Source organism: Binatus sp. (SeqCode), from assembly GCF_035272065.1.
Classification (GTDB): domain Bacteria; phylum Desulfobacterota; class Binatia; order Binatales; family Binataceae; genus Binatus.
On the sequence record NZ_DATEQZ010000112.1, the window covers coordinates 1 to 47791 of the forward strand.

Genomic DNA, 47791 nt, shown 5'->3' on the forward strand with positions numbered 1-47791 from the left:
CGCTGATCTACGGGCGCGAGGGCAACAACTATCTGGTTGTCGCTTCGAAGGGTGGCGCTCCCGACCATCCTGGGTGGTACAAAAACCTGCTTGCCCACCCCGATGTGAAGATCCAGGTGTGGGACAAAGTGATTCCGGTCCTGGCGCGGACTGCGACGGCCGAAGAAAAGAAGCGCGTGTGGCCGATCATGACAGCGCAGTGGCCCGACTATGACAAGTACCAGGCCGGAACGAAACGCGACATCCCCGTGGTGCTGCTCACGCCGCGCTAGCTTCTCGAAGACTCGATAGCCGTGCTCGGGGTCTTCAAACAGGGCTGTAAAACAAATCCGAACGGCGGATAGTGCCGACGTCCTTTTGGTCGCGAGAGGGAGGTTGGGAGCATGGATCGTGTCGATGGCAAGACCGCGTTCATAACTGGAGGAGCGCGCGGAATCGGACTGGGTATCGCTCGCGCGTTCGCTCGAGCTGGCGCGAAGTTGGCGCTCGCGGATATCGATCAAGCCTCGCTGGCCACGGCAAAATCCGAGCTCTCGGACTTAACCCCGGTGGAGACGTTCCTGCTCGACGTCCGCGACCGCTCGGCTTACGCGCGAGTCGCCGACGAAACGGAATCTCGACTCGGTTCAGTGTCAATTCTGTGCAATAACGCCGGAGTGGCCGGAGACCAGCACGTTACGCGCCTGACTTACGAATATTGGGACTGGGTAATCGGAATTAACCTGACTGGAGTGATCAATGGAGTCCAGACTTTCCTACCGCGGATGCTCAAACGAGGCGGTGGCGGGCATATAGTCAACACAGCTTCGGGTGCGGGACTCGCCGCCACGTCCAGCGGTCTCTTATACACAACCTCGAAATTCGCGGTGGTGGGTCTTTCGGAATCCCTGCGGCTCGCGCTCGAACCGTTCAAGATTGGTGTCAGCGTATTGTGCCCCGGTCCAGTCAATACGAAGATCATATCGAACAGCAACGACACGCGGCCCTCATCGTCGGTGACCGTTGAGGAAACGAAAATGTGGGAAGCCGCAATCACGCAAGCCAACGCCTTTCTAGCTGCCGGCGCCGATCCTAACGAGGTTGGCGAAATGGTCCTCGCCGCCGTAAAGACCGATCGCCTCTATATCCATACTGATCGAATCATGGCAGGACTGATCGAGGCGCGGGCCAAGGCCCTGCTCGATGCAATGCCACCAGCGAAATAGCAACCAGCTCCTAAGGCCGCGACGCGCGCGGACGACTCACGGCCTGAAGTCATCCGCATCTGTAGCGACGGCCAAATTTCCGCTTAGAGGGGGGTACTGATGCACATGCAGCCAAGCCTATCTCGCGGAGATCTAGGAATTGAGGCGAATCTTCAGCGATGAGATTCTCTCCAGCTCCGCTGCTTTAATCTTGGCTCGAATACCTCGCCAAATCCGCGGACAATCTTCTGAACAAAACCGATTGAGGGGCCGTTAGTTCAATTCCAGCTTGGATCACCATTTTTTCCTCTCATAAACAAGATGTTTCGGAGCTTTTGCGGTCGCGGGCAAACCTGGATCGGAGAATCATGCAGCCGATCGCGCCACCCGGTGGTGCCGTTGGCGTCATGACTCGCGGGCGCCTCTCCCGTGCCAGCGTCCGGTTGCTGAAAAAACGCAAAGCGCGCCTAATGAGCTGGGTATAACTGCAATTTCAAATGAGCACTGAAAGGACCACGCACAATGATAGGCCCAGATGACCGCGTCGCGATTGCACTCCGAAGCCGAGTACTCACCGCAACGGCGCAGGCGTCGACCGCGTTCCTGTTGCTGATCCTGATGCTCGCGACTACCGCCCGAACCGCCGCGGCGCAGTCCGGAATTCAGGATTACCAAAACTACTGCGCTGAGTGCCATGGGCTTCGCGGTAAGGGTGACGGCCCTTCACGCTTGACCATCCCGATGAACCCGCCGCCGAACGACCTCACTCAGATGGCAAAGAAAAATGGCGGAAAATTTCCCTTCGATGAGGTCGTGGACTCGATCGACGGCCGCAAGAATATACCGTCGCACGCGCGACTCCAGATGCCTTTTTGGGGGACAACTCTTCAGAAACCGGGCAAGGAGTTCACCCCCGAAAGCGATGCCGAGGTGAAGAAAAGAATCGAATTGATGGCGCGATTCGTCGAGAGCATCCAGCAAAAGTGACGCGCACCGCGAGCGCTTATCCGCTGGCGGCTTCGCCCGCAGCGCGAGGCAAGCAGTTACTTGGCGGCTTAATGAGCCGCGTGCTCGAACGAATGCAAAACCCTGAGCGTGCGTTCTCGATCCATCGGTTTCGAGGTGTAGTACTGGACGCTATATGAACGCGCGCGCCGTTCGGTCTCGGGACTGTGGATCGCAGCGATATAGGCTACCAGTGCGTGGAGGGCGTGTTTGCGCACTTGGTCAAGCAGCCAGCCGCGCATCGATTCCTCGAGAGCCTCGTCGTCGATTACAACCATCTTGACTTCCGGCTTCAGCAGAAACGCGTGCCCGTCATGCGGATCGGCAAATTTCTCGATGACCCAGGAATCGCTCACGCCCTCGGCGATTATCTCCACGACCGAATCGTCGCGCGTAAAAACCGCTATCGCCCCACGCTTTTCGCCCGCGGTCCCTGCCGGGTCCGCCTGCGATGCAACCGCAACCGGGGGCCCGGACTTGCGGCTTACTTTGCTCTGCGAGGAGCTTGATGCGAGCTTCGGTCGATTGTGTTGCTGGAGCATTGATTTGTCACGCTAGCAATCTGGCATCTCATCCCTTGCTTGAAACATGCCAACGCCATTGCACGGGCAAAACGCCGCTGAAATCCGACGATTTTGGCTTTTGGAGCAACATATGTTAAGAAAGAAATGTCCCCGCTGAGCGCAGTTTTTAATCGGTTTGACGCCTTTCGAGCCAGTTCACCCGGAAAGCTAACGAATGAAGACAAACATCAACGCACCGGCTCCTGCTTCTCTGCCCAGCGGGGGACCACGCTATTTTCACTTGCTGTGGGACACGGAACTCGACGAGCTCCGTCCGGTCCTGGAGTCCGTCCAGAAACATCGCACCCGCGTGCTGGAACACTGGTACCAGCTCTACGTGCTGCACTTTGCCGACAGCCGCGCGCTGACGAAGACGGAATTCATGGAGATCTTCGGCGGCGAACTCGATGCCACGCTGAAGGATCTACTCGACAAAGACATGGACGCCTTCGCCGCCGACATCGCACGAACCGGGGAACAGCTCGCCGAACGCGGGGTGCCATTCTCGGAGCTGATCGTCTCGATCCACCTTTTCGAGGAGAGCGCAGCCACCGCGTTTCCGACGTTCCCGCCACTAACGGGGCGGACGTACCAAGCGTTCGACAAGCTAAGTCATATCCGAATAGTCGTGCTCGCCGATACCTACTTCCGCTCGAAGACCGCCGTCTCCGGAGCGCGAATCATGGCGCTCGAACGCGAAGCCGGAGCGCTTCCAAATCATTCTCGCAGCCGGTTTCACGGGATGGTCGGCGCAAGCAGCGCGATGCGGCAGTTGTACGACCGGGTGGAAGCGGCTGGCGTCACACGCGGCACGATCCTAATCGTCGGCGAGAGCGGCACGGGCAAGGAGCTGGTGGCCCACGCGATTCACGAATGCGGCCCGCAGCCAGGGGCGCCGTTCGTCGCGCTGAACTGTGCGGCGATACCGCGGGACCTGATCGAGAGCGAGCTGTTCGGATACAAGCGCGGCGCGTTCAGCGGAGCGAACACCGAGTACCTGGGTCTGTTCCGCGCGGCCGAGGGCGGCACGCTGTTCCTGGACGAAGTCACCGAGATGAGCGCCGACACGCAGAGCAAGCTGCTGCGCGCCATCCAGGAACACACGGTGCGTCCGGTGGGATCGACCAAGGAGATTGCGGTGGACGTGCGCCTGGTCGCCTCGACCAATCAGAATCCGCAGGAGGCGGTGGACGCGGGGCGCCTTCGCAACGACCTCTACTACCGTCTCCAGGCGGGCGTCATTCAGATACCGCCGCTGCGGGAGCGCCTCGACGATGTTGCGCTCCTGGCCGAACATTTCATCGAGCTTTTCAACGCGAGGCAGATGCGGGCGGTTCCGGTCACGGGGATCGAGGACGAAGCTATCGAGGCGATGCGGCGTTATTCGTGGCCGGGCAACGTGCGCGAACTTGCCAACGCGATCGAGAGCGCCTTCACGTTCAGCCGCTCGCCCGTGATCCGATTGCAGGACCTGCCAGCTTCTATCTCCGGTTTGCGAGCCGCCGAACGCGTGCCCGTCGGAAGCGGTAGTCCTGTAGGTAGCTTCGCCGACGCTGAGCAGGCGCTTATCCGTGGCGCGCTCGAGGCGACCGATGGGAACAAACTACAGGCCGCCAAGCTGCTGAAGATCTCCCGCAAAAAGCTCTACGCCAAGATAGCGAAATACGGAATCGAATGATCACGCGCTCTTGAGATTCGTATCGCTCTGCCAGATGGCGGTGAGCGCGCGGTCAGTGTCAGACCAGGGTAACGCGCGCGTCCGCCGAACGCTTTCTGCAACTCGCGGGCAATGCGATGCGGCTTTTTGCGCGTGCCGCGGCGATCGAGGCCGCGGACGAAGGACTTGCTGGTGGTGCAAGCGATCCGCCGTTTCATTCATCCATCTGTCTCCCTCTCTCTTTTCTAGTTACGTGCGTTCAGGGATTCATGATCTGGCTGGCGCCGGCGACGACGATCAAAAACGCCCTGAGCAGATCGGTCGTGGTAACAATGCCAACCAGCGTGCCGTCGGCGACAATCGGCAACCCGCCGATCTTGTGCTTCAGCATCAGGCGCGCCGCGTCTTCCACCGTGTTGTAAGGCGTGACTGTTACCAGCGCAGTGCGCATCGCCGCGTTAACGCGCGTCGATTCCAGAAAGCCCGAGTATTTGTGCAGGTCACGCTCGGTCAGGATGCCGACGAGCCGACCGTTCTCCACCACCGGCACGCGCCTGAAATTACCAGTGTCCATGATGGACTTTACTTTCGACAGTGTGTCATTCGGACGGACTGTTACCGGATCCGAAGTCATCAAGTTGACAATCTGCATTGTTCTTCCTCCAACGTGGTTTTCATTTATTGAGGGTGCAATTCGCTTGCCATTAGCAGCCGAAGGTCAATGCGGCTGTTTTGCTCCATCGATTTGTGCGAGTGGCGCGATCGGATACAGATCTGATCAGCCGCATTTTTCAATGATGCATTTACGAGCCGCCAAATTTCAGTTCGCCGAGATGGCACGGCATTCGCTTATCCAGTGACTACGGAGATACTCTTTAGACCGCCACGAAGGAGAAATTTTTATGGAACAGCAATTCCGTAGGATTCTTTGCCCGGTCGATTTCGACGATAACTCGATGCAAGCGCTCGATACCGCCGCGAATCTCGCCCGCGAGAGCGACGGCACCGTCTTCGTATTGCACGTGGTGCCAATGATCATCGCGCCCACCGGAATGCCGGTCTATGTGGATCTCTACAAGGGACAAGAAGAGGCTGCTCGCGCCAAGCTGCTCGAGATCGCGCACAAGAGGCTCGCGGGAGTCAAGCACGAACTCCTGATTCATACCGGCGAGCCGGCAGGTACCATCCTGAACGCCGAAAAGAAAACGAAGGCTGACGTGATCGTGATGGCGACGCACGGGCGCCGCGGCTTCAAGCGCTTCTTCCTCGGCAGCATCGCCGAGCTCGTCCTGCGCGAATCCATCTGCCCGGTCCTGACCGTGCGCAGCACGCCGACTCAGAACGACCAGGTTGGCACCTGGATGACTAAAAATCCGGTCACCGCGACTGCGCAAGAGAAGCTAGCCTCCATCGCGGCAAAGATGCACGCGGGCAATTTTCGATCGGTACCTATCGTGAGTGACGGCGCCCCGGTCGGAATTGTGACCGACCGCGACATCCGCCAGCACACCGGTTTCCTCGATCACACCGAGGCGTTCAAGGCGATGAGCGAAGCAGTGATCACGGTGACGCCGACGACCGATATCCGCGAGGCCGCACGCTTGCTGCGCGAGCGGAAAATCGGGGCGCTGCCAGTGGTGGAAGGTGGAAGGCTCGCCGGCGTAATAACCACCTCCGACGTGCTCGAAGCGCTGAGCCACGGTACTGAGCACGGCGAATAGTCTGGAGTAATCCGTTGACTCCGCGGGTCGAAATGATGGAAGCGCGCGGAACACCTGGACTTGGGGCAGATTCGGCTCGCGGTCTCCCGCCGCTGGTCCAGGCAATGATGCGGCGGGGCTTCTATCCGGATTCGCCCGCGCACGTCGAACTCAAGCAGACCCACATTTCTTACGTCTTCATCGCCGGCGACTTCGTATACAAGGTGAAGAAGCCGGTCCATTTCCCGTTTCTCAATTGTTCCATGCTCACGCAGCGGTTCCTCTTCTGCTGCGAGGAGGTCCGCCTGAACGCGCGACTTTCACCGCGCGTGTACCTGGGAGTGTTCGCGGTTCTTAAGCGTGGAGACTCCTTCGTGCTCGGACCCGGGGTAACCGCGGAGCATCCGGAAGCCGTCGAGTACGCGGTCAAGATGCGCCGGCTGCCTGAAGACCGGATGCTCGACGTGTTGCTGGCCGCAGGCCAGGTGGACAGCGACACGATTCGCGCTATTGCGGCGCGCATTGCGGAATTTCACGCGAGCGCCCCGTCGAATCGTGGATGGACCTACGGGTCGGCGGCGGCGGTTTGGCGCAGCGTCATCGAGGACATCGCGCAGGACGAGGTTTTCGTCGGTCATACGCTGCGCCAATTCCAATTCGCCACGATCGACGCCTTCTGCCGCGCCTTCATCACGGCTCACTGGCGAGTATTGAATGACCGCGCGCTCGCGGGTCGCGTTCGCGAAGGCCACGGTGACTTGCGTGCCGAGCACATCTGCCTTTTGGGCACCGAAAAAAAAGAAATCGACGTCATCGATTGCGTCGAGTTCAGCGAGCGCTTGCGCTACGGCGACGTCGCTTCGGAGATCGCGTTCCTAGCGATGGACCTCGACCGGCTCGGCGCGCCTTTGCTTGCCGATCAGTTGGTCGAAGACTACGCCGAAATCACCGGCGACGAAGAGCTCGCGGTGTTCGTGCCGTTCTACAAATGCTACCGCGCAAGCGTGCGCGGCAAGGTCGAGAGTCTGAGAAGCCTCGAGCGCGAGGTTGGCGACGCCGAGCGCGAGCGCGCCCGCCAGCTCGCGAGCAGTTACTTCGCGCTGGCATGGCGCTATGCGCGTGGCGCCGCGCCCGCACTGATCGTGTTGTGCGGGCTTTCGGGCTCGGGCAAATCGACCGTCGCCCGCATGCTGCAGCATCGCAAAGGATTCAGAGCGATCAACTCCGACCGCGTCCGCAAGCGGCTGGCATCGGTCTCTCCGCACGAGCACGTCCGCACTGACTACGGCGCGAACATATATTCAGACAAGTTTACGAAAATTACCTACGACGCGATGCTCGCCGAGGCTGAGAAACTCCTGAACGAGGGCTGCGGGGCGATCCTCGACGCGACGTTCAAGACCTCTGCCGACCGGCAGCTCGCACTCGCGCTGGCTGCCCGGCGGCGCGTGCCGGTGCTATTCATCGAATGCGTGGTCAGCCCGGACGAGGCGATAAGGCGGCTGACCGAGCGCGCATCCGCAGAACGTGAAGTGTCGGACGCCACGCCGAAGGTGTACGAGCGGCAGCGGGCCGAGTTCGAGCCGATTCGCGAAATTCCGCCGCGCAACCACCTGCGCCTCGACACGGCCCGCCAACGCGAACACCTGGTCGCCGAAATCGAGGCGGCACTCGAGCGCCTTATCTGACGCGGCATTATCGCATCGCGGTTCGCCGATCCTGGATCGTGTCGAGGTATGCGATTATTTTCCCGATCACCTCACCGATTCCGTATTCGCCCCGTTCACCCTGGCCCAGCTCGTAGAGCTTCTCTCCCCAAACCGGCATTTCGTGACTTCCATGCGCCCTGGCCGTGTCTCGTCCGTCGATCAGCTCGGCTATGCGATGCGCCGGCAGCGGCATGCCGTACTTGTCGCCGAGTTTGCGCAGATTCGCTGGCGGTGTGGCGAGGCTCTTCGCGACAGGCCCGTCTCCGAGAGCATCCGTGCCGTGGCACGACGCGCAGTAGCGAACGAAATAGCGATGCCCATCAGCCACATCGTCGCCCGCCGCTAGCGCCGGCAGCGCGAGCGTGAGTGCGATACCCAGCGCCAAGATTGACTCCAATATTATCGGCTTCATCGTTTGCTATTTAAGTCGAAATGGGCCACGCCGGATAGGCCACGCTCCTGCATCGCCCAGGCGCGAGATCTCGCCGCACTCGGTGGATGGATGCCGGTTCTCTCAATAAAAGTACGCCCGATAGGTGGTGAACCGATTCGGGATAATCCAGTGCGACGAAATGACGCCCTGGTTAATGAACCAGGTGTCGTGCGGGGGCCGGTCCGGGCTGGGTGTGAATAGAATCGTCGAATACCCGCTCTGCACGTCCTCATCGACCATCGCGGTCTGGAACAAGCGGTTGAAGGAATACACCGCGGTCTTCGAATCCGGATACTCGCGATCGCGCACGGTGTTGAAGATTGCCAGCGTCTTCCAGAGATTTCCGCCGTGGTCGTACTGATCTGAAGCAGTGACAAACCATCCCTGGGAATCGATATACAGAATCCGCCTAGCGATCGGGGGAATATCGCCAAATCCGCCATTCCTGCGCGCATCCGCCTCGATCACGTAAACATGGCGCAACTCCCAGTTCTCCGGACATATCGTACGGCCGCCGTCGGCCGCGCATGACCTGGCCGGAAGATTCGTTGCATGCACCACCGCCAGCATCTCTTTCTCACCCAGATACTTGAAATCGTAGTCGGCGAACCGGCCCGCAAAGCCGAATAGCGAATCCATGTCGAGGTTACCGAAGAACGAGGTCCCTACCAAATAACTGGTTGGCCCCATGCCCGGATGTTCCTCGTCCCACCAGCCCCAAGTGGAAAGACCCGACCATACCAGGTCACCCCGCTGCGGGTCCGAGTAGCGGTAGCGCACCATAAAATCCCACGGGAGCTGCCAGAACGGCGGCTCGATCGGAACGATGATCGGACCAAGCGCTACGCGCTGCATGATTCCCGAGCCCGCGTCATCGTCAGAGGTAATCGGAGCAACTTCCGCGCGCCCGATGTTGCGATAGACTGCCAGTTGCCCCACAGGATAGACGGACCACGGCGTCGACCGTCCGGGCGCGTAGGAGGCAATTGCGTCATCCTGCGAGTCGAGATCGTCGGTGTACGACGGACCAAACTGGAAGTTCCACATGATCTTTTGCGCGATTTTCGGGTCGTTGGAATCTAGGACTATAAACGGCAATCCAGCCCGGTAGTTTTGCAGCTCGCCGTTCGGACCAAGCCGAACTTGCGGCGAGTATTGTTCGGTCGAGCTCTTGTATGGCGGCGGCCACTCATAATCCCTGGTCGGAACGATCTTCATTTCCATGCCCTGGCGCACCAGCCCGTAGTTGCCCGGACTGACAAGTCCGGCGACCTCGCTCGCGTTCTCCCTGGTGATAACGTCGCCGGGCTTGACCGCGGCGGCGCTTGCGCCTGCGACGCCGTACAGAATCACAATCGTGGCGATTGCGAATGAAAGCGCGCGGTTCATGAAGCACCTCCGCTGCCAAGCGGCAACTGGGGCTTTGCAGTGAGCGGTAGCCACGGGGGTTTGTTGCCCGCGCCAATCCGATGCCGGGGCCTCTGTATTTCGGCTAGCACTCGGCGGACGGCTGGTCAATGTTGGGGCGCGAGGGCCGGCGCGCTAGCCCGCGCAAAAGAACACTTCCGGCTTCATCGGTCTCCGAGTGACTCTTAGGATTGAAACAATCTGCGCAAACATGCGGCGCTCAGCGCGCGACAGGCGTCGCGCTTGGAGTCGGAGTCGGCGTTGATGTGGGCGAAGGTTGCATCGCCGCCGCGGCCACTTCGGGGTCGGGAATGTATTCCGGCGGATACGAGAGGCGCCGCCAGCTCATCAACATGAGCGTCAGCGCCCTCGATTCTTCCGGCTTGAAGTTGAAATCGGGCATCGCCGTGCTCGGCGAAACTGCGCTCGCCTTGGTCAGATGCTGCACGTTCCAGTTGAACATTGTGTGCTCGCCCTGCACGTGAGTGAAAATCAGCAGTTCGGGATTGCGGTCTCCCTCATAAGTCAGCTCGGGTCCGGTGGTGCCGCCGCGTGCTTCCACGACGTGGCACAGCAGGCACTTTTTCTTTTTGAAAAGCACCTTGGCGGGATTGATCTCGTCCATGCCCGGCGTCGCGACATCGTGGCGATGGCAAAAATTGCAGCGCATCTGGATCATCTCGTTCATCGTGAGCCCGTTTTGCGCCGCGAGTGCGTTCGAGAGCATCGGATCTTCCCATCCGGTGCCGCCCTGATGCGCCCCCGCGATCGTCGTCGCCGCACCGTCGCCGCCGTGACACGGCGTGCATCCGAATTTCGCGAATTCATGCTTGGCGATCATGTCGTTCATCGGATGCGGCTTCAGCGGCTCGGCAATCGTGGCCGGAAGAACCGACGACCATTCGTAGCCCAGGTGACACGTGATGCAGCGGTCGGTCACGCCAATCTTGGGTATCCAGATCTGTTTGATGCCCGCCTGGAAGTCGCGCGCGTCTTCGACTTTGCCGTAGTGGCCGAGCAGTTGCGGAAACTCCAGCTGATAGCCTCCCCATTCGGTGCTGAACTCGAGCCAGAAGCAGACCGCGACCAGCACAAGGAACAGGATCGACATCGCCACCATCCAGCCGAAGTCCTTCGTCTCGAACGATTCGTTCTTGTCGGCCATGTCAGTAGAGCCGCGGCGTCTCGGGGCGCGGCTGGCCGGGCCAGTAGATCCGCCAGTAGGGACCGCGCAGGTAAACCCCGACCATGATCAGCACGATGATCGCGAGCGTCGCGATGGCGAAGGTCAAGTTCTGGCGCTTGCGCTCGGGCGCGAGCCATCGCCCTCCCGCTCTAAGCGGCGAACGATCGAGCCACGGCCACAGTGTCAGCACCGCGAGCAGAAATCCCGGCAGCAGTATTCCGCCGAGCAACGCACCGCTGACCGTATAGCCACCGAACCTGACCGTCGTTGAAGCGACCAGCTCCTGCAGCCAGACGAAGTACCAAGGCGCTTTCGCCGGATTCGGCGTCACCGAAGGATTGGCGAGACCCTCCAGCGGTGCGTTGAAAAGGATCGCGGCCAGTAGCGTGATGTTGAACACCACCAGGAAGACCAGCGCGATTCGCCGCGACATATTTGGCGACGAAAAAACCTGGTCGGACTCTTCGAGCCCGGTCGAGCTCATCACCTGCACTGACGTGCCGGGCGTAAGGCCAAACAGCGAATAGCTCTTCGTCTTGGGCGTCGCTTTCGGCGCCATCACGCGTTCGTTGCGAACCCGCTCGACCGCCGCCAGGCCGCCGTCCTTGCGCACGCGCCACATGTGATACGCGAACAGCACCCACGCCAACACCGGCAGGAAGAAAACGTGCAGGACGTAAAATCGCAGCAGCGTCTGCTGTCCGATTTCATGGCCGCCGAGCAGAATGAATTGAATCGTCGGGCCAACGAACGGCGCCTGCTTCGCGATACTGGTCCCGACCGTGATCGCCCAGAACGCGAGCTGGTCCCACGGCAGCAGGTAACCGGTGAACGACAGGAACAAGGTCGCCAGAAAGAGAACGACCCCGACCACCCAGTTGACCGCCCGCGGGCCGCGGTACGCGCCCGTGAAGAACACTCGCGCCATGTGGATGTACACGACCGCGACCATCCCTTCCGCCGCCCATCGATGCTGATTCCTCAGCAGGCGGCCGAAGCTGACGGCGTACTGCAAATCCTTGATGCTCCCGTACGCGCGCTCGGTGGACGGCACGTAAAAGAACATCAACATCACGCCCGTGATGGTCAGGATAAGGAGCAATGATGCCGACGCCGTGCCGAGCCAGAACGAGTAATTCCAGTCCATGCTGGCGCGCGCGACTTTGGCCGGGAACCAGTGGAGCCAGAAGTTCTTGACGATCGCTTCCGACGACTCGCGCTCGCTTTCCGGCGACCACGCCCACGAAGTCTTGCGCCACAGCGCCTTGATCTTGTCGCCCACCGATCAGGCCTGGCCTTTCCCGCCGATGACCAGCCTGAAGTCGCGCGCTACGTCTTTTCCGCTATCGACTTCGAGGAACCCATCGGGCGAAACCGTGGTCGCAAACCAATCGAGCGGACGCGGGGCAGGTCCCGAGATCACGGTGCCGTCGGGACGGAAGCGGCTGCCGTGGCACGGGCAGTCGAACTCGGTGTCGCGCCACTGCACGTTGCATCCGAGGTGAGTGCATATCGCGGAGATCACGTGGAACGCTTCCTTCTGACGAATCACGTACAGCCGGTGCGCTTCGTCAAGAGTGTAGCCGTCGGGATAATCGTCGGGACGCTTGAGCTTGAAGCGGCTCGGCGGCTCGTAGAGCACGTTTGGGAAGAATGCCCGGCCGGCCGCGCCGATCTGCGCAAGGAACGCGGCCAACACCGACCCCTTGCCGATGAACCGCAGAATCTTTCGCCGCTCGCCGTCCATCAGCCGGCAGTTTCCTCGAACTGAAAGCGCTCCATCGTGATCGCGGACGTCGGGCACCGTGTCGCGCAGAGTCCACAGCGGATGCATTTCGCCTCGTCGTAGAGAAACGCGCTGCGCGTATCCGCTTCCGCCATCACACCCGCGACCCGCTCCTGGTCGGCGATTTCGCCCGCGAGCGTGAAATGCAGGCAATGCTCGGGGCAGATGTCCACGCATCGATTGCACAGGATGCATTTCGCGCCGTCGTAGATCGGATGGATGTGGCAGTAGAGGCATCGCTCGGCCTGCTCGCGCGCGTCTTCGGCGCCAAACGTGGACTCGACTTCCGTGATTCCGGTGCGGCGCGAGAGCGGCACCAGCGGGATATCGCGATGCTTCTGCTCGTAGCGCTCGGCCATCGTGTAAGTGTCGGTCGGCAGCTCCTCGATCGTAACGTGCATCCGCGGCTGGCCGAGCGGCTTGCCGCGCAGGTACGCGTCGATACCGCGCGCGGCGATCTTGCCATGCTGCGCGCACGTGATCAGCAGCGATGGCGGAAAGGCCGCGTCGCCGCCCGCGAACACACCCGCGATGCCAGTTTCGAGCGTAACCGGATCGATCTTCAGTGTTCCCGACGGCGTGACAGTGACGCCATCTTCCGGCGTGACGAACGACAGGTCCGGCGCCTGCCCGATCGCGAGAATAACGGCGTCGGCGTCAACGACGCGCCGCTCGTTCTCGTCGAACTGTGGGCGGAAGCGGCCGGCTTCGTCGAAAACCTTGACGCACTTCGCCAGTTCGATTCCAGCGGCGTGGCCGTCGCGGATGACGACGCGCTTCGGTCCCCAGCCGGGCATGAAGGTCACGCCCTCGTCGCGCGCGATGTCGAGTTCCTCGCGGCCCTGCGCCGATTTCATCGCGGGCATCTCGGGCGCGGATTCGAGGCTCGCGACCGTGACCTCCAGCGCGCCGCGCCGCGCCGCCTCGCGCGCCACGTCCAGCGCCACCCGCATCGTGCCGGCCGCAACGCCCTGCTCCTCCTCCTCGGACATGACGAGGCCGGGCAGGAGAGCGCGAACCGCGGTCCGGGCCGCATCTATCGCGACCAGGCCGCCGCCTATAACGACCACCTTGCCGCCGAGCGGAACGCGGTAGCCGCGATTTATATTGAGCAGGTAGTCGATCGCCTTGATCACGCCGTCGGCATCGCTGCCCTCGATCGGCACTGCGCGCCCGCGCGACGCGCCGACCGCAAGAAAGATAGCTTCGTAGCCTTGCTCCTTCAGCTCGCGAACTCCGAAGCCGGCTCGAAGCGGCGTCGAATATCGAAACTCGACACCGAGCGCCTCGATCTCGCCGACCTGGCAATCGATCACGTCACGTGGCAGCCGGTAGGCAGGAATTCCGTATCGCAGCATCCCGCCCGCATTCGGCATCGCTTCGAACACCGTCACGCTGTAGCCCATCAGCGCCAGATCGTTTGCGCACGCGAGCCCAGCGGGCCCTGCGCCGACGACCGCGACTTTGCGCTTTGACGCATCGGCGCCAGGCCGCGCGCCGGGAACGTCGATATGACCGGGCGTGACACTGCCGCCGCCCGATGGTCCCGCGATCATCTCGCGGATTCCCTTTGCTTGGAGCGCTTCGGGGCCGAACTGCTCGGTGAGAAAACGCTTGAGTGCGCGAATCGTCACGGGCGCATCGATCTTGCCACGGCGGCACGCGTCCTCGCATGGAGCGCCGCACGCACGCCCGCATATCGACGCGATCGGATTGGGCGAGCGCGCGACGCGGTATGCTTCCGCCAGGCGCCCTTCCGCAATCAGTTGAACGTAGCGGCCCGCATCCGTCTTGACCGGGCACGCGTCAAGGCACGGCACGTTCTTGCGAAACCACCACAAGTCGCGCGGGGTCGCGTCGATCGAACTTCCATCGCTCATTGCGGTGCGCTTACTTCTTGCAGAAGGTCCTGACGTAAGTGACGAGGTCGTGAATCTCGTCGTCCTCGAACCCCGAGCTCCACGCCTGCATGTCTTTGCTGAGACCAGCGGCGGCGCCGCCGTTCTTGATCACGTTGAACAGCGTGTCGTCGGAAATCTTGCCCATCGCGGCGCAATCGGTGAAATTGCGCGGGCTGGTGGAAAGCGTCGCCGCGGCCGGACCGTCGCCCTTCCCGCCGGGGCCGTGGCACTTCACGCAAAATGTATCGTAGTTCTGCTTGGCGGCCGCCATGTCGGCCGCGCGCACCGGCGCAAACGCGCATGCGACTATTGCGCACGCGCCAAGGGTTGAGATGATTCGATTCACGTCGTCCTCCGTTTCATCATTTGCGCCGCCCAAGCCCGATTCATCGAGCCTTGAGGTATTCCAATATCGCGTTGGTGTCCTCTTGCGGTAAGTTTCCGAGCGTACGCATGTGCATAATAATCAGATCCCACTCGTAAGGCGCCTTCTCCGATCCCGGACGCGCATTGTGACAGGTGTTGCAGTAAATCGGCCACAGCTTGGCGCCCTCCCGGAACAGGCGCTTGTGCTCGGCCGGCAACATATTGTCCTGCTCCTGCGCCGACACTCGAGCCCCTGTCCATCCGATCGCCAGAGCCGCAAATGCGATTGCCACGAATATTTTTCTCATCATCGTGACTCCGCTCAGAATCCGATCGTGAATTGGCTGAGGAACGCGTGATCGTTCGGGATCGAACCCGCCGGCGTCTCGGCCCCGGTTGACGAGACGAATACTCCTCCCGCGCGCGGCAACTCGATGTCGAATTCGTTCTGCCAGACGATCGACGGCGCGATCCAATAGTCGAGCGCCAGCGCCACTTCGCGCGAGTGCGGCGCGTATGTCGCCGGCGACCCGTTGATGCCGAAGTCGGGAACCAGTCCCACCTGCGTGCCGCCCAGCCCAACGCCGGTTGCGCCCTGGATGTCGTCGTTGGAAACGCCGCGCTGGTTGACTCCCGAGTAGCGTACCAGCGGCTCGAATCGACGCAGATAGTCGTTGATCACGTCGGGAATGCCGGGGACTTTCAGTCCGGTCAGGAAGTAGCCAGCCTGCACGTACCATCCTTGGCGATTGTCGGAGGCCTGCCCCATCGGCATCTGGCGATACGATTGCAGCCATTCGCCGCGGGTCTGCAGGTTGCCTATGAAATAGTTGAAATCCACGCCCCACGAGTTGAACCAGTTTCCATTCGCCCACTTGCCATTGTAGGTGGACGCGCCAAGCTCGAGCCGCCCCCAATTCGTATCTACTGGTAGCGGATAGATTCGAAAGCGCGCGCCGATCGACTTCCCATTGGTCTCGGCGGACGCGATCGAGGTCGGACTCGACATCGCGGCGCCAAGGACATCCGAGCTGAAGTTGGGCCCGTTTCCACCCCAGACCGTGTAGTCGAAATCCTGACCCAGCGCGCCGAATTGCATGCCGCCCCGAAGCTGGATTCCAAGCTCGCCTGGTGGAACCACCGGCTCGACCCCAAACGGCAGGGGAGCGGTGACAAACCGGTTCACCCACATCGGGCTCTGGTTCTCGTACCAGTCGCCGAACGGCTGATCGAACAGCCCGCCCACGACGGTCATGTACTTGTTGAGAAAGATCTGGAAGTCGGCGGTGGACAGATCGGTTCCGGTCCCCGTTGCCCCAAAGCCGGCACTGAACACGCCCTCGAACAGGATCCAGTCGGTCGGGCGATAGAGGATCATCGGCTCCCAGTCGAAGAAGAACGAGTTCTGCGACGCATGATGCAGGTCGTCGAGCGCGCCGCTCTGCTGGTCGTAGATGAATTCGCCGCCGGCCGCGCCAGTCACGGTGAACGAGTGCGAGCCGAGGTATCGCTCAACCGCGTTGCCAAATTGCTGCGTCGCGATCGGCGCATCGACCTTCGTCTGGAGAGTCTTCACCTGCTGGTTGGTCTGCTGAAGCTCGAGCGTCGTCTCCTTCAGCTTCTGATCGGTGTTCTGCAGTTGCTGCGTGGTCGTCTCGACCTTCTGATCTTTCGTCTCGAGTTGCTGGACCTTGACCTCGAGCGAGCGAATTACTTCGCGGTCGCGCTTGCGCTCCTCGCGCATCTGGTGCATCTCGGCCCTGATTTCCTTGAGCGCGGCAGCGTCGGTCGCATCACTGTCAGCGGCGCGCGCCAGGCCCGCTATTGATAACGCCGCCACGCCCATTGCGAACAGAAATGTCGAGAAAATTCGTCCAGCTCGCATCATAATTCCCCCGATCGGCGCCGAATCACTCGGCGCGTTCGTCTTGAGAGCAAACATTTGTGCCCCAGAGACCAACTTCTTGTGCCCGGGCGGCGCCGAGATATGGCGCTACCTTTGTCGCAACTCGAAGATCAACTCCCCGGACCTCCGGTTGCCGTTCACCGACCTCTTCGCGAACCTTCTCGCAGAACTGCCAGGTTCTCGGAAGTATCGGTGCGGTCTGACGGCGGATGATCTAGCACAAATGTTCTCCCTAGTACCAAACTCGACTCTGCTCTCATCGCATTCCTCGGGATTGGCACGTTCCCGCCCTTCATGGTCCAGTGTGTTGCCAAGGGCGGCAGGGCCCTGTGTCCAAAGGATACAAACGCTCGGATTGACGCTTCGAATTTCGCGCGATATCACGCGCCCACTCGCCACCAGCGCTCGGCACGAAGAATGAATTGGAATGATTGTGATTAGGAGAGAAAAATGCAGCTCGAGATCAATTCACCAGAATTGGCGATGACTGCGGCGGTCGAGAAGCAAATCCATCAGCAGGTCAAAGCGCTTGAGGACTACGTTAACGGCCTGACCGGCTGCACCAGGTGCCTCGAACATCTACGGTTCATCGTCATCGCAAAGGCGGGCCGTGTCCGAGTTCACCTCGACGTGCCCGGCGGCGAGTTGACGATTGATAAGCAAAACAGCACCGACCTTTCGTTAGCCATAGACGAGGCTTTCGCCGCGACGCGGATCAAACTCGAAGAGTACGTCCGCCAACTCCGTCACGATGTGAAAATCCAGGGACGTTCTCCCGACGTTCGCGTCACCACCATCTTTCCGCCTGATGGCTACGGCGTGCTGGAGACTCTCGACGGGCGGGAAGTTTATTTTCGCCGTGATCGCGATGCCGGCGCACGCCACAACGCATAAAGCGTGGTATCGTAGGCAACCAATTGAGGCCAACGAATATGACCACTGTACGAAAGCCGTCAGCAACCGAGGCCGACACGCGCAAGATCAGAAACCTTACGGAAGAACTGAGCCGCGAAGAACACGGCCTCGGGATTCCTCTGCTCGACGCGGCGGTGGCGGGCGTCATTCTCGGCTTCAAGCCGTCGGATCGCGAGATGCGCACGCAGGCGCAGCGATGCTGGGAAACGCTGAAGCCGCGGCTCAATCAGCATCTGCTGAGCGAGGATGAAACCGTGCTGCCCTGGGCCGAGGATGCAGGCGGCATCTCTCCTGAAGCGATGGATCGAATCAAGAGGAACCACCTCGAAATGCGCTCGCTGATCAGCAAACTAGTCGGCGTGTCGTTCGAGGAAGATCCGGACAAAGTCGTATCCGTGGCAGGTAAGGCTTTGTGTGCTCTCGCGGTGAAGCTCGACGATCTGATCGACAGCGAAGAAATGCGCCTGCTGCCAGCGCTGAGAAGGATGCTGTTCGCCTAGCTCCAGGATTTTGGTTCCGGGCGATACCGAAAAAATTCCTCTCCCGGGCAGGATTCTCTGTATCGCTGGACAACCTCGCGCCAACAGGAGTACGCGATCGATCCGGCACACTTGAACGGTAAGTGAACTTTTTGACTCGGTGAGTTGCCGAGCATGCTCCGCCGACGACGGCGCTGCAAATGGAGGGGGCGTGGCTGGCGAAACTTCGCGCGAAGAGTTCTCCGAAGAAAATCTTCCTCCACCTACCGGTACGGTCTTCATACTAGGAATGTACATGCTGGCGCTCGCCGTGGGATGGGTCATCATGTTCTTGATGCTGCTGGGCAGATAGATGGAACGGTACGAGAAGGCCTTCCTTACGGCATGTGCCGCAGTGCTCGTGATTTTTCTGTGCGCGCTTGGCTACGGCAGTGTCGGGATGGGAGTCCATCTGCCTTCGCATAGCGGGATGATTTACTGCGACGTCGGCCAGAAGCTTCGCAAGGTACTGCGCGCGACGCCGCCGTTCGATCACATCGGAGTGCAGCAAATCGCGCCGGGGAAATATCAGGCGGTGGTGATCGCGCAGACCTGGTCCTTCACTCCCGACGAGATCGACGTTCCAGTTGACGCCGACGTCAGCTTCGTCGCAACTTCGTCTGACGTAATCCACGGATTCTTCATTCCCGGCACGCGGGTCAACATGATGCTCATTCCCGGGCAGGTTTCCGAATTCGACTACCGCTTCACCAAACCCGGCGAATACCTGCTGATTTGCCAGGAATACTGTGGCCGCCTGCATCACACGATGTCCGGCAAAGTAGTGGTCAAATGAGTACTTCTATCGTCTCGGAGCCGTCCGGCTTCGCGCTGCCGCAGAGCCAGTTGAACGTTATCAAGTGGGACATCTACTTCGGCTTCGCGGTGCTTGCGATCGGCGTCATCATGGGTCTGGGCCAGGCGCTCGGCTATGCGCATGTGAACGTCGTCAAGTACTACCCGGTCGTAAAATCCTACTACCAGGGGCTGACGATTCACGGCGTGCTGAACGCGCTGGTGCTCACGACGGCGTTCGCCAACGGCTTTCTCGCGCTGACTACCGCCCGAGGGCTCGGACGCAAGCTCAACAATGCGCTCCTCCAGGCGGCGTTCTGGACGCTCTTCGTCGGTTCGATTTTGGCTGCGTACGCGATGCTCGCCGGCAAGGCCTCCGTGCTCTACACCTTCTACCCCCCGCTCGAGGCCGACTGGACCTTCTACCTCGGGCTGGCGCTGGTGGTGGTGAGCACGTGGCTCACCTCGGCGGCTCAGCTATTTGCGCTGCGGGCATGGCGCAAGGATCATCCGGGCGAACGCGTTCCGCTGCTCGCCTTCATGTCGATCGCGACTTACGTGATGTGGGATATCGCATCGGTCGGCCTGGCCGTAGAGGTCGTGGTGTTCCTGCTGCCATGGTCGCTCGGATTGCTCCCGGGCGTCGATCCGATGCTCGATCGCACGCTGTTCTGGTTCACCGGGCATCCCATCGTGTACTTCTGGCTGCTGCCGATTTACGTTTCATGGTACGGGCTGATTCCCAAACAGGCCGGTGGCGTGTTGTTCAGCGACACCCTGACGCGGGTGGCCTTCCTGCTTTTTATCCTGCTGGTCCCGGTCGGCTTTCATCATCAGTTCGTAGACCCGGGCATTTCGGGCGGACTGAAGTTCGCCGTCGCGGGCGTGACCTTCGCGATTTTCTTCCCCAGCCTGATGACCGCGTTCTCGGTAATGTATGCGCTCGAGATTGCGGGACGCCGTCGCGGCGGCAAGGGGCTCGTCGGATGGTTCTTCACCATTCCATGGAGCGATCCGTCGGTGGCGGCGCAGGTGCTGGCGATGATCGCATTCCTGCTCGGCGGAATCTCCGGCCTGATGAACGCGAGCTACACCATGAACATGGAGATTCACAACACCGCGTTTATCCCCGGGCATTTTCATCTCACGATCGGCTGCGCGGTGGCGCTCTCTTACATGGGAATCGCGTACTGGCTCGTCCCGTATTTCGAGCGGCGCGAGCTATGGTCGCGGCGCCTCGCACTGTTCCAGGCGTTTTTGTATTTCTTCGGAGTGATGATTTTCTCGCGCGGCCTGATGGCTGGAGGCCTCGAGGGAATGCCGCGGCGCACCGACATGGTGCATGCCAGCTACGCCCTCGCCGCGTGGAAGATTCCCGGAATCATGACAGGCATCGGCGGCACGCTGATGTTCACGGCCGCGATGCTGTTTTTCTTCATCCTCGTGATGACGAAGCTCGCCGGGAAAGAAATCGAGCCGAGTGACCTTCCGTTCACGGCGACGGTCCAGGCACCGCCGACCGTCGGATGGCAGCCGCGGCTCGATCGGCTTGGTTACTGGGTTCTCGCTTCACTCATCCTGGTAGTCGCGGTCTATGGCCCCTTCATCCTCGGTCACTTCCCGCCCCGCCTCACAACCGCCGGCCTGCTCTATCCTTAGACTGTCGGCGGCGGGTTACTGGACTGTCGAGGTTTCAATTTCTCTCGAGTCTGCCGGCAAGGTCAGCAACATTCCGTCGTACCCGAGCACAACGCCGCGCGGCCTGACATCCGCAACGCCGCGCATGAACGCGATCCGCGCAAGCGCGTTGGGCGTCGGCGGACCGATGTGGCTCAGCACGAGCATCGCGACTCCGGCCTGGTTTGCCTCCGATGCGGCCTCGACCGGCGTCGTGTGATAGCGGCGGATGTCGGCCATGATTTTGGCAATGCGCGCGTTACCAATCCGTTCCGCCGCCTCCTGGATCAGCTTCACCAGGTGCGCCGCCTGCCCTTCGTGAATGAGCACGTCGGCGCCGGTTGCCTCCGCGACGAGGTTGGCGCACTTCACGGTATCGCCGCTGATCACGACCGAGCGTCCCTTGTAGTCAAATCGATAGCCGTAGGCGGGCGCCACCGGCGCGTGATCGACGGTGAATGCTGTAACCTTGAGTCCGTTCTCTTCGAGCACCGTCGCGGAACCGCCGGCGCAAGGCGACGCGCCCTGAGGAGTATCGATTTTCACGGTGAGTGGCTGCATCTGCCAGTTCGCCGGCGGCATCAGCGCGGCGCCGTGATGCGCGACGCGGTAGCCCTCGTCCAGCGCGTACGCCTGCTCGAATCCTCCCACAACTTGCTCGACGCCCGGCGGCCCATATACACGCAGCGGATGCTCGCGTCCCTGCGCCCACGTTTCCATGTTAACTTCGCCGAGATCGCCGATGTGATCCGAGTGAAAGTGCGTGAACAAAACCGCAGCGACCCGCGCTGCGGGGATATGCCACAGCGCCAGGTTCTTCCACGCGCCGGGACCGATATCCACCAGGTAGATGCTGCCGCCTGCAAAGATTGCCGTGCATGCAGCCGCGCGATTGCGATCGGCCAGCGGATTGCCGGTGCCACACAACACTACTCGCAGCGCGTCCGGCTCGAGCAGGTCGTTGCGCGTCGAGGCGAGGGCGCTGTCGATTGCGCGGCGGAAGATCGCATCCTGCACCGCGGGGATGTGGATCATCCACCAGCCCAGCGCAACGAACGCCGCAAGGGCGGCGCCGGCGAGCATCGATCTTCGTGCCAGTTGCGACATCCGGTGTTGGTGGACGGCTCAGGCTACCGCCGCGTGGCGGATTCCGCTGGCAACCCGATTGCTGCGGGAGTGCGACACTACTTACTCGTACGACATTCGGATAACCAACACCACCCGCCAACGAGTCCTCATGGCGATGCGTCCATCGGGGGCATGATGGCTCCTTTGGGGACAGTCTCGCGCCTGAATAGGACTCCCGTGTTTATCGGCCGAAGGTCGGTAGGGACCGCATTTTGCGAGATCTTCACTGCGCGCGCCAACGGCATGTTACCTGCATGGCGATGCAGGTAGACAAAATATGCGAGTCGAGTCATAGCTTGAAATCGGCACCCATGCCCGGTACCAGGGAGTTCGAGCGGCTCCTTACGGTCATGAGTTTCTATCGCGAAGCCGAACTGCACGGTGCGCGATTACTGCTGGTTATGCATAATCATCTGCGCGACCCGGATTCGCAGATGAAGCTCACGCGCCATCTCGCCGACGAGACGCGCCACGCGTTTCTGTGGACGAAGAGAATTACTGATATGGGCGGCGCGCCGATCACGATCACCAATGGCTACCAGCATCGGCTTGGACTGCGCTTCGGGGTGCCCAAGGACACGATTGATCTTCTCGCGCTCACCTCGGTTGCCGAGAGCCGGGCGCTCGAGCGTTATCGGAGTCACGCACAACAGGAAGATGTTGAAGACAAGACACTCGAAGTTTTGAAAGCCGTCGGCGCAGATGAGAACTGGCATCTGGCGTGGGTCGATGCGAAGATGAATGAGATCGCGGAGCGGCGCGGCGATGCAGGGCGGGCGATTCGCGCATTGGAAAGAGTGCGCGCGGTCGAGCGCGAGGTTTATGCGACCTTCATAGCCGAAGAGGCGGAGTTGATGCGCCGCGCAGATTAATGATTCATTCAGGAGTGACCCATGGAAACCCAGGCAGCCAGTGATCGCGTCGTGAGCGCGACCGAATTCTCGCTCGACACGATTGACATCATCAGCCCCGACCACTACCAAAAAAACGGCTACCCGCACGCGGAGTGGACGTATCTGCGCAAGACCCGTCCCGTGTTTTACGTGGACCGCCCGCGAGTGGATCCGTTCTGGGCGATCACCAAGGCGGCCGATATCAAGGAGATCAGCGTTCAGCCGCGGCTATGGCTCAATGGGCCGCGGCTCGCGGCCTTCCCGCTGGACGAGGGCGCGGATGGCCCTCCGCCCGAGCTGCCACTCAAGCATCTACTTAACATGGATCCGCCGCAGCACGGCGAGTATCGGACGATCCTGAGCCGTTATTTCACCCCGCGTTCGGTGCGCGCGCTCGAACCTGAGGTTGCGAACATCACCGCGAAAATTCTCGACGACGTGATGGACCGCGAGCAATGCGACTTCGTCACCGAGATCTCGTCGAAGGTCCCGGTGGCCGTGATTGCGGAAATGCTGGGTGTGCCGCGCCCGGATTGGCCGACTCTCTTCAGATGGACCAACGAAATCATCGGCGGCGGCGATCCTGAATTTCAACGCGGCAAAGATGCGAACGAGACCTTCGCCCAAGCGCGACTTGAAATGTTCACGTACTTCACCAACCTGGTCGAAGAGCGGCGCAAGCATCCTACCGGCGACGTCACCAGCATCATCGCCAATGCTAAAATAGACGGCGCGCCGCTGCCCGCCCTGGAACTTCTCTCCTATTTGCTGGTGCTCGTGGTGGCGGGCAATGAAACGACGCGCAATGCGACCAGCGGCGGCCTGCTCGCGTTGATCGAAAACCCCGAACAATTCCGGCGGCTCAAGTCCGATCCCACGCTGATCAAATCCGCGGTCGAGGAAATCGTGCGCTGGACATCACCGGTAATCCAGTTCACGCGCACTGCCACGAGCGATACCGTCGTGCGCGGACAGAAAATTCGCGCGGGCGAGTCGGTCTGCCTGTTCTACCCGTCGGCCAACCGCGACGAGGACGTTTTCGATCAGCCGTTCAAGTTCGACATCGGCCGCAATCCGAACCCTCATCTCGCGTTCGGCATTGGAGAGCATTTTTGTCTCGGCTCGAACCTGGCACGGCTGGAGCTGGAAGTGATTTTCAGAGAGCTCGCGAAACGCCTCGAACGCGCGGAATCGGCGGGACCGCTCGAGCGGCTGCGCTCGAGCTTCGTCGGCGGCATCAAGCACATGCCGATCCGCTACAAGCTCAAGCCCGCCGCTGCAGCATAGACGAAGGCTTCGAACATCGGGCAGTCGCCCTGCGCGAAATAGACGACTCGCCAGACTGTTAAGCGCTGATGCGCCCGAACGCTCGCCAGCACACTGCGGCCGCAGCGCCAAGAATTGCGATCGCCCAATCTGCCCGCGCTATCGGGCTTATCATCAGCAGCTTTGCGATCGGCGGCGTCAGCATGAATACTGGCAGACTGACGGCTACAGCTAAGATGACAATCCAGAATCGCCGCTGCTCCGGCGCGCGAATACGCCACCATCGACGCATCCCTGCGTACTCCGCCCATACCAGAAGCAGGCTTCCCACCACCGCGACGACCATCGCGACACCGCGGGCATAGTTCTCGTCCTCGCCAAGGCGCAACGCGAACAGCGCGAACGCCGCGACCGTTAGGAGAGCACCGGACAGAGCCGCGCGGATGGCAGCCGGCCGCTCGACAATTGGCGACGCCGGTGGACGGGGCGGACGGCGCATCACGTCGTCGAGCGCAGGCTCGCCCTCAAACGCGAGCGCGGACACCGGATGCACGATCATCTCCAGCCAGACCAGGTTCACCGGCAACAGCACCAGCGGAAGGCCAAAGACCGGCGCCAACAGACTGAGCGACACCAGCATCACCTTGAAACCGACCAGGTAAAGAAACGCGCGCTGGAGGTTGTCGAGCAGGACGCGGCCCTCGCGAATCGTCACGACCATCGCTGAAAAATCGTCGTTCAGCAGCACGATATCCGCCGCCGCGCGTGCGACCTCAGTCCCGCGCAGACCCATCGCGACGCCGATGTCCGCCCGACGCAATGCGGGCGCGTCGTTTATTCCGTCGCCGGTCATCGCGACCACTTCGCCTGCCCGCCGGAGCGCCTCGACTATCGCGTATTTTTGCTCCGGGCGGATGCGCGCGAAGATGCTGCAGCGGCGGACCAGCCGGTCGAACGATGCCTTGTCAGCACTGTCGAGTTGCGCACCGGTGACGATTCCGTCGTCGGTGTGCGCGATTCCGGCCGCCTCGGCGATCGCATGCGCGGTGAGCGCGTGATCGCCGGTGATAAGTTTGAGCTTCACTCCGGCGCGCTGGCATTGCGCTACCGCGTCCGGTACCGCGGGTCTAAGGGGATCGCGAAACCCCAGCAGCCCGAACAGCCGAAAGCCGCGCTCGTCCGCCGCGCGCATCCCGGTGAATCCGCCGCGCTCGACCTCGCGTCCGGCAACCGCAAGCACGCGCATTCCGCGCCCCGCCATCTCGACGTTCGCCCTCTCGGCGCGAGCCAAGTCGGCTGGCGCCAGATCGCAATGCTCGACTATTCCTTCGAGCGCGCCCTTCGCGACGATTCGCTGCAGATTCCCGCCGCCGGCGTGTTCCAGGCTGCTCCAAACGTGCGACATATGCTTACCGACGGGGTCGAACGCGTAGTCGTGCACCAGACGCCATCGCGAGTGAAGCGCATCGACGTCGATGCCGTGTTCCGCGCAATGCGCCAGAATCTGCTTCTCCATCGTGTCGGCGGCCCGGGGCTCGCACGCGAGCGCGGCCGCTTCGAGCAGCGTGTCCTCCGATGTCTCCGGCCCCAGCGAGACATGCTCCTCGAGCGCGAACTCGCCGGCTGTCAGGGTGCCCGTCTTGTCGAGACAGATGACCGTAGTTGAACCGAGCGTCTCGACGCTGGCCAACCGGCGCACCAAAACTCCGTGCCGGCTGAGGCGGTACGCGCCGAGGCTCAGGAACATCGTCAGCACCAGCAGGAATTCTTCGCCCACGGCGGACATCGCGAGACTGATCGCATACAGAAACGCGTGCTTTGCCGGCGCGCCGCCGAGCAAGCGCAAGACGAAGAGCAGCACCGAAACGCTGATCGCCACGCCGACCATCCAGCGCACCACCCGCGCCGTCTTGCGCTCCAGCGGGGTTAGACGAGGACCAACCTCAGCGACCAGCCGCGCCAGATCTCCGTAACGGGTGCGCTCGCCCGTCGCGATTACTTCGGCGGACCCGTGGCCTTCGAGCACCCGCGAACCCGCATACACGCGGCTCGCCTCCGATGCATCCGCGACGGCGCCAAAAATTCCGCAGGGCTGTTTCGCAACGGGCTCCGCTTCGCCCGTGAGCTGCGATTCGTCCAGCGCAAGATTGAAACTCGTACGCACGACGGCATCGGCGTGAACAATGTCGCCTTCTTTGAGGAGCAAAAGATCGCCGGGGACGAGGTCGGCGGTCGCAACCTCGATCTCGACGGCGCTGCGAATCACGCGCGCACGCGGGGCCACGACGCCCGCAAGCTTCTTGAGTGCGGTGCGCGATCGCGCCTCAAGGACTACATCGACGGCAAGTACCGGAACGATCGCCGCGAGCAGGACATAGGCGTCGGTCCGCTCGCCGAGCGCGTAGTAAACCGCTGCGGCGGCAGCCAGCATCACTGCCATTGGGTCCGCGGCCGTTCTGACGAATGCCAGGATCGCTGCGCCGCGCGACGCGCGCACCGGGAGGTTGGGCCCGTACGTCTTCAGGCGCCGCGCCGCCTCATCGATGCTAAGGCCGCTAAACGGATCAACGGCCGCGGCTCGCGATTCTATTTTCTTTTTCAATACACCCGATCGTCTCTTCGAACTCTCTAATCGTGCAATCGGCTTGCCAAGGATCGCAGATTGCGCGATCGGATACACACCAACGCGGTGCCCTGTTCATGCATCTATGCTTGCAGGAAATTTCCAATAGCATGAGCAAGGTCGGACTTTTCGCGGCTTCTGGAATTTTCTTCCAGTAGAATCTTCACTTCCATCGTACGCAAAGCTACAAGGCCGAAGAGAAAGAAGATGCAGAGTTGAAAACAGTATTGTTCGCTCCGATCAGAATTGCGCGTGGTGAGGCGTCCGCAGCTATGCGCCGCTGCCTGAGGGAGAACGATGAACAAATTCGACCGGTTGTTTTGGAGAAGGCTCTGGCGGCTAGCGAAACCCTATTGGGTATCTGACCAGAGACGTGTCGCGTTCGGATTGGTAGTCCTCACGGTTTTTTTGAGCGGTTCCATCAAGGCCGGCAACGTTGTGTTCAGCTACGTAAGCCGGGACATGATGACAGCGCTGGCGGAAAAAAACGCGCAGGTTTTCGGGCACACGATGCTGCTCGTAATCATCTACAACGTCGTGGCGGCACCGGTCGTCGCTATCGATGGATACGTGGCCGCGAAGCTGATGCTTAACTGGCGGCAATGGATGACCGAGCAGTTCCTCGAGAAAACCTTCCACGACCGCGCCTTCTACCGGATCAGCTCGGACGCGAGCATCGACAATCCCGACCAGAGAGTCAGTGAGGATCTGCAGACCTTCGCCAATTTCACGGTGTCGTTCGTGATGCAGGTTCTGCAAGGACTTGTTACCGCGGCGTCGTTCCTGGTCGTTCTGTGGCTGATATCGCCGACGCTGGTCGGGGTGCTCGCGGTTTGCGTAGGCCTCGGCTCGCTGCTGACCATCGTGATCGGCCGCCCGCTGATCGGAATCAATTTCGCGCAGCGGCGGCGCGAGGCGGACTTTCGTTACGCCCTGGTGGGCTTGCGAGATAACGCGGAAGCGATCGCGCTTTATGGCGGCGAACGGCGCGAACAGGGCGAGTTGCTGGAGCGTCTCTACGCGGCGATAAAAAACTTCAATCTGCTTATCTCGTGGCAAAGGAACCTGGCGTTCTTCACTTATGGGTACGATTTCCTGCTGCCACTGCTGCCCTATTTTATTCTGGCGCCCTCTTTTTTCGCGGGCAAGATTGAGTTCGGCAAGATCACACAGGCCAGTGGCGCCTTCATCACGCTGCGCACCTCGTTGTCGATAATCATCGATCAATTTAATTCGTTGAGTAACTTTGCCGCCGTTGTCGAGCGGCTCGGTGGATACCTGGAGGTGGCCGAAAGCGGACGGCTCGCGCAAGCGACGGCGGAGGTTGTCTCTGCCGAGCCGATCGATGCGGATATAGGAACGCAAATCGAAATCGTCGAGGTGCCGCGCTTCGCGGTCGAGCAGCTGACGCTCAAAACTCCGGATAGCCGCAAAACGCTGGTGCGCGCGATGTCCTTCGAAGTCGCGGCCGGCGAGGGGCTGTTGATCGTCGGTGAAAGCGGGGTCGGCAAGACGTCGATGCTGCGGGCGGTGGCGGGACTGTGGCGCACAGGTAGCGGGCGCATCATTCGGCCGCCGCTTTCCGCTGTGATGTTCCTGCCGCAGCGGCCTTACATGATTCTCGGTTCACTGCACGACCAGCTCTGCTACCCACACGCAGGCAAAGTGACCGACGATGAACTCTGGGCGATTCTCAAGATGGTCAACCTCAAAGATTTGCCGGAGCGGCTGGGCGGCTTCGACGCGGAGGTCAAGTGGGACGACCTTCTGTCGCTCGGCGAGCAGCAGCAGATCGCCTTTGCACGGCTGCTGTTCAATCACCCCGAGTACGCGTTTCTAGATGAAGCGACCAGCGCGCTGGACCCGGGCAACGAAGGAGTTCTCTATAGTGGTCTCGCATCCGCCGGGATAAACGTGGTGAGTGTGGGCGACCGGCAGCGGTTGTCGCGATACCATCACAAGATGCTCGAGCTGTTGGGCGACGGGGACTGGCGGATCAGTTAGCGATGAGCGTCACTAGTAGCAAGCAGCACCCGGACTGGGTCCTCAGGTGCTGCGCCGGCTCGTCGCTATCAAGACCGCCGAGCGGGTCAGGTGGCAGCGGCTCGTGGTTCTATTATTTCTTATAGGCAACTCGAACTTCTCGTCGGACTCCCGACAGACTTAGTCCGCGCGCCCGGCATTTGATACAAGACTCACGTGGGCCTGTCCGACAAAATCTTCGGTATCTTCCTCGACTGGACCATGAGTTCGAAAGTGATCGCGCGGCAGCGGCAGCCAGCGCTGAAAGATGCGCACGGCGACGTCCTCGAACTCGGATTCGGCACCGGGCTGAACCTTCCCTATTTTCCGGCTGGTGTGAAGCGGCTCACCGTGGTCGATCCCGAAGACCTGATGCCGAAACGAGTCGCACAGCGTATCGCCGCCGCCCGCTTTCCTGTGCAACGCGCAAAGCTCTCCGCCGAGCACTTGCCGTTCGACGACAACAAGTTCGACTGTGCGGTAAGCACCTTCACCTTGTGTACGATTCCCGACGCGACCGCAGCCCTGCGCGAGGTGCGACGGGTGCTGAAGCCGGGAGGATCATTGCTGTTCGTCGAGCATGGCCTCAGCGAGGAGCCTTCGGTCGCGAAGTGGCAGCGGCGACTTGATCCGATTCAGAAAGTGATCGGCCACGGATGCCATCTGACCAGACGCATCGATCAGCTTATATCTGACGCCGGGCTCGAGATCGCACAGCTCGACCGCTATGTGATCGCCGGGATGCCGAGAACCCATTCCACGATGTATCGCGGCGCCGCACTCGCGCGGAAATAGCGCCTCCGTCCGCGCGCTAGCCAGACGCCCCTTCAACGGGCTCTGATTTTCCAATATTTTCTAACTCACGCGAGAGTGGCGGAATGGCAGACGCGCTGGACTTAGGATCCAGTGCCGCAAGGCGTGGGGGTTCAAATCCCCCCTCTCGCATTTCGAATGAGTAGAAACAGTGCGGGGCGCTCGCATCATTGCGAGCGCCCCGTTTCACGTATGCGTCTTATTGTTCGGGGACGAGTTCGACGCGGCGATTCTGTGCGCGTCCTTCTGCCGTGTCGTTGGTCGCCACGAAATCGGTCTTGCCGTAGCCGTGCGGATGCAGCTTACTCTCGTTGACTCCAGCCTTGGCCAGGTAATCCACGACCGCATTCGCGCGCCGGTCGGACAACCTCAAGTTGTAGTTCTCGCCGCCGATCGCGTCGCAGTATCCATTCACGTCAACATCGACGTCGGGATTGGCCTTGAGCGTCGTGGCGGCCTCATCCAGCACGGCGGCATCGCCGGGGCGGATCTTTGATTTATTGAAATCAAAGTGCACGCCGCGAAGCACCAGCTTCTCCTTCACTGGCGGAGGCGGTGGTGGTGGCGGAGGCGGAGGTGGCGGCGGTGGAGGTGGCGGAGGCGGCGGCTGAACGATCGGATCGCAATAGTAATGACCCGCGACTCCGCCGATTACCGCGCCGATTCCTGCACCAGCGACAGCGCCCGCGATTTCACGCGAACTTGAACCATCACTGCCCTTGCTGGCGTCGCCGATACCGAAGCCGGCGCCGGCGCCGATCACCGCGCCCGCCGCAGCGCCGTAAACAGTGCACCAACTCAACTCGCGTTGCTGCGCGCATCCGCTCAAAAACAGCGCGATTGCGGCCACTGCCGGCAACAGAAAAGACGATATACGCGATCGAATGTTCATGTCCCCTCCCAACAAGCGATCTGTGGAGTCGCTGGGCTGCGTCCGCGCTTGCAGACACCGGCCCAACGAACGGCGTCACCCTAGTTCAGGGAGATGTCGGAACAATTAGTTACGGATTAATAGAATATGACGTGAATAGAGACTGCGTATCGAGTTGTGAACAACGCCGCATCGGCGGCTAGACGGTCAGGCTTTGCGCTTCCCAGAGTGCGCGGAAGCGGCCGTCGCGCAGTGCGCTCAGCGACGACCAATCGCCCGACTCGACCACTTTGCCGCCTTCGATGACGTAAATGAGGTCGGCCCATCGGATGGTCGAGAGACGATGCGCGATCAGCACGACGGTGAGTTCGCCGCGGCGGCTTTCGATCGCGTCGAGCACGCGTCCTTCGTTCTCGGAATCGAGGCTGTTGGTCGCCTCGTCGAGAATCAGCATCGACGGGCGGCGCAGGAATGCGCGCGCGAGTGCGAGGCGTTGGCGCTCGCCCTGCGACACCATCATTCCGCGGTCGCCGACTATAGTATCGAGTCCGTCTTTCAGTCCCGCGACGAAATCGAACGCCGACGCCTGTCGCAGTGCCGCGAGCATCTCGTCTTCGCTCGCGTCGGGCCGCGCCCATTTGAGGTTTGCGCGAATCGTGTCGTGAAAGAGAAACGTGTCGGGCGCGACGTAGCCGATTTGATCGCGCCATCCGCGCACGCCTTCGGGTCCAAGTGGCCGGCCGTCGAGTCTGAGCGTCCCCGAATCGGGCAAAACGAGGCCCATCAGGATGTCGGCGATGGTACTCTTGCCGGCGCCCGACGGCCCGACCAGCGCGACGACCTTGCCCGCCGGAATCACCAGGCTCAAATCTCTTACTGCCGCCACGCGTCCCTCGGCGTAGGTGAACGACACATCGTCAGCCGCAAGTTCACGCGTGAGCGAAAGCCGTTCGTGCGGATGCTCCGTCGGCTCTGCCGCCGCGGCGCATCGGACTTCGATATCGAGCAGGTTGGCAAACGAAGGAATCGAATTGACGAAGGCGCGGTAGTGTTGTTGGCCACTCATGATTCGCGGCATCACGCGCGCGAACAGCAGCAACAGGATTAGAATTGACGCGGGCGACACCGCCAGCACTCGAATCGATACGAACAGCACCACCGCGAGAATTACGACCGAGCCGAGTTCGAACCAGGTTGCGGCGACCGCCTGTTGACGAGCGCCGCCCACGTTGGCTCGGACAACCTCGGCGCTGAGGTTGGAGAAGATCGAAAAATTGCGCTCCTCGGCGCCGTAGGTTTTGGCCGCTTTGAGGCTCTGCAAATGTTCGATGGTAGCGGCGTAGAGCGATTTGCTGGTGCTCGAGACTTCCTCGCCCTGCGCTTCGATCGCATGCGTGCGTCCGCGAAAGGCGAACGTCAGCAGTGCACCGGAGAGCAGCACCAATGCGGTCATCCCGGCCGACAGCGCAAACGCGATCGCCATGTAAAGGGCTCCCAGCACAACTTCGCCGGTGAGTACGAGCGCGAGATTCGTGCCGCTACCGACCCGGTAAATCTCATAGGTCAGCGCGTGGGTGAAATCCGACGCGCGACTCCGGCATACGAAGAGCCAGTTCGCTTCCGCGATTGCATGGTAGAGGCAGCGGCGCAGGTGATGCTCGACTTCCTGCTGAACCGCGTATATCCCCACGCTCTGGATTTGTCCGAGCACGGTTCGCGCGCCCACCAGCGTCACGAATACTCCCAGCAGAAGAATCAGCGTCGGATGCAGTCCGATCGCAACGAACGCGTTCGAAAGCATCGCCGCGTAACGTCCGGCCTAGCCCTGTCCGGCCATATTAAAGCCAGCCACCTGGAGGGTAGGAAGCAGCAGCGCGATGCCGATGCCCTCGCTCAGCGAAAACAGGACCGTCACGACGACCACGCCGATCAGATGCCAGTGCGAGACATGCACCAGCGTCGCGAAATAGGCGCGCAGAGTGCTCTGCGGCGGCGGGTTGGTCTTTTCCACGAGTTGTATGTGTCCGAACGGCACAGACGATGCGACGATTGCTCTAAACGCGAGAACCCTTTACATCGCTAGTGAAAGCGACACGAGTCTACAGAGCGCCCGCACCACGGGCAAGTCGTTACGCGAGCTTGGGGCGGACTTCGGTGTCGAAGCGGTCGAGAAATTTTGCGAGAGGGTCGGTGCCTAGTGGGCTTATCAGGATTTCCTGGACGCCGATTGCGGCATAACGATTCAGGTAGTCGGCGATTTCGGCGGGCGGCGCAAGGATGCCATCGACGTAGCCGCCCGTGTCGGTCCATTTCGGCGCGAAGCCGAAGTACACGCGATGGCTGATCGCGAAGTCGTCGAGGCTGCGGCCGCGGCGGGCGGCGATTTCGCGAATCCATCCGATGCGCTCTGCGACCTGGTCGGGGTTCATCCGCGTCCCATGCCATCCATCGCCCAGTTCGACCGCGCGGCGAACAGCGCGGCGGCTCGTGCCTCCGACCCAAATCGGGATGTTGCCGGCGGCGGGACGCGGCCCGAAGCGCATGCCGGCAAGCTTGAAAAACTCGCCGTGAAATTCTGGGACAGCGGAGGACCACGCTGCGCGCATCAGCGCGATTGCCTCGTCGGTGTAGGCGCCCCTTTTTTCGAACGATACGCCGAGCGCGCGGAACTCGGCTTCGAGCCATCCGCTGGCCACTCCCGCGACGACGCGCCCCGACGACAGCCGGTCGAGTGTGGCGAGTTCCTTGGCGAGATGAATCGCGTTGCGATACGGCACGACGATCACGCTGGTCGCGAGCTTGATCCGGCTGGTGACGGCCGCGGCGTAGGCGAGTGTCGCGATCGGCTCCAGTATTTCGATCGGGGGCAGCCGCCCGCCCGACTCGGGCACGATCAAATGATCGCTGACCCAGATTGACTCGTAGCCGGCCTGTTCGGCGCGCCGTGCGGCCTGCGCGATTTCGTTGGCGGCAGCCGCTCCGATCTGCGGCAAGTGAAGTCCGATTTTCGTGGCCCTGCTCCCGCGGCTTCAGTAACTATCGTCACCCGAGAGTATCGCAACGATTCCCCGACACGTCTGAAAATCCATTTTCATCGAGCTCATGCAGAGCCGCCACGCACTGACGTTGTCGTGCTTGCCGATGAGCGCGAGCAGCTGCGACTTGACCGGGTCCTTGACCTGCCCCACGGCGGCCTTGGCGCGTTCGTGTTGGACCATCCGCATGTGCTGCAGCTTGGCAAATCGTTCCATCCCGGCGTCCGTGGGACATGGCTGTGCTTCGTACCACTTGCCGCCTTCCTGGCCGATCGTCAGGTTCGCCGTGGCGTTGCTGCCGTCGGGAGTGGTGAATTCGATTCCCATCAGATGAGTCGGCGGCATTGGGTAGGTGGCATACCTCGACGCATTCATCACGTTCGGCGGCAGCTTGGTAATCGTCAGCTTGAATTTCCGGTCAATCGGAAGGGCGAACTGTTTCTTAATCCGGTCCTCGAGAAAGTCCTGGTTCTTGCCGATGCATTTCAGCGTGGACGGCGCGATCAGCAGCTTCAATGCCGCGAAATCTTTCGCGGACATGGCGTCGACAACCTTGCGCGCCAATTCCTGCTGCTCCGGCGTACCCTTCTCAGCTTCCTTCATAGCCGTCAGTTGCCGGGCCGAGAGGTCGGCGCACCTTGGGGCACCGCGGCCGGCGCGCGCATCGCCCACGGCGATTCCTGCGGCTTCGCGGACTCTTGCGGCTTGGCGGACTCCTGCGGATAGGCAGGCGCCGCAAGCGCTGCGGTCATCACCAGCAAAGAAAATGTCATTCGCAGAAACTTCAGCATCTCACTCCTTCAAAGCAGGCTCGCGGGGTGCACTCGATCGTCCGAATTTTACGATGGCGAGATTAATCTTTGTCGGGGATCGACTTCAATTGCTCGAGCCATGCGCTCGCTTCGCTGTCCGAGGGCGCGCGCCAGTCGCCGCGCGGCGAAAGCGACCCGCCCGAACCAACCTTGGGCGCATTCGGAATGGCGCTGCGTTTGAACTGGCTCAACTGAAAGAACCGGTAGAGGAACGTATGCAGATGCCCCTTGATGGTCGCGATGTCGTACTGGTTGCGGCGCTCGCGTGGAATGTCGGGCCATTCGCCGGTGTCCTTGTCGCGCCACGCGTTGTACGCCAGGAACGCGACCTTCGGCGGCGGGTATCCGAAGCGGAGCGTGTAGTACAGGAAAAAATCGTGCAGCTCGTAGGGACCAATCGTCGCCTCGGTGTCGTGGCTGGGATGCCCGTCCGCCGACGTGCCGGGAATCAGCTCGGGGCTGATCGGAGTCGCGAGAATTTCGAGCAGCGTCGCACTCGCTTGTCGGCCGAGGCTTTCGGTTTGCGCCAGCCATCGAATGACGTGCTGGATCAGCGTTTTCGGCACGCTCGCGTTGACGCTGTAATGCGACATGTGATCGCCGACGCCGTACGTGCACCATCCGAGCGCAAGCTCGCTCAGGTCGCCGGTGCCAACCACCAGCCCGCCGCGCAGATTCGCCAGCCGGAAAAGATGGCTTGTGCGCTCGCCGGCCTGCACGTTCTCGAAGGTGACGTCGTAAACCTCTTTGCCCTCGGCGTAGGGATGCCTGATGTCCTTGAGCATCTGCATGCAGCTTGGCCGGATGTCTATTTCGTCAGTCGAGCAGCCGAGCGACTTCATCAAACGTCGCGCCTGCTCGAGAGTTCGCGCGCTGGTCGCAAAGCCCGGCATCGTCACAGCGAGAATATTTTTGCGCGGCGTGCCGAGACGGTCCATCGCACGTGCGCATACCAGCAGCGCATGGGTCGAATCGATTCCGCCCGAGACTCCGATCACGACGCGCTCGAGTCCGGTCGAGCGGATGCGCGTCGCGAGGCCCTGGACCTGGATGTCGAAGACTTCGGCGCATCGCTCGTCGCGCGTCGCGGGATCGGAGGGCACGTACGGGAATCGCTCGTAGCGCCGATTCGGCAGCATCTTGCCGCGGCGCGGCATTTCCGCCGAAAATGAAATTCGCCGGAACCGCCGCACCCGCTCGAGCTCGCGCTGTGCCGTGTCGCCGAACGTGTTCTGACGCATCCGCTCCTGTGACAACCGCTCGAGATCGATTTCCGCGCATACCACCTGCGGCTGATCCTTGAAGCGCTCCGACTCGGCGACGATGTTGCCGTTCTCCGCGACCAGCGCGTGACCGTCCCACGCGAGATCAGTCGTCGATTCACCAACGCCCGCCGCCGAGTATGCGTACGCCGCGATACATCGCGCGGATTGACTGGCGACCAGCGCGCGGCGGTAGTCGGCCTTGCCGACCGTGATGTTCGACGCCGACAGGTTTAGCAGCACGGTCGCGCCGGCCAGCGCCGCGTATGACGACGGCGAAATCGGCACCCACAAGTCCTCGCAAATCTCGGCGTGGAACGTGAGCAGCGGCTGCTCCTCGTGCTGGAAGATGAGATTGTTGCCGAACGGAACGGCGCGACTGCCCGCGAGATCGATCTCGTCGCGCGTCGCGGCGTCGGCCGAGGTGAATTGCCGCGGCTCGTAGAATTCGCGGTAGTTCGGGAGATTGGTCTTAGGCATGACGCCGAGAATCTTCCCGCGATGAATCACAACCGCGCAGTTATATAGATGATGCTCGATCTGGAGCGGCGCGCCGACCACGCTGACGATCGACAGCTTCGCGGTCGCCTCGACCACCGCGGCGATCGCGTCCAGGCATGCATCGAGCAGCGCGCGCTGCTGAAACAGGTCGTCGCACGAGTACGCCGTCAGCCCCAATTCGGGGAACAGCGCGAGCACCGCCTTGCGCTCGGCGGCGTCGCGAATCAGCGCGATGGTCTGCTCGGCGTTGTAGGCAGGATCGGCGACGCGCACCGACGGCACTCCAACCGCGATTCGCACGAAATCGTGACTGTAGAGATTGAAAAAGTTGCCGTTCCTGGTCACTCGCGTCCTCTAGGAAGACTGTGCCGATTGTAGGCGGCCGGTACAAGATTGCCCTATTCGACCGGAGCCAGTAGTCAAAGCACGTCTCACTTTTATCTCACACCGTCTTTTTCTTTGTGTCATCCCGAGCGTAGCCGAGGGAACCCCGATCTTTTTTCGACGCCTGTCGACGCACCCCCAACCACGGCACACGCCGAGATGTCTACGTCGGCGAATCCGGGATTCTTCGCTTCGCTCTAGAATGACACAAAGAGAAAAGACGCGAATCTCCTTAATTTTCAGCTATTTAGCTCGAAGCCCGCCCTCGTTCAACGCATTGAACAAATTGTTCAATCGAATGTAACGCCTATTTGAATGAAGAGGCCAAAGAACAGGAGGAACGGTGATGCTTTCCACACTATATCACGAACAGTTCGGCCCGGTTGATGGTGAGCAAAAGGCCAAGGACCTCAAAGCCCGGCTCGGCGACCAGCTCGACGAGATCGCGGTCTTCGCGTTGGTGGCCGTCGCCGTCTTCTACATCGCAGCCGCGAGCTGCTGGTTCATTTTGTAAGGCGTCAATCCCCCGAGCGCGCCCTGGCGGGGAGTATCTGTGATGAACGGAGCCCCCGCCAGGAAAATCAAAAGCGAGTCGGGGAATTAGAAAGTTTCGAGTCCCACGCCTGCCGGTGCGTCCCTTAAGGGGGGCACGCACCGGCGGGTGTCCTTTTGGCGTGCGCGAAAGCGCGCCCCCGCCGTCTTGTTCGGCGGGTCGATCATTGCGATAAGAGGGCAGCGGCACCGGTGACTGCACCGAGGCGCAACGCCGTCGAAGGAGGACTCGCGATGCCAGCAAACTCGGCCGACAAGGGAAACGGAACCCGGCGCGTCGTGCCCGCGAAATTCGCACACGCCGTGCTCGCCACCAAGCAATTCCAGGCGATGGTCGATTGGTACACCACCGTGCTGCAGGCCGAGGTCGTTCACAGCAACGGCATGCTCGCGTTCATGACCTACGACGACGAGCATCACCGCATCGCGATCGCCGCCGTGCCCGGACTCGAAGACAAGCCGCGGCACTCGGTCGGGCTGGACCATCTGGCATACACTTACGCGAATCTCAGCGACCTGGTTTACACCTACGAGCGGCTCAAGCGGGCCGGCATCATGCCAGTCGTGACGATCAACCACGGCCCGACCACCTCGATGTACTATCGCGACCCCGACGGCAACCGCGTCGAGCTGCAAATCGACAATTTCGATTCGGTCGAGGAACTGAAGGGATTTTTCCAGAGTGACGCGATGCGGAAAAATCCGATCGGGGTGAACTTCAACCCCGACGAGCTCGCGCGCGACTTTCACGCCGGCGTGCCCGAGTCCGAGCTCAAGAAGTACGACGCCACCAAGGGACTCGACCCCGAAACGATGCGGCGCCTGGTCGGCCTCAACCGATGATGTGAAAATAATTTTACGGAACGAACCTGAGCGGCTGGAGTCGAATGAAAATTGCAACTTTCACCCATGACGGCGCGACGCGGATCGGCGTCGTCGTCGAGGACTCGATCGTTGACCTCGCGGCGGCGGAGCCCGAGTTGCCGCGCGAGATGATCGCGTTCCTGCTGGAGGGTCCGTACGCAATCGATCGCGCCGCGAGCGCGGCAAAGAAGTCAGCGCGCCGGATTGCGCTGGCCAGCGTCAAGCTCGAGGCGACCATCGCTCGTCCGCCGGAGTTCCTCGCTATCGGGCTCAACTACGCGGACCACGTCGAAGAAACAAAGATGAAGCGCCCCGAGTTTCCGATGTTCTTCAACAAGCAATCGAGCTGCGTGACCGGACCCGGCGACCCGATACATCTGCCGCGCGCGTCATCGGCGCTGGATTACGAAGGTGAGCTAGGATTTGTGATCGGCCGGCGATGCCGTCATGTGCCGCGCGCTCGCGCGCGCGAGGTGATCGCCGGCTACGTGATCGTAAACGACGTGAGCGTCCGCGACTGGCAGCGCCGCGCGCCGACGATGACGCTGGGCAAGTCGTTCGACACGCACGGGCCGGTAGGGCCGTGGATCGTAACGCCGGACGAGATTGGCGATCCGCACAATCTGGACCTGAAGACGTTCGTCAATGGCGAACAGCGCCAGCATTCCAACACGAAAAACCTGATCTTCGATTGCTTCGCGCAAGTCGAGACGCTTTCGACGGTCTTCACCCTGCTCCCGGGGACGATCGTTTCGACCGGCACGCCCGGCGGAGTCGCAGCCGCGATGAACCCGCCCAAATGGCTCAAGGTGGGCGACGTAGTTCGAATCGAGATCGAGAAAATCGGCAAGCTCGAAAACAAGGTGATCGCGGAACCGGCTGGTACCGACCTAATTTGAGCGGTTGACGTCCCAGATACCTGTCGTACTTTTGTCGCCACGGCAAAATCGCCTCGCTCGTTCGATGCGGCCTGCACTCGAAGCCGAAAGCCGAGTAACGCAAGCGGTTTTGACGCAACAAGTTGCGCCTGATTGAGTGTTGAAATCGCTAGGCGTTGGAATCAGCCGCTTCAGCGCGTGCGTGCCTCTGATAGCCGAGGAATGAAATAAGTAGCGTCAGCGACAAACTGTTGCATCATCTCTACAATTTGTAGCCATCGGTTGACTGAAGGCGGAAGCGCGCCAGCTATTAGCGACGCTGTTGATCAACAGCTCGTGGCACATTGATTGCTGTGTCTTCTTGCGGGAGAGGCGGTTCGGACGGGCGGGATGAAAGTATCAAACGCACTGGGGAGGGCGCGAGGATGCTGCCAACGGCGTCAAATGGAATCCGCTACACGGAACATGAGATAAGCCAGGCAAGACCCTCGCACCCTGGAAAGCTGGGCCGCCTCCTCCTGAAATTTCGTCCACCGTGGCACGTGGACTACTTTTTCCAGAAGCCGCGCCGCTCGATCGACCGCGACCTGCAAGAGCGCTGGCCAACGGATTATCCGCTGTAGAGCGGCCGTCTCCGTCTCCTTTCGCATTCTGATACTTGCGCCGTAACGCTCACTGGCATCCGTTGACGGGCTATGCTGGTATGCGCACGTGAATGGCGAACGAATCGCCTCGATACTGCGGCGGTGTGCGGTGACAGTGGGGGTTGCTATGAATCGACGTACTATTGAGATCTATCGACGCGCTTGCCCGCCAAGCTGGCTGAGGCCAGTCCCTCGTTCATAAAGGGAGGCAACATTTTCGATCAACGTATTGACTGTGACTCCGTAAATGCTCGCCTACGATCTCACTGCACTCTCAGTGTCCGGCCGCGTTTCTAGTAGAGGATGCTCTGGCGCACCGTTTTGTTCCTGGAGAGCATTCGTACTGATGGGCTGCTTCGTGGCACTGTTCCTAAATTGCAATTTCGCGGTCGGTTCGATCGTCCTTTTCGCTTTGATGGGATTGGTAGTGCGACGAGCCAGGTATGCGACGAAGACGAGCGCGGCTATCTCTGCAGCGCCACAATAAGGAGAGGTTCGCCGTCGGCCGCGCCGAACCATCACGAAATATGCTGGCTTACAAATCGCTCCGGGGCAGCGCGTCATCTGACCATCTCGACCTGGTGCGGGGCGGTGCGGCACTTGCCGTGATGCTCGGTCATTTGCGCAACCTATTTTTCGTGGATTTTTCGGAAGTCGCAGGGAACTCCACCCCGCTGGTCAAGATTGTGTATTTGGTTACGGGCTTCAGCCACTACGGGGTAATGATCTTTTTCGTGCTGAGCGGATTTCTGGTTGGTGGCAGTGTGCTGCGCGGGCGAATGGATGGGACATGGAGTTGGAGCCTCTATTCCACGAATCGGCTTACACGTCTTTGGGTTGTGCTGATTCCAGCCTTGTTGCTCGGCGCGATTTGGGACCATTGCGGGATACACGTCTTCGGGACCTCGGGAATCTACGGCGGGGTGGCACGCGCCAACGTCGGCATATTCGCGGTGCCGCCTCGGCTCTCCGCAATCGTCATGCTTGGCAACGCGCTTTTCCTGCAAGACATCTTAACTCCGACGTTTGGCTCAAATGGACCGCTTTGGAGCTTGAGTTATGAATTCTGGTACTACGTGCTCTTCCCACTGATGGTGCTGGCCTTTCCGTTGGGGAAGGTCAATTGGTCCACAGTTCTACACGCGACCGCCATCTTCGTGATTGTGTTCTTCATCGGCCAGTGGATAAGCCTGTATTTCCTGATTTGGCTCCTAGGTGCTGCGATAAATTTTGCCCCAGAACAGTCAGGGCGGCCCGGCAAAATCTGGGTCGTGATGGCGACCGGGGCTGTGGTGTTGGTCGTCGCTGTACTCAAATTCAAACCCGGCACTACTGAATATTCCGATTTCCTTGTTGGAGTCGCGTCGGCCACTTTGATCTTCGCTTTGTTGCGCAGCCGTGCTCGGAGCACCTCGGGATTCTATTCCCGAACTGCGCGCGGGCTGGCTGGCTTTTCCTATACTCTATATGTCTCACATCTGCCGGCGCTGATATTTATTAGCGCGTGTCTCGTTCCGCGACGACGATGGCAACCCGATGGCGTCCATATTGCAGTGGTGACGGCCCTGGGTATCTGCACACTCGCATACGCATTCGTGATCGCTCGACTTACCGAGGACCGGACGGGCGCAGTCAGATCTCGCGTGATTGCTGTTTTCGGCCTACGTTGACCTAAAACTCACGATTACCGATGAGATACATCGCAGAGGCCGATTTTCAAAAGCGACGGTCAAGCGGTCGCGCCCAATCCTCGCCGTGTGCGCATCGGCCGCGAACTCCAAGAACGCGAGCCGATCGATCTGCTCTAACTGGCCGGCCTCCGTCTCTTCGCGCTCATTTGGACCGCGACCTTCACTGGCATCGAATGGCGGGCTGTGCTGGTATGCGCACGTGAATGGCGAACGAATCGCCGCGATGCTACGGCGGCCTGCGATGTTGGCGCTGATCTGGATCGCCGCACTGTGGAGGTTCATCGGCGCATTCACCCACTTGCCTCCGCTGGCGCATCGGCTGGATTTCGCGAATTACTACGATTCCGCCCTTGCGTTGCGCTACGGACTCGATCCGTACACAACCAATCTCACCGCGATCGGCAATCGCGTAGGTTTTGAAACCGGTCCGCTGATTCATGCTTCCGAGACCCCCGCCCTTTTGCTCTGCCTAGAACCCCTGACGCTATTCCCTCCGGCCGCCGCTTTCTGGATCTGGATTTCGCTGAACCTCGTGGCGCTGGCGGTTGCCATCTACCTGCTGGTCCGTAGACCGGGACTCGATGCAAGTACCGGGTGGCTGCTGGGCGCGTTGATTCTCGCCTTCTATCCGGTCGGTTGGAATTTCTTCTGGGCGCAGTCGCAAGCGCTGACCATGGCGCTTTTGGTGATCGCGATGCGCGCATTGGAGGACGAGCACGAAGCCACGGCCGGACTGATCATCGCAATCGCGGGGTTGCTCCGGGCGTTCCCATTTCTGCTGCTGGGATATTTTGCGCTGCGGCGAAATTGGCGGGCGTTGAAATTTGCGATCGCCGGAGCAATCGGCGGCGCGCTTGTTGCCGTCGCGATTCTTGGATTTGCGCAATGCTTCAGCTTCCTCAACGGCGCAAAATACGTGGCGGACCGGGACCGGATGATTTTCCCGTTCGTCATCTCCGTCGCTCCGTTTGTCTCGCGAATGTTCTGGGCGCTGTTCGGAGAGTCATCGAGTCTCGCGGCCAACTGGTTCCGCCAGACGGCAATTGTTGCAGTCGATGTGCTCATCCTGACCATGACCATCCGTGCGACGCTAGTCGGAGTCGGCCGACGCGACGACAACTCGCGAATCTATTCGTTGTGGATCGGGACGTCGTTGTTGGTGTCGCCAATCGCATGGCATCACTACCTGGTGCTGCTGGTAATTCCGTTCGTGCAAATCGCCGGGGCCGCCGCCCAGAATCGAGCGAGCCGCCGCGCACTCTGGATGGCTGTCGGGAGCTATCTGCTGGCTAGCGTCTCGGTGCCGATCACGTATCGGCTGCTAGCGCGGCCAACCGCATTTCAGCTTGCTTTCCCGACTCTGTCCGCGCCCCTGTTGGAAACCGGCTTCTACACGCTCTTGATGGGATACGTTGCGGCTTATTGGTTCGCCGTCGATTTGAAAAGTGACGTTCAAGCGGTCGAGCCTCGCGATCTCATCGAGCGTGCACCGAACGTAATGAAGGTGACTGGCTCTTAGCGTTGCTCTCCCGTGACCTTTGTGCACAAGACGGGTTAAATATCACGACGCGACTACAGCAAGACGGGAGAATCGAATGAAAATTTACGACTTCAAAATGGCGCCCAATCCCCGTCGTGTGCGCATCTTCCTGGCCGAAAAGGGAATCAGCGTGCCGCTCGAGGAGGTCGACATCTTCAAGGGCGTCAACCGACAGCCCGAGTTCCTCAAAAGGAATTCGCTCGGGGGAATCCCCGTGCTCGAACTCGACGACGGCAGGTATCTCGCCGAGAGCGTCGCGATCTGCCGCTACTTCGAACTGCTCCATCCAGAGCCGGCGCTGTTTGGCAAGGGCGCATTCGAGCAGGCGAACATCGAGATGTGGAATCGGCGGATGGAACTGGCGCTGTTCGTGCCGGTCGGGATGGTGTGGGGGCATTCGCACGAATTGACGCGCACGAGAATCAAACAAATTCCCGAAATGGGAGAGCAGAGCCGCAAGGTCGTCGAGCAGCGCTATCAATGGCTCGAGCGCGAGCTCGAGGGCAAACAGTTTATCGCCGGCGACAAGTACTCGATCGCGGACATCACCGCGATGGTCGTCATCGACTTCGCCAATTTCAACAATATTTCGATTCAGCCGGAGCAGAAGAATCTCGCGCGATGGCATCAGGCGGTCTCGTCGCGTCCGAGTGCAGCCGCCTGACGATGCCGCGTCCAGCTCCAATCGAAAGGTTGCGAAAGATCTGTCTTGCGCTTCCCGACGCCACCGAGAAGGAAGCGTGGGGCGAGCCGACGTTTCGCGTGCGCGGCAGGATGTTCGCGATGTACACGAACAACCACCACAACGACGGGCGTATCGCGGTCTGGTGCAAGGCGCCGCTGGGATTCCAGAGCATGATGGTCGCCGAGGCGCCGACGCGCTTCTTCGTGCCGCCGTACGTCGGCGTCAACGGATGGGTCGGCCTGCGCCTCGATGTCGACGTGGACTGGAAGGAAGTCGCCGGCGTCGTCGACCAGGCCTATCGGATGGCGGCCGAAAAGCCGGCGCGCGCGGCGCGCTCTAAAAAGTCCGCGGCCGCGCGCAGCTGATTCTTAGTCGATTCGTCCGTGTATTCCGCAACTCGGCGCGATACCCATCCGCTCGTAGTAGCGCTGATGATATTCCTCGGCGCGATAGAACTCCGCCGCCGGCACGATCTGCGTGACGACCGGCCGCCCGAGCTTGCCGGATTGGTCGAGCCGCCGTTTCGATTCCTCGGCGGCCTTGCGCTCATGCTCATCGAAATAAAAAATTATCGACCGGTATTGAGTGCCGACGTCGGACCCCTGCCGGTTGAGAGTCGTCGGGTCGTGAATCTGCCAGAAAACTTCCAGCAGTTGCTGGAACGACACGCGTGCGGGGTCGTACTCCACCTGCACGACTTCGGCATGCCCGGTCTTGCCGCCGCAGACCGTTCGATAGCTGGGCTTGGGAACGGTGCCGCCCGCGTAACCGACGGCCACGTCGACGACGCCCTCGACCGCGCGAAAAGCCGATTCGACACCCCAGAAGCATCCCGCGCCAAGTACCGCAACTTTGTTCGTGTTCGCCATTCGCCTACTTAACGATGACTCTCTGCGCGAATCAATCCTCGCTTAACCTTGAGGAAACCGCCGCCGACCCTGTGCGACCTTCAAAACCTGTGCCATTATTCAAGCGGTATGGCAAGTATTATAGCGGGCAACAAACTGCGGTCCGTGAACCCAATCCTTATTCTCGCCGCTCTTCTCCTTTGTATGTGGTCCCCCGCCGACGCCCGCGCCGCGGAAATCAAGATCGCGGCGGCGTCAGATCTGACGTTCGCGTTCAAGGATGTAGCCGCGCAATTTGAAAAGCAAACCGGCAACAGCATCAAGCTCACGTTCGGTTCATCCGGGAATTTTTTCGCGCAGATTCAAAATGGCGCGCCGTTCGATCTGTTCTTTTCCGCTGATGTCGGCTATCCCCAAAAGCTCGAGGCCGCCGGCCTGGCTGAGCCCGGCACCATCTACGAATATGCGAGCGGAAAACTCGTGATGTGGGTTCCCAATGCGTCGAAGCTCGACCTGAGCCGCGGCCTTGCGACGCTGCTCGACCCCGGCATCAGGAAGATCGCGATCGCAAATCCACAACACGCGCCGTACGGCAGCGCCGCCGTCGCGGCGATGCGTCATGCGGGGGTTTACGGCAACGTCGAGAGCAAGCTCGTGCTCGGCGAAAACATCTCGCAGACCGCCCAGTTCGTTCAGTCGGGCAATGCCGATGTCGGCCTCCTAGCGCTGTCGCTTGCGGTTGCGCCCGCGATGAAGAACAGCGGACGCTACGTCGAAATCGCTCCGGCTGACTACCCGCCGCTCGTTCAGGCCGGCGTCATTCTGAAATCGTCGCGCAACAAGGAGCTGGCGAACCAGTTTCTGAAGTTTCTCAAGGAGCCTGGAACCTTAGCGCTGATGGAGCGATACGGTTTCTCGATTCCGAAAGACGTCGCCTCGGCCCACGGCGACAGCGAAATGTCTCCGCCGCATTGACCGCCAATGGATTGGAGCGCGATTTTCCTGACAATCCGGCTCGCGCTGGTCGTTTGCGCGATTTTGCTGCTGGTCGGCACACCGATCGCGTGGTGGCTCAGCTTCACGCGCTGGCGATGGAAATTTTTCGTCGAATCGATCGTCGCGCTGCCGCTCGTGCTGCCGCCGACCGTGCTCGGCTTCTACGTGCTGGTCGCGATGGGTTCTCGCAGTCCTTTGGGCCGCTGGTACCAGTCGTTTACCGGCCATGGGTTGCCGTTCACGTTCGAGGGCCTGGCGATCGCGTCGGTTATCTACAGCTTGCCGTTCGCGGTACAGCCGATGGCGGCGGCGTTCTCGCAGGTGGATCGCAATCTGATCAACGCGTCGTCGATGCTCGGCGCCTCGCGAATTCGCACTTTCGTCCGGGTCGTACTCCCGCTTTCGATTGGCGGGGTGGTCACCGGTTTCGTGCTGAGCTTTGCGCACACGCTCGGCGAATTCGGCGTGGTGCTGATGGTCGGCGGCAACATCCCGGGCGTGACGCGGACGGTCTCGATCGCGATTTACGATCAGGCCCAGGCGCTCGACTATGCCGGCGCCAATCGCATGGCGCTGCTGTTGATGGCGTTCTCATTCGTCACGCTGTCGATCACGTATTCGCTCAACCGCCGAGTCTGGGCGGTCTGGCCGATGCATCGCTAGCGGTCGCGAACGATGGCAACCGGCAAGAGCTTATCGGTGCGAATCACGCATCGGCTGTCGAACCGCTTCGCGCTCGACGCCGCGTTCGAGGCGTCGGCCGGCTTCACGATGGTCCTGGGGCCGTCGGGCGGCGGAAAGACCACCCTGCTGAATTGCATTGCGGGATTCGCGCGGCCGGATACCGGCTGTATAGCTCTCGGCGCGCGCGTGCTGTTCGATTCGGACGGGCGCATCGACATGCCAGTGGCGGAGCGTCGATTGGGCTACGTGTTTCAAAATCTCGCGCTTTTTCCCCATCTGACGGTCGCGCAAAACGTTCAGTATGGGATCGCGAATCTTCCCGCCAACGAACGCCGCGCGCGCATGATGACGATGATCGAGTCGTTTCGAATCGCGCATCTGCTCGCGCGCAAACCCGGCGAGATTTCCGGCGGCGAGCGACAGCGCGTCGCGCTCGCGCGCTCGCTGGTGATGAACCCGGCAGCGTTACTACTGGACGAGCCGCTGACAGCGCTCGACAACGCGACCAAATCGAAAATCCTCGATGACTTGCGCGCCTGGAACACAGCCCACGAAATTCCAATTTTGTACGTAACCCATTCGCCCGAAGAAACGTTCGCTCTAGGAGAGCGCGTGGTAGTGCTGGAAGGAGGACGTATCCTCGCGCAAGGGATGCCGCAACACGTACTGACAACTCCGCGCCACGAAACGATTGCGCAGGTAGTAGGCTTCGAAAACGTGTTCGACGCGACGGTGAGATCGATCGCCGAGACCCAGGGCACGATGCTGTGCCACCTGGACGGCAGCGCAACTCAACTGGAGGTCCCACTAGGCCACGCGGAGCCAGGCGCGCGAGTAAGAATAGCAATCCGTGCCGGCGACATAATCATAGCGAGCGATCAACCCCACAACTTAAGCGCCCGCAACTCCTTTCAAGGAAGAGTCCTATCAATCCGCCGCGAAGGCGTACGGGCAGTAGTAATGATACAAGCCGGCGCGGAATTCGAGGTGCACCTAACACCGGCAGCAATAGATGCGTTGCGATTGGAAGCCGGGAAACAAATCTGGCTCGTAATCAAGACCTACTCGTGCAATCTGGTCGAGCCTTCGTCGCGATGACCGAGGTAAGCTGTCAACGCACTGGCAGAGCGCTAAACCTAGTCCCAACTACCCCTTCCGATGCGGGAAGGGGAACGATCGCTTTGAGGGGATGCGCGGTGGCTGGAGCCGTACCTGGCTGGCTTCGAGCGGGCGCCCCTTCACCAATCGCTCTGAGGGCCTTACGGGTAGGTATAGATTAAGAAGTTCGCGGGAAAGTCACCATGCATGCAGACATGGTGGAAAGCGCTTCGGAAAAAATCATCGGCGTCGGACCTCGTCCGCGTCGTCGAACCAATCGAGCCATTTTCCGACGGTTGTGTGGAGGTTTGGGAGTTCCAGTACGTAAACTCTTTCGCGGCCTCGCTTCTTCACTCGCACCAGCTTTGCGCACTCCAGGATGCGGAGGTGGCGGGTGGTTGTCGGCCATGAGCATGAGAATCGCTCGGCGATCTCGCCTGCCGTCATCGCGCCGCCGCGGAAGCGCAGTACCAGTAAAATCTGACGGCGCTGGGCGTGCGCGAGCGCGTTGAAGACATTTTCAGTCTGCCGGATTTCGGAGGCGGCGCGCGAAGTCACAACGCGAGGCCGGCATAGTGCGGAAATTCTGTCGCGGGATGGCCGTTCCGCGCCTCGCACATCTGTTCCATCGGCTCCCACAGCGCGAGTACTTCGGATGCTTATGCGCCCCCTCGAAGCCGCGGTCCTTCCACGCGAACACCTCGACAAAGCATGAAGTCTTGTCGGTGTCGCGCCCCTGCAGGGCCATGCGGGGCTGCTCGTTGACCAGGCCGAGTTTCCGAAGCGTCGGCCAGTGACGTTTGAGCAACTCGATGAAGTCCTTCTCGCGTCCGGCTTTCACGCGATAGGTGCAGACGACAATCTGATCGTTTGCTTTCGCCATGAGCGATACTTAGCACTTGTGCTAAGTATTGCTCAAGATTTCAGCGCCGGTTGGGCGGAAGTTGGTGCCCCCTGCGGGATTCGAACCCACGGCCCCAGGATTAGGAATCC

48 protein-coding genes and 1 tRNA gene are annotated in these 47791 nt (G+C 60.9%); 26 read left to right on the forward strand and 23 right to left on the reverse strand.

The features are described 5' to 3' along the window. The 3 genes from VJX68_RS17790 to VJX68_RS17800 form a co-directional block, all read left to right on the forward strand. Positions 1 to 272 (forward strand): nitroreductase/quinone reductase family protein (locus tag VJX68_RS17790; protein WP_324097068.1); only part of this gene is annotated, 272 nt, incomplete at its 5' end. Between the two features lie 111 nt (positions 273 to 383). Beyond that, positions 384 to 1205: an SDR family oxidoreductase gene (locus tag VJX68_RS17795; protein WP_324097069.1), complete on the forward strand. Its 822-nt coding sequence runs from the start codon at positions 384 to 386 to the stop codon at positions 1203 to 1205. A gap of 501 nt (positions 1206 to 1706) precedes the next feature. Further along, on the forward strand, positions 1707 to 2171 hold the full coding sequence (locus tag VJX68_RS17800) for a c-type cytochrome (RefSeq protein ID WP_324097070.1): 465 nt from the start codon (positions 1707 to 1709) through the stop codon (positions 2169 to 2171). Between the two features lie 68 nt (positions 2172 to 2239). On the opposite strand, the gene VJX68_RS17805 is transcribed toward VJX68_RS17800, so the two are convergent. Next, positions 2240 to 2731: a response regulator gene (locus VJX68_RS17805; protein WP_324097071.1), complete on the reverse strand. Its 492-nt coding sequence runs from the start codon at positions 2729 to 2731 to the stop codon at positions 2240 to 2242. Between the two features lie 196 nt (positions 2732 to 2927). Between VJX68_RS17805 and VJX68_RS17810 the strand changes: the two genes are divergently transcribed. Next, entirely contained in the window at positions 2928 to 4430 is a 1503-nt protein-coding gene (locus VJX68_RS17810; protein ID WP_324097072.1) for a sigma-54 dependent transcriptional regulator, read from the forward strand. Between the two features lie 238 nt (positions 4431 to 4668). Here VJX68_RS17810 and VJX68_RS17815 read toward each other — a convergent pair whose 3' ends face one another. After that, positions 4669 to 5061 carry a CBS domain-containing protein gene (locus VJX68_RS17815; RefSeq protein WP_324097073.1) on the reverse strand — a complete coding sequence of 131 codons (393 nt, stop codon included), beginning with the start codon at positions 5059 to 5061 and terminating at the stop codon, positions 4669 to 4671. Between the two features lie 250 nt (positions 5062 to 5311). Between VJX68_RS17815 and VJX68_RS17820 the strand changes: the two genes are divergently transcribed. Beyond that, positions 5312 to 6130, forward strand: a complete 819-nt coding sequence (locus VJX68_RS17820; RefSeq protein WP_324097074.1) for a universal stress protein — start codon at positions 5312 to 5314, stop codon at positions 6128 to 6130. A 32-nt stretch (positions 6131 to 6162) separates the two neighbouring features. Continuing rightward, a complete protein-coding gene (locus VJX68_RS17825; protein ID WP_324097075.1) occupies positions 6163 to 7797 on the forward strand; it encodes a bifunctional aminoglycoside phosphotransferase/ATP-binding protein in 1635 nt (544 codons plus the stop codon). Between the two features lie 7 nt (positions 7798 to 7804). Here VJX68_RS17825 and VJX68_RS17830 read toward each other — a convergent pair whose 3' ends face one another. The 9 genes from VJX68_RS17830 to VJX68_RS17870 all read right to left on the reverse strand — a co-directional run bounded on the left by VJX68_RS17830 (position 7805) and on the right by VJX68_RS17870 (position 16782). Continuing rightward, complete coding sequence (locus tag VJX68_RS17830; RefSeq protein ID WP_324097076.1) at positions 7805 to 8203, reverse strand: c-type cytochrome; 399 nt, start codon at positions 8201 to 8203, stop codon at positions 7805 to 7807. A 129-nt stretch (positions 8204 to 8332) separates the two neighbouring features. Then, the gene (locus VJX68_RS17835) at positions 8333 to 9640 is read right to left on the reverse strand and encodes a DUF1329 domain-containing protein (RefSeq protein WP_324097077.1); all 1308 of its coding nucleotides are present in this window, start codon (positions 9638 to 9640) and stop codon (positions 8333 to 8335) included. A 238-nt stretch (positions 9641 to 9878) separates the two neighbouring features. After that, positions 9879 to 10823, reverse strand: a complete 945-nt coding sequence (locus VJX68_RS17840; RefSeq protein ID WP_324097078.1) for a hypothetical protein — start codon at positions 10821 to 10823, stop codon at positions 9879 to 9881. A 1-nt stretch (position 10824) separates the two neighbouring features. Beyond that, the gene (locus VJX68_RS17845) at positions 10825 to 12126 is read right to left on the reverse strand and encodes a cytochrome b (protein ID WP_324097080.1); all 1302 of its coding nucleotides are present in this window, start codon (positions 12124 to 12126) and stop codon (positions 10825 to 10827) included. A gap of 3 nt (positions 12127 to 12129) precedes the next feature. Continuing rightward, positions 12130 to 12591, reverse strand: coding sequence for a QcrA and Rieske domain-containing protein (locus tag VJX68_RS17850; protein ID WP_324097081.1), 462 nt, complete (start codon positions 12589 to 12591; stop codon positions 12130 to 12132). Beyond that, a complete protein-coding gene (locus VJX68_RS17855; RefSeq protein ID WP_324097082.1) occupies positions 12591 to 14510 on the reverse strand; it encodes an FAD-dependent oxidoreductase in 1920 nt (639 codons plus the stop codon). Before VJX68_RS17855 ends, VJX68_RS17850 begins: the two co-directional genes overlap by 1 nt. Positions 14511 to 14520: 10 nt before the next feature. Continuing rightward, complete coding sequence (locus VJX68_RS17860) at positions 14521 to 14877, reverse strand: c-type cytochrome (protein WP_324097083.1); 357 nt, start codon at positions 14875 to 14877, stop codon at positions 14521 to 14523. Positions 14878 to 14917: 40 nt separating this feature from the next. Beyond that, positions 14918 to 15208 (reverse strand): hypothetical protein, encoded by a 291-nt coding sequence (locus VJX68_RS17865; protein ID WP_324097084.1) that lies wholly within the window; start codon positions 15206 to 15208, stop codon positions 14918 to 14920. A gap of 11 nt (positions 15209 to 15219) precedes the next feature. Then, positions 15220 to 16782, reverse strand: a complete 1563-nt coding sequence (locus VJX68_RS17870) for a hypothetical protein (protein WP_324097085.1) — start codon at positions 16780 to 16782, stop codon at positions 15220 to 15222. Positions 16783 to 17253: 471 nt separating this feature from the next. Between VJX68_RS17870 and VJX68_RS17875 the strand changes: the two genes are divergently transcribed. From VJX68_RS17875 to VJX68_RS17895, 5 genes are all read left to right on the forward strand, one after another. After that, positions 17254 to 17697: an HPF/RaiA family ribosome-associated protein gene (locus VJX68_RS17875; protein WP_324097086.1), complete on the forward strand. Its 444-nt coding sequence runs from the start codon at positions 17254 to 17256 to the stop codon at positions 17695 to 17697. A 38-nt stretch (positions 17698 to 17735) separates the two neighbouring features. Then, on the forward strand, positions 17736 to 18218 hold the full coding sequence (locus VJX68_RS17880; RefSeq protein WP_324097087.1) for a hemerythrin domain-containing protein: 483 nt from the start codon (positions 17736 to 17738) through the stop codon (positions 18216 to 18218). Between the two features lie 190 nt (positions 18219 to 18408). Further along, positions 18409 to 18549, forward strand: a complete 141-nt coding sequence (locus VJX68_RS17885; RefSeq protein ID WP_324097088.1) for a hypothetical protein — start codon at positions 18409 to 18411, stop codon at positions 18547 to 18549. Then, positions 18550 to 19032, forward strand: coding sequence for a cytochrome c oxidase subunit II (locus tag VJX68_RS17890; protein WP_324097089.1), 483 nt, complete (start codon positions 18550 to 18552; stop codon positions 19030 to 19032). It begins immediately after the preceding gene. Continuing rightward, positions 19029 to 20690, forward strand: a complete 1662-nt coding sequence (locus VJX68_RS17895) for a cbb3-type cytochrome c oxidase subunit I (RefSeq protein ID WP_324097090.1) — start codon at positions 19029 to 19031, stop codon at positions 20688 to 20690. The genes VJX68_RS17890 and VJX68_RS17895 overlap by 4 nt, the downstream gene beginning before the upstream one ends. 15 nt (positions 20691 to 20705) lie before the next feature. Here the strand turns inward: VJX68_RS17895 and VJX68_RS17900 are convergent, their stop codons facing one another. Beyond that, complete coding sequence (locus tag VJX68_RS17900) at positions 20706 to 21815, reverse strand: MBL fold metallo-hydrolase (RefSeq protein ID WP_324097091.1); 1110 nt, start codon at positions 21813 to 21815, stop codon at positions 20706 to 20708. 332 nt (positions 21816 to 22147) lie between these two features. Between VJX68_RS17900 and VJX68_RS17905 the strand changes: the two genes are divergently transcribed. Both VJX68_RS17905 and VJX68_RS17910 read left to right on the forward strand, forming a co-directional pair. Further along, positions 22148 to 22708, forward strand: a complete 561-nt coding sequence (locus VJX68_RS17905) for a ferritin-like domain-containing protein (RefSeq protein ID WP_324097092.1) — start codon at positions 22148 to 22150, stop codon at positions 22706 to 22708. Positions 22709 to 22729: 21 nt separating this feature from the next. After that, positions 22730 to 24016: a cytochrome P450 gene (locus VJX68_RS17910; protein WP_324097093.1), complete on the forward strand. Its 1287-nt coding sequence runs from the start codon at positions 22730 to 22732 to the stop codon at positions 24014 to 24016. A 58-nt stretch (positions 24017 to 24074) separates the two neighbouring features. On the opposite strand, the gene VJX68_RS17915 is transcribed toward VJX68_RS17910, so the two are convergent. Beyond that, entirely contained in the window at positions 24075 to 26597 is a 2523-nt protein-coding gene (locus VJX68_RS17915) for a cation-translocating P-type ATPase (RefSeq protein WP_324097094.1), read from the reverse strand. A gap of 318 nt (positions 26598 to 26915) precedes the next feature. Here VJX68_RS17915 and VJX68_RS17920 point away from each other — a divergent pair, with 318 nt between their 5' ends. The 3 genes from VJX68_RS17920 to VJX68_RS17930 all read left to right on the forward strand — a co-directional run bounded on the left by VJX68_RS17920 (position 26916) and on the right by VJX68_RS17930 (position 29585). Next, a complete protein-coding gene (locus tag VJX68_RS17920; RefSeq protein ID WP_324097095.1) occupies positions 26916 to 28622 on the forward strand; it encodes an ABC transporter ATP-binding protein/permease in 1707 nt (568 codons plus the stop codon). Between the two features lie 240 nt (positions 28623 to 28862). Beyond that, positions 28863 to 29435 carry a class I SAM-dependent methyltransferase gene (locus tag VJX68_RS17925; protein ID WP_324097096.1) on the forward strand — a complete coding sequence of 191 codons (573 nt, stop codon included), beginning with the start codon at positions 28863 to 28865 and terminating at the stop codon, positions 29433 to 29435. A 69-nt stretch (positions 29436 to 29504) separates the two neighbouring features. After that, positions 29505 to 29585: transfer RNA gene (locus tag VJX68_RS17930), tRNA-Leu, on the forward strand. Between the two features lie 67 nt (positions 29586 to 29652). Here the strand turns inward: VJX68_RS17930 and VJX68_RS17935 are convergent. The 7 genes from VJX68_RS17935 to VJX68_RS17965 all read right to left on the reverse strand — a co-directional run bounded on the left by VJX68_RS17935 (position 29653) and on the right by VJX68_RS17965 (position 36279). Then, on the reverse strand, positions 29653 to 30345 hold the full coding sequence (locus VJX68_RS17935; RefSeq protein ID WP_324097097.1) for an OmpA family protein: 693 nt from the start codon (positions 30343 to 30345) through the stop codon (positions 29653 to 29655). Between the two features lie 178 nt (positions 30346 to 30523). Beyond that, positions 30524 to 32125 (reverse strand): ABC transporter ATP-binding protein, encoded by a 1602-nt coding sequence (locus tag VJX68_RS17940; protein ID WP_324097098.1) that lies wholly within the window; start codon positions 32123 to 32125, stop codon positions 30524 to 30526. An 18-nt stretch (positions 32126 to 32143) separates the two neighbouring features. Then, positions 32144 to 32335: a hypothetical protein gene (locus tag VJX68_RS17945; protein WP_324097099.1), complete on the reverse strand. Its 192-nt coding sequence runs from the start codon at positions 32333 to 32335 to the stop codon at positions 32144 to 32146. 118 nt (positions 32336 to 32453) lie between these two features. Beyond that, positions 32454 to 33317, reverse strand: a complete 864-nt coding sequence (locus VJX68_RS17950) for an LLM class F420-dependent oxidoreductase (RefSeq protein ID WP_324097100.1) — start codon at positions 33315 to 33317, stop codon at positions 32454 to 32456. 36 nt (positions 33318 to 33353) lie between these two features. Further along, positions 33354 to 33962, reverse strand: a complete 609-nt coding sequence (locus VJX68_RS17955) for a hypothetical protein (RefSeq protein WP_324097101.1) — start codon at positions 33960 to 33962, stop codon at positions 33354 to 33356. Positions 33963 to 33967: 5 nt separating this feature from the next. After that, positions 33968 to 34150 carry a hypothetical protein gene (locus VJX68_RS17960; protein ID WP_324097102.1) on the reverse strand — a complete coding sequence of 61 codons (183 nt, stop codon included), beginning with the start codon at positions 34148 to 34150 and terminating at the stop codon, positions 33968 to 33970. Positions 34151 to 34212: 62 nt separating this feature from the next. Then, entirely contained in the window at positions 34213 to 36279 is a 2067-nt protein-coding gene (locus tag VJX68_RS17965) for an NAD(+) synthase (protein ID WP_324097103.1), read from the reverse strand. 385 nt (positions 36280 to 36664) lie between these two features. Between VJX68_RS17965 and VJX68_RS17970 the strand changes: the two genes are divergently transcribed. From VJX68_RS17970 to VJX68_RS18000, 7 genes are all read left to right on the forward strand, one after another. Then, positions 36665 to 36832 carry a hypothetical protein gene (locus VJX68_RS17970; RefSeq protein WP_324097104.1) on the forward strand — a complete coding sequence of 56 codons (168 nt, stop codon included), beginning with the start codon at positions 36665 to 36667 and terminating at the stop codon, positions 36830 to 36832. Between the two features lie 272 nt (positions 36833 to 37104). Continuing rightward, a complete protein-coding gene (locus VJX68_RS17975; RefSeq protein WP_324097105.1) occupies positions 37105 to 37713 on the forward strand; it encodes a VOC family protein in 609 nt (202 codons plus the stop codon). A 44-nt stretch (positions 37714 to 37757) separates the two neighbouring features. Beyond that, positions 37758 to 38633, forward strand: coding sequence for a fumarylacetoacetate hydrolase family protein (locus VJX68_RS17980; protein ID WP_324097106.1), 876 nt, complete (start codon positions 37758 to 37760; stop codon positions 38631 to 38633). Between the two features lie 1150 nt (positions 38634 to 39783). After that, entirely contained in the window at positions 39784 to 40926 is a 1143-nt protein-coding gene (locus tag VJX68_RS17985) for an acyltransferase family protein (protein ID WP_324097107.1), read from the forward strand. Positions 40927 to 41146: 220 nt separating this feature from the next. Continuing rightward, the gene (locus VJX68_RS17990) at positions 41147 to 42466 is read left to right on the forward strand and encodes a glycosyltransferase family 87 protein (RefSeq protein WP_324097108.1); all 1320 of its coding nucleotides are present in this window, start codon (positions 41147 to 41149) and stop codon (positions 42464 to 42466) included. 76 nt (positions 42467 to 42542) lie between these two features. Continuing rightward, positions 42543 to 43151 (forward strand): glutathione S-transferase family protein, encoded by a 609-nt coding sequence (locus VJX68_RS17995; protein WP_324097109.1) that lies wholly within the window; start codon positions 42543 to 42545, stop codon positions 43149 to 43151. 29 nt (positions 43152 to 43180) lie between these two features. Further along, positions 43181 to 43537 (forward strand): MmcQ/YjbR family DNA-binding protein, encoded by a 357-nt coding sequence (locus VJX68_RS18000; protein WP_324097110.1) that lies wholly within the window; start codon positions 43181 to 43183, stop codon positions 43535 to 43537. 3 nt (positions 43538 to 43540) lie between these two features. Here VJX68_RS18000 and msrA read toward each other — a convergent pair whose 3' ends face one another. Beyond that, complete coding sequence (msrA, locus tag VJX68_RS18005) at positions 43541 to 44041, reverse strand: peptide-methionine (S)-S-oxide reductase MsrA (protein ID WP_324097111.1); 501 nt, start codon at positions 44039 to 44041, stop codon at positions 43541 to 43543. Positions 44042 to 44149: 108 nt separating this feature from the next. Here msrA and modA point away from each other — a divergent pair, with 108 nt between their 5' ends. Genes modA through modC form a run of 3 tightly spaced genes read left to right on the forward strand, consistent with a single transcriptional unit; the run spans position 44150 to position 46798 of the window. Further along, on the forward strand, positions 44150 to 44995 hold the full coding sequence (gene modA, locus VJX68_RS18010) for a molybdate ABC transporter substrate-binding protein (RefSeq protein ID WP_324097113.1): 846 nt from the start codon (positions 44150 to 44152) through the stop codon (positions 44993 to 44995). Between the two features lie 6 nt (positions 44996 to 45001). Continuing rightward, positions 45002 to 45679, forward strand: coding sequence for a molybdate ABC transporter permease subunit (gene modB / locus VJX68_RS18015; protein WP_324097114.1), 678 nt, complete (start codon positions 45002 to 45004; stop codon positions 45677 to 45679). Positions 45680 to 45691: 12 nt separating this feature from the next. Beyond that, the gene (gene modC, locus VJX68_RS18020; RefSeq protein ID WP_324097115.1) at positions 45692 to 46798 is read left to right on the forward strand and encodes a molybdenum ABC transporter ATP-binding protein; all 1107 of its coding nucleotides are present in this window, start codon (positions 45692 to 45694) and stop codon (positions 46796 to 46798) included. Positions 46799 to 47038: 240 nt separating this feature from the next. Here modC and VJX68_RS19395 read toward each other — a convergent pair whose 3' ends face one another. Both VJX68_RS19395 and VJX68_RS18025 read right to left on the reverse strand, forming a co-directional pair. After that, positions 47039 to 47437 (reverse strand): metalloregulator ArsR/SmtB family transcription factor, encoded by a 399-nt coding sequence (locus VJX68_RS19395; RefSeq protein WP_414643499.1) that lies wholly within the window; start codon positions 47435 to 47437, stop codon positions 47039 to 47041. Further along, the gene (locus tag VJX68_RS18025) at positions 47319 to 47681 is read right to left on the reverse strand and encodes a hypothetical protein (protein WP_324097116.1); all 363 of its coding nucleotides are present in this window, start codon (positions 47679 to 47681) and stop codon (positions 47319 to 47321) included. Before VJX68_RS18025 ends, VJX68_RS19395 begins: the two co-directional genes overlap by 119 nt. Positions 47682 to 47791 lie beyond the last annotated feature (110 nt).

Bases quoted from the DNA above. Each gene is read 5' to 3' on its own strand.
- VJX68_RS17895 (WP_324097090.1), top strand. From the start codon at position 19,029: ATGAGTACTTCTATCGTCTCGGAGCCGTCCGGCTTCGCGCTGCCGCAG.
- VJX68_RS17855 (WP_324097082.1), bottom strand. From the start codon at position 14,510: ATGAGCGATGGAAGTTCGATCGACGCGACCCCGCGCGACTTGTGGTGG.
- VJX68_RS17875 (WP_324097086.1), top strand. From the start codon at position 17,254: ATGCAGCTCGAGATCAATTCACCAGAATTGGCGATGACTGCGGCGGTC.
- VJX68_RS17890 (WP_324097089.1), top strand. From the start codon at position 18,550: ATGGAACGGTACGAGAAGGCCTTCCTTACGGCATGTGCCGCAGTGCTC.
- modC (WP_324097115.1), top strand. From the start codon at position 45,692: ATGGCAACCGGCAAGAGCTTATCGGTGCGAATCACGCATCGGCTGTCG.
- VJX68_RS17935 (WP_324097097.1), bottom strand. From the start codon at position 30,345: ATGAACATTCGATCGCGTATATCGTCTTTTCTGTTGCCGGCAGTGGCC.
- VJX68_RS17870 (WP_324097085.1), bottom strand. From the start codon at position 16,782: ATGCGAGCTGGACGAATTTTCTCGACATTTCTGTTCGCAATGGGCGTG.
- VJX68_RS17920 (WP_324097095.1), top strand. From the start codon at position 26,916: ATGAACAAATTCGACCGGTTGTTTTGGAGAAGGCTCTGGCGGCTAGCG.
- modB (WP_324097114.1), top strand. From the start codon at position 45,002: ATGGATTGGAGCGCGATTTTCCTGACAATCCGGCTCGCGCTGGTCGTT.
- VJX68_RS17900 (WP_324097091.1), bottom strand. From the start codon at position 21,815: ATGTCGCAACTGGCACGAAGATCGATGCTCGCCGGCGCCGCCCTTGCG.
- VJX68_RS17970 (WP_324097104.1), top strand. From the start codon at position 36,665: ATGCTTTCCACACTATATCACGAACAGTTCGGCCCGGTTGATGGTGAG.
- VJX68_RS17865 (WP_324097084.1), bottom strand. From the start codon at position 15,208: ATGATGAGAAAAATATTCGTGGCAATCGCATTTGCGGCTCTGGCGATC.
- modA (WP_324097113.1), top strand. From the start codon at position 44,150: ATGGCAAGTATTATAGCGGGCAACAAACTGCGGTCCGTGAACCCAATC.
- VJX68_RS17940 (WP_324097098.1), bottom strand. From the start codon at position 32,125: ATGCTTTCGAACGCGTTCGTTGCGATCGGACTGCATCCGACGCTGATT.
- VJX68_RS17835 (WP_324097077.1), bottom strand. From the start codon at position 9,640: ATGAACCGCGCGCTTTCATTCGCAATCGCCACGATTGTGATTCTGTAC.
- VJX68_RS17880 (WP_324097087.1), top strand. From the start codon at position 17,736: ATGACCACTGTACGAAAGCCGTCAGCAACCGAGGCCGACACGCGCAAG.
- VJX68_RS17815 (WP_324097073.1), bottom strand. From the start codon at position 5,061: ATGCAGATTGTCAACTTGATGACTTCGGATCCGGTAACAGTCCGTCCG.
- VJX68_RS17810 (WP_324097072.1), top strand. From the start codon at position 2,928: ATGAAGACAAACATCAACGCACCGGCTCCTGCTTCTCTGCCCAGCGGG.
- VJX68_RS18025 (WP_324097116.1), bottom strand. From the start codon at position 47,681: ATGGCGAAAGCAAACGATCAGATTGTCGTCTGCACCTATCGCGTGAAA.
- VJX68_RS17925 (WP_324097096.1), top strand. From the start codon at position 28,863: ATGAGTTCGAAAGTGATCGCGCGGCAGCGGCAGCCAGCGCTGAAAGAT.
- VJX68_RS17800 (WP_324097070.1), top strand. From the start codon at position 1,707: ATGATAGGCCCAGATGACCGCGTCGCGATTGCACTCCGAAGCCGAGTA.
- VJX68_RS17955 (WP_324097101.1), bottom strand. From the start codon at position 33,962: ATGAAGGAAGCTGAGAAGGGTACGCCGGAGCAGCAGGAATTGGCGCGC.
- VJX68_RS17975 (WP_324097105.1), top strand. From the start codon at position 37,105: ATGCCAGCAAACTCGGCCGACAAGGGAAACGGAACCCGGCGCGTCGTG.
- VJX68_RS17995 (WP_324097109.1), top strand. From the start codon at position 42,543: ATGAAAATTTACGACTTCAAAATGGCGCCCAATCCCCGTCGTGTGCGC.
- VJX68_RS17795 (WP_324097069.1), top strand. From the start codon at position 384: ATGGATCGTGTCGATGGCAAGACCGCGTTCATAACTGGAGGAGCGCGC.
- VJX68_RS17825 (WP_324097075.1), top strand. From the start codon at position 6,163: ATGATGGAAGCGCGCGGAACACCTGGACTTGGGGCAGATTCGGCTCGC.
- VJX68_RS17905 (WP_324097092.1), top strand. From the start codon at position 22,148: ATGCCCGGTACCAGGGAGTTCGAGCGGCTCCTTACGGTCATGAGTTTC.
- VJX68_RS17805 (WP_324097071.1), bottom strand. From the start codon at position 2,731: ATGCTCCAGCAACACAATCGACCGAAGCTCGCATCAAGCTCCTCGCAG.
- VJX68_RS17910 (WP_324097093.1), top strand. From the start codon at position 22,730: ATGGAAACCCAGGCAGCCAGTGATCGCGTCGTGAGCGCGACCGAATTC.
- VJX68_RS17850 (WP_324097081.1), bottom strand. From the start codon at position 12,591: ATGGACGGCGAGCGGCGAAAGATTCTGCGGTTCATCGGCAAGGGGTCG.
- VJX68_RS17820 (WP_324097074.1), top strand. From the start codon at position 5,312: ATGGAACAGCAATTCCGTAGGATTCTTTGCCCGGTCGATTTCGACGAT.
- msrA (WP_324097111.1), bottom strand. From the start codon at position 44,041: ATGGCGAACACGAACAAAGTTGCGGTACTTGGCGCGGGATGCTTCTGG.
- VJX68_RS17980 (WP_324097106.1), top strand. From the start codon at position 37,758: ATGAAAATTGCAACTTTCACCCATGACGGCGCGACGCGGATCGGCGTC.
- VJX68_RS17985 (WP_324097107.1), top strand. From the start codon at position 39,784: ATGCTGGCTTACAAATCGCTCCGGGGCAGCGCGTCATCTGACCATCTC.
- VJX68_RS17840 (WP_324097078.1), bottom strand. From the start codon at position 10,823: ATGGCCGACAAGAACGAATCGTTCGAGACGAAGGACTTCGGCTGGATG.
- VJX68_RS17960 (WP_324097102.1), bottom strand. From the start codon at position 34,150: ATGCTGAAGTTTCTGCGAATGACATTTTCTTTGCTGGTGATGACCGCA.